This window comes from Pseudomonas sp. RIT778 (genome assembly GCF_019718735.1).
Classification (GTDB): domain Bacteria; phylum Pseudomonadota; class Gammaproteobacteria; order Pseudomonadales; family Pseudomonadaceae; genus Aquipseudomonas; species Aquipseudomonas aphyarum.
Genome location: NZ_JAIHBA010000026.1, coordinates 20,581 through 77,329 on the forward strand (window position 1 = coordinate 20,581; position 56,749 = coordinate 77,329).

The 56,749-nt window shown below is 60.4% G+C and carries 54 protein-coding genes (1 of these 54 cut by a window edge); 25 read left to right on the plus strand and 29 right to left on the minus strand.

Annotated elements, in window-relative coordinates:
* The 3 genes from cgtA to rplU all read right to left on the minus strand — a co-directional run.
* The coding region (cgtA, locus tag K5E37_RS18730) for an Obg family GTPase CgtA (RefSeq protein ID WP_221534803.1) at positions 1-895 on the minus strand (895 nt) is incomplete at its 3' end.
* Positions 896-1,088: 193 nt separating this feature from the next.
* Positions 1,089-1,346, minus strand: coding sequence for a 50S ribosomal protein L27 (gene rpmA / locus K5E37_RS18735; protein ID WP_007950960.1), 258 nt, complete (start codon positions 1,344-1,346; stop codon positions 1,089-1,091).
* Positions 1,347-1,380: 34 nt separating this feature from the next.
* Positions 1,381-1,695, minus strand: coding sequence for a 50S ribosomal protein L21 (rplU, locus tag K5E37_RS18740; RefSeq protein ID WP_007950961.1), 315 nt, complete (start codon positions 1,693-1,695; stop codon positions 1,381-1,383).
* A gap of 239 nt (positions 1,696-1,934) precedes the next feature.
* Between rplU and K5E37_RS18745 the strand changes: the two genes are divergently transcribed.
* From K5E37_RS18745 to K5E37_RS18755, 3 genes are all read left to right on the plus strand, one after another.
* Complete coding sequence (locus tag K5E37_RS18745; protein WP_007950962.1) at positions 1,935-2,903, plus strand: polyprenyl synthetase family protein; 969 nt, start codon at positions 1,935-1,937, stop codon at positions 2,901-2,903.
* A 124-nt stretch (positions 2,904-3,027) separates the two neighbouring features.
* Positions 3,028-3,369 carry a zinc ribbon domain-containing protein YjdM gene (locus K5E37_RS18750; RefSeq protein ID WP_007950963.1) on the plus strand — a complete coding sequence of 114 codons (342 nt, stop codon included), beginning with the start codon at positions 3,028-3,030 and terminating at the stop codon, positions 3,367-3,369.
* Between the two features lie 207 nt (positions 3,370-3,576).
* A complete protein-coding gene (locus K5E37_RS18755) occupies positions 3,577-3,834 on the plus strand; it encodes a hypothetical protein (protein ID WP_007950964.1) in 258 nt (85 codons plus the stop codon).
* 49 nt (positions 3,835-3,883) lie between these two features.
* Here the strand turns inward: K5E37_RS18755 and K5E37_RS18760 are convergent, their stop codons facing one another.
* From K5E37_RS18760 to K5E37_RS18770, 3 genes are all read right to left on the minus strand, one after another.
* Positions 3,884-4,501 carry an FKBP-type peptidyl-prolyl cis-trans isomerase gene (locus K5E37_RS18760; protein WP_007950965.1) on the minus strand — a complete coding sequence of 206 codons (618 nt, stop codon included), beginning with the start codon at positions 4,499-4,501 and terminating at the stop codon, positions 3,884-3,886.
* 126 nt (positions 4,502-4,627) lie between these two features.
* Positions 4,628-4,933 (minus strand): DUF6482 family protein, encoded by a 306-nt coding sequence (locus K5E37_RS18765; protein ID WP_085608703.1) that lies wholly within the window; start codon positions 4,931-4,933, stop codon positions 4,628-4,630.
* A 135-nt stretch (positions 4,934-5,068) separates the two neighbouring features.
* Entirely contained in the window at positions 5,069-5,557 is a 489-nt protein-coding gene (locus K5E37_RS18770; RefSeq protein WP_007950967.1) for a TIGR00645 family protein, read from the minus strand.
* Between the two features lie 162 nt (positions 5,558-5,719).
* Between K5E37_RS18770 and K5E37_RS18775 the strand changes: the two genes are divergently transcribed.
* Positions 5,720-7,549: a hypothetical protein gene (locus K5E37_RS18775; protein WP_221534804.1), complete on the plus strand. Its 1,830-nt coding sequence runs from the start codon at positions 5,720-5,722 to the stop codon at positions 7,547-7,549.
* 27 nt (positions 7,550-7,576) lie between these two features.
* Here the strand turns inward: K5E37_RS18775 and K5E37_RS18780 are convergent, their stop codons facing one another.
* Both K5E37_RS18780 and K5E37_RS18785 read right to left on the minus strand, forming a co-directional pair.
* Entirely contained in the window at positions 7,577-7,906 is a 330-nt protein-coding gene (locus K5E37_RS18780) for a hypothetical protein (RefSeq protein ID WP_007950969.1), read from the minus strand.
* Positions 7,907-8,219: 313 nt separating this feature from the next.
* The gene (locus tag K5E37_RS18785; RefSeq protein ID WP_085608705.1) at positions 8,220-10,658 is read right to left on the minus strand and encodes a Lon protease family protein; all 2,439 of its coding nucleotides are present in this window, start codon (positions 10,656-10,658) and stop codon (positions 8,220-8,222) included.
* A gap of 300 nt (positions 10,659-10,958) precedes the next feature.
* Between K5E37_RS18785 and K5E37_RS18790 the strand changes: the two genes are divergently transcribed.
* The 4 genes from K5E37_RS18790 to K5E37_RS18805 all read left to right on the plus strand — a co-directional run bounded on the left by K5E37_RS18790 (position 10,959) and on the right by K5E37_RS18805 (position 14,398).
* Entirely contained in the window at positions 10,959-11,447 is a 489-nt protein-coding gene (locus K5E37_RS18790) for a DUF3015 domain-containing protein (protein WP_007950971.1), read from the plus strand.
* A gap of 91 nt (positions 11,448-11,538) precedes the next feature.
* Positions 11,539-13,392 carry a DUF4105 domain-containing protein gene (locus K5E37_RS18795; RefSeq protein WP_221534805.1) on the plus strand — a complete coding sequence of 618 codons (1,854 nt, stop codon included), beginning with the start codon at positions 11,539-11,541 and terminating at the stop codon, positions 13,390-13,392.
* Positions 13,393-13,476: 84 nt separating this feature from the next.
* Positions 13,477-13,833 carry a hypothetical protein gene (locus tag K5E37_RS18800; RefSeq protein ID WP_007950973.1) on the plus strand — a complete coding sequence of 119 codons (357 nt, stop codon included), beginning with the start codon at positions 13,477-13,479 and terminating at the stop codon, positions 13,831-13,833.
* Positions 13,834-13,903: 70 nt separating this feature from the next.
* Positions 13,904-14,398 (plus strand): GreA/GreB family elongation factor, encoded by a 495-nt coding sequence (locus K5E37_RS18805; protein ID WP_007950974.1) that lies wholly within the window; start codon positions 13,904-13,906, stop codon positions 14,396-14,398.
* Here the strand turns inward: K5E37_RS18805 and gdhA are convergent.
* Both gdhA and ettA read right to left on the minus strand, forming a co-directional pair.
* Positions 14,395-15,732, minus strand: coding sequence for an NADP-specific glutamate dehydrogenase (gene gdhA / locus K5E37_RS18810; protein ID WP_221534806.1), 1,338 nt, complete (start codon positions 15,730-15,732; stop codon positions 14,395-14,397). The two genes, K5E37_RS18805 and gdhA, sit on opposite strands and share 4 nt — an antisense overlap.
* Before the next feature lie 193 nt (positions 15,733-15,925).
* On the minus strand, positions 15,926-17,590 hold the full coding sequence (gene ettA, locus K5E37_RS18815) for an energy-dependent translational throttle protein EttA (RefSeq protein WP_007950976.1): 1,665 nt from the start codon (positions 17,588-17,590) through the stop codon (positions 15,926-15,928).
* Between the two features lie 287 nt (positions 17,591-17,877).
* On the opposite strand from ettA, the gene morA reads away from it, so the two are divergent.
* From morA to K5E37_RS18840, 5 genes are all read left to right on the plus strand, one after another.
* The gene (morA, locus tag K5E37_RS18820) at positions 17,878-21,726 is read left to right on the plus strand and encodes a cyclic di-GMP receptor MorA (protein WP_221534807.1); all 3,849 of its coding nucleotides are present in this window, start codon (positions 17,878-17,880) and stop codon (positions 21,724-21,726) included.
* Positions 21,727-22,076: 350 nt separating this feature from the next.
* Complete coding sequence (gene glyA / locus K5E37_RS18825; RefSeq protein WP_007950978.1) at positions 22,077-23,330, plus strand: serine hydroxymethyltransferase; 1,254 nt, start codon at positions 22,077-22,079, stop codon at positions 23,328-23,330.
* A 277-nt stretch (positions 23,331-23,607) separates the two neighbouring features.
* Positions 23,608-24,921, plus strand: coding sequence for a C4-dicarboxylate transporter DctA (locus tag K5E37_RS18830; RefSeq protein WP_221534808.1), 1,314 nt, complete (start codon positions 23,608-23,610; stop codon positions 24,919-24,921).
* A 49-nt stretch (positions 24,922-24,970) separates the two neighbouring features.
* Positions 24,971-25,675, plus strand: coding sequence for a FadR/GntR family transcriptional regulator (locus K5E37_RS18835; protein WP_007950980.1), 705 nt, complete (start codon positions 24,971-24,973; stop codon positions 25,673-25,675).
* Between the two features lie 24 nt (positions 25,676-25,699).
* Positions 25,700-26,410 (plus strand): GntR family transcriptional regulator, encoded by a 711-nt coding sequence (locus K5E37_RS18840; protein WP_221534809.1) that lies wholly within the window; start codon positions 25,700-25,702, stop codon positions 26,408-26,410.
* A gap of 113 nt (positions 26,411-26,523) precedes the next feature.
* Here the strand turns inward: K5E37_RS18840 and yjiA are convergent, their stop codons facing one another.
* The 3 genes from yjiA to K5E37_RS18855 form a co-directional block, all read right to left on the minus strand.
* Positions 26,524-27,504 carry a GTPase gene (gene yjiA / locus K5E37_RS18845; RefSeq protein ID WP_221534810.1) on the minus strand — a complete coding sequence of 327 codons (981 nt, stop codon included), beginning with the start codon at positions 27,502-27,504 and terminating at the stop codon, positions 26,524-26,526.
* 159 nt (positions 27,505-27,663) lie between these two features.
* Positions 27,664-27,861 carry a YbdD/YjiX family protein gene (locus tag K5E37_RS18850; RefSeq protein WP_003228401.1) on the minus strand — a complete coding sequence of 66 codons (198 nt, stop codon included), beginning with the start codon at positions 27,859-27,861 and terminating at the stop codon, positions 27,664-27,666.
* Positions 27,862-27,876: 15 nt separating this feature from the next.
* A complete protein-coding gene (locus tag K5E37_RS18855) occupies positions 27,877-29,943 on the minus strand; it encodes a carbon starvation CstA family protein (RefSeq protein WP_007950983.1) in 2,067 nt (688 codons plus the stop codon).
* A gap of 159 nt (positions 29,944-30,102) precedes the next feature.
* Between K5E37_RS18855 and K5E37_RS18860 the strand changes: the two genes are divergently transcribed.
* Positions 30,103-30,471, plus strand: a complete 369-nt coding sequence (locus tag K5E37_RS18860) for a PilZ domain-containing protein (RefSeq protein ID WP_064599557.1) — start codon at positions 30,103-30,105, stop codon at positions 30,469-30,471.
* Here K5E37_RS18860 and radA read toward each other — a convergent pair whose 3' ends face one another.
* Positions 30,472-31,839, minus strand: a complete 1,368-nt coding sequence (radA, locus tag K5E37_RS18865) for a DNA repair protein RadA (protein ID WP_007950985.1) — start codon at positions 31,837-31,839, stop codon at positions 30,472-30,474.
* 143 nt (positions 31,840-31,982) lie between these two features.
* Positions 31,983-33,521 (minus strand): catalase KatB, encoded by a 1,539-nt coding sequence (gene katB, locus K5E37_RS18870; RefSeq protein WP_221534811.1) that lies wholly within the window; start codon positions 33,519-33,521, stop codon positions 31,983-31,985.
* A gap of 285 nt (positions 33,522-33,806) precedes the next feature.
* Between katB and mscL the strand changes: the two genes are divergently transcribed.
* Entirely contained in the window at positions 33,807-34,220 is a 414-nt protein-coding gene (gene mscL / locus K5E37_RS18875; protein ID WP_085608712.1) for a large-conductance mechanosensitive channel protein MscL, read from the plus strand.
* 32 nt (positions 34,221-34,252) lie between these two features.
* Here the strand turns inward: mscL and K5E37_RS18880 are convergent, their stop codons facing one another.
* Entirely contained in the window at positions 34,253-35,029 is a 777-nt protein-coding gene (locus tag K5E37_RS18880) for a ferredoxin--NADP reductase (RefSeq protein WP_221534812.1), read from the minus strand.
* A 365-nt stretch (positions 35,030-35,394) separates the two neighbouring features.
* On the opposite strand from K5E37_RS18880, the gene K5E37_RS29600 reads away from it, so the two are divergent.
* Both K5E37_RS29600 and K5E37_RS18890 read left to right on the plus strand, forming a co-directional pair.
* Positions 35,395-36,033: an autoinducer binding domain-containing protein gene (locus tag K5E37_RS29600; protein ID WP_409348068.1), complete on the plus strand. Its 639-nt coding sequence runs from the start codon at positions 35,395-35,397 to the stop codon at positions 36,031-36,033.
* Between the two features lie 175 nt (positions 36,034-36,208).
* Complete coding sequence (locus K5E37_RS18890) at positions 36,209-37,333, plus strand: class I SAM-dependent methyltransferase (RefSeq protein WP_085608715.1); 1,125 nt, start codon at positions 36,209-36,211, stop codon at positions 37,331-37,333.
* Between the two features lie 69 nt (positions 37,334-37,402).
* Here the strand turns inward: K5E37_RS18890 and K5E37_RS18895 are convergent, their stop codons facing one another.
* The 3 genes from K5E37_RS18895 to K5E37_RS18905 form a co-directional block, all read right to left on the minus strand.
* Positions 37,403-37,570, minus strand: coding sequence for a DUF2474 domain-containing protein (locus K5E37_RS18895; protein ID WP_007950992.1), 168 nt, complete (start codon positions 37,568-37,570; stop codon positions 37,403-37,405).
* Between the two features lie 77 nt (positions 37,571-37,647).
* The gene (gene cydB, locus K5E37_RS18900; protein ID WP_103303629.1) at positions 37,648-38,655 is read right to left on the minus strand and encodes a cytochrome d ubiquinol oxidase subunit II; all 1,008 of its coding nucleotides are present in this window, start codon (positions 38,653-38,655) and stop codon (positions 37,648-37,650) included.
* Positions 38,656-38,658: 3 nt separating this feature from the next.
* Positions 38,659-40,095 (minus strand): cytochrome ubiquinol oxidase subunit I, encoded by a 1,437-nt coding sequence (locus tag K5E37_RS18905; protein ID WP_007950994.1) that lies wholly within the window; start codon positions 40,093-40,095, stop codon positions 38,659-38,661.
* Between the two features lie 400 nt (positions 40,096-40,495).
* Here K5E37_RS18905 and K5E37_RS18910 point away from each other — a divergent pair, with 400 nt between their 5' ends.
* Together K5E37_RS18910 and K5E37_RS18915 are read left to right on the plus strand one after the other, a co-directional pair.
* The gene (locus K5E37_RS18910; protein WP_221534813.1) at positions 40,496-41,734 is read left to right on the plus strand and encodes an MFS transporter; all 1,239 of its coding nucleotides are present in this window, start codon (positions 40,496-40,498) and stop codon (positions 41,732-41,734) included.
* Between the two features lie 120 nt (positions 41,735-41,854).
* The gene (locus K5E37_RS18915; RefSeq protein WP_221534814.1) at positions 41,855-42,142 is read left to right on the plus strand and encodes a HigA family addiction module antitoxin; all 288 of its coding nucleotides are present in this window, start codon (positions 41,855-41,857) and stop codon (positions 42,140-42,142) included.
* Positions 42,143-42,147: 5 nt separating this feature from the next.
* Here K5E37_RS18915 and K5E37_RS18920 read toward each other — a convergent pair whose 3' ends face one another.
* Together K5E37_RS18920 and K5E37_RS18925 are read right to left on the minus strand one after the other, a co-directional pair.
* The gene (locus K5E37_RS18920) at positions 42,148-42,699 is read right to left on the minus strand and encodes a DJ-1 family glyoxalase III (protein WP_221534815.1); all 552 of its coding nucleotides are present in this window, start codon (positions 42,697-42,699) and stop codon (positions 42,148-42,150) included.
* Between the two features lie 67 nt (positions 42,700-42,766).
* A complete protein-coding gene (locus K5E37_RS18925) occupies positions 42,767-43,216 on the minus strand; it encodes a DUF4879 domain-containing protein (protein WP_221534816.1) in 450 nt (149 codons plus the stop codon).
* A 220-nt stretch (positions 43,217-43,436) separates the two neighbouring features.
* Here K5E37_RS18925 and K5E37_RS18930 point away from each other — a divergent pair, with 220 nt between their 5' ends.
* Positions 43,437-44,732, plus strand: coding sequence for an NCS2 family permease (locus K5E37_RS18930; protein ID WP_085608719.1), 1,296 nt, complete (start codon positions 43,437-43,439; stop codon positions 44,730-44,732).
* Positions 44,729-45,808, plus strand: a complete 1,080-nt coding sequence (gene trmA / locus K5E37_RS18935) for a tRNA (uridine(54)-C5)-methyltransferase TrmA (RefSeq protein WP_221534817.1) — start codon at positions 44,729-44,731, stop codon at positions 45,806-45,808. Before K5E37_RS18930 ends, trmA begins: the two co-directional genes overlap by 4 nt.
* Positions 45,809-45,863: 55 nt before the next feature.
* On the opposite strand, the gene K5E37_RS18940 is transcribed toward trmA, so the two are convergent.
* Together K5E37_RS18940 and K5E37_RS18945 are read right to left on the minus strand one after the other, a co-directional pair.
* A complete protein-coding gene (locus K5E37_RS18940; RefSeq protein WP_007951001.1) occupies positions 45,864-46,310 on the minus strand; it encodes a hypothetical protein in 447 nt (148 codons plus the stop codon).
* The gene (locus tag K5E37_RS18945; protein WP_085608721.1) at positions 46,307-46,735 is read right to left on the minus strand and encodes a DUF4160 domain-containing protein; all 429 of its coding nucleotides are present in this window, start codon (positions 46,733-46,735) and stop codon (positions 46,307-46,309) included. The genes K5E37_RS18940 and K5E37_RS18945 overlap by 4 nt, the downstream gene beginning before the upstream one ends.
* A gap of 203 nt (positions 46,736-46,938) precedes the next feature.
* Between K5E37_RS18945 and K5E37_RS18950 the strand changes: the two genes are divergently transcribed.
* The 3 genes from K5E37_RS18950 to K5E37_RS18960 all read left to right on the plus strand — a co-directional run bounded on the left by K5E37_RS18950 (position 46,939) and on the right by K5E37_RS18960 (position 49,292).
* The gene (locus K5E37_RS18950; protein WP_221534818.1) at positions 46,939-47,850 is read left to right on the plus strand and encodes a LysR family transcriptional regulator; all 912 of its coding nucleotides are present in this window, start codon (positions 46,939-46,941) and stop codon (positions 47,848-47,850) included.
* Positions 47,851-47,991: 141 nt separating this feature from the next.
* Complete coding sequence (gene aroQ / locus K5E37_RS18955) at positions 47,992-48,432, plus strand: type II 3-dehydroquinate dehydratase (RefSeq protein ID WP_011336043.1); 441 nt, start codon at positions 47,992-47,994, stop codon at positions 48,430-48,432.
* 5 nt (positions 48,433-48,437) lie between these two features.
* Positions 48,438-49,292, plus strand: coding sequence for a shikimate dehydrogenase (locus K5E37_RS18960; RefSeq protein WP_007958799.1), 855 nt, complete (start codon positions 48,438-48,440; stop codon positions 49,290-49,292).
* 33 nt (positions 49,293-49,325) lie between these two features.
* On the opposite strand, the gene K5E37_RS18965 is transcribed toward K5E37_RS18960, so the two are convergent.
* Positions 49,326-50,003: a TetR/AcrR family transcriptional regulator gene (locus K5E37_RS18965; RefSeq protein WP_085608724.1), complete on the minus strand. Its 678-nt coding sequence runs from the start codon at positions 50,001-50,003 to the stop codon at positions 49,326-49,328.
* 102 nt (positions 50,004-50,105) lie between these two features.
* Positions 50,106-52,007 (minus strand): 3-dehydroshikimate dehydratase QuiC, encoded by a 1,902-nt coding sequence (quiC, locus tag K5E37_RS18970; RefSeq protein ID WP_221534819.1) that lies wholly within the window; start codon positions 52,005-52,007, stop codon positions 50,106-50,108.
* A gap of 273 nt (positions 52,008-52,280) precedes the next feature.
* Between quiC and K5E37_RS18975 the strand changes: the two genes are divergently transcribed.
* Positions 52,281-53,618: an MFS transporter gene (locus K5E37_RS18975; protein ID WP_007958787.1), complete on the plus strand. Its 1,338-nt coding sequence runs from the start codon at positions 52,281-52,283 to the stop codon at positions 53,616-53,618.
* Between the two features lie 109 nt (positions 53,619-53,727).
* Here K5E37_RS18975 and K5E37_RS18980 read toward each other — a convergent pair whose 3' ends face one another.
* From K5E37_RS18980 to K5E37_RS18995, 4 genes are all read right to left on the minus strand, one after another.
* Positions 53,728-54,606, minus strand: a complete 879-nt coding sequence (locus K5E37_RS18980; protein WP_007958785.1) for a DMT family transporter — start codon at positions 54,604-54,606, stop codon at positions 53,728-53,730.
* Between the two features lie 66 nt (positions 54,607-54,672).
* Entirely contained in the window at positions 54,673-55,488 is an 816-nt protein-coding gene (locus K5E37_RS18985) for a sugar phosphate isomerase/epimerase (RefSeq protein ID WP_221534820.1), read from the minus strand.
* A 2-nt stretch (positions 55,489-55,490) separates the two neighbouring features.
* Positions 55,491-56,552 (minus strand): Gfo/Idh/MocA family protein, encoded by a 1,062-nt coding sequence (locus K5E37_RS18990; RefSeq protein ID WP_221534821.1) that lies wholly within the window; start codon positions 56,550-56,552, stop codon positions 55,491-55,493.
* Between the two features lie 116 nt (positions 56,553-56,668).
* Positions 56,669-56,749: the 3' end of an IclR family transcriptional regulator gene (locus tag K5E37_RS18995; RefSeq protein ID WP_221534822.1), read on the minus strand. 696 nt of this gene lie beyond the right edge of the window; only the last 81 of its 777 coding nucleotides appear in the window; its start codon lies off the right edge, out of view; the stop codon is at positions 56,669-56,671.

Here is a 56,749-nt window from a genome sequence, read left to right on the forward strand (position 1 = left end):
CCTTGACCCGCTCCTCGTGTTCTTCTTCGAGGATCTGGTCGCACTTGTTCAGTACCAGCCAGCGATCACGCTCGGCCAGCGACGGGCTGAACTTGATCAGCTCGTTGACGATTACCTCAGCGGCGTCCGGCGCACTGCTGTCGTCCAGCGGCGCCATATCCACGAGGTGCAGCAACAGACGAGTACGCGCCAGGTGCTTGAGGAAACGAATGCCCAGACCGGCACCGTCGGAAGCGCCTTCGATCAGCCCCGGAATGTCGGCGATGACGAAGCTCTTCCAGCGATCGACGCTGACAACACCCAGGTTCGGCACCAGAGTGGTGAACGGGTAATCGGCGACCTTCGGCTTGGCAGCCGATACCGAACGGATAAAGGTACTTTTACCGGCGTTCGGCAGACCCAGCAGGCCGACGTCAGCCAGAACCTTCATTTCCAGTTTCAGGTCGCGCTGCTCGCCCGGCTTGCCCGGGGTGGTCTGACGCGGCGCACGGTTGGTACTGGATTTGAAACGGGTGTTGCCCAGACCGTGCCAGCCGCCCTGAACCACCATCAGTTTCTGACCGGCCTTGGTCAGGTCACCGATGACTTCCTGGGTGGCGGAGTCGATCACGGTGGTGCCGACAGGCACGCGCAGGATCAGGTCTTCACCCTTCTTGCCGGTGCAGTCGGTACTGCCACCGTTGGAACCACGCTCGGCATCGAAGTGCCGGGTGTAACGGTAGTCCACCAGGGTGTTGAGGTTTTCGTCGGCCATCATGAAGATGGAACCGCCGTCACCGCCGTCACCACCGTTCGGACCGCCGTTTTCAATGAATTTTTCCCGACGGAAACTCATGCAGCCATTGCCGCCGTCACCAGCCTTTACGCGGATCGATACTTCATCAACAAACTTCATAACCAACGCCTCTCGCCGTACGGACGAGCCGAAAAACAATCAAGACATAAGACTCTTGCAAAAATGAGCGCAGCGACCCCAACTCACGACCTGCATCGCACGCCGACAGCCCATACAAACAGCTTTGCAAGAGACTCACCCCACAAACGAAAAAGCCCCGTCGCAAGACAGGGCTTCTCCAGCATACTCGCGATTAAGCCGCGACTACGCTCACGTAACGGCGGTTGAAAGCGCCCTTTACTTCGAACTTGATCACGCCTTCGATTTTCGCGAAGAGAGTGTGATCTTTACCCATGCCAACGCCGTAGCCAGCGTGGAATTGGGTGCCGCGCTGACGCACGATGATGTTGCCGGCCTTGATGACCTGGCCGCCATACATCTTCACGCCAAGGCGTTTGGCTTCTGAGTCGCGACCGTTACGGGTACTACCACCAGCTTTTTTGTGTGCCATGAGTCAATTCTCCTAGTGAGGAATTAGGCTGAAATTAAGCCTGAATACCGGTGATTTTGATCTCGGTGTACCACTGGCGGTGGCCCATACGCTTCATGTGGTGCTTACGACGACGGAACTTGATGATGCGGACTTTATCGTGACGACCTTGGGAGATCACTTCAGCCACAACGGTAGCGCCAGCAACAACTGGAGCGCCGATATTCACGTCGTCGCCATTGGCAACCAACAGAACGCGATCAAAAGTTACGGATTCGCCAGTAGCGACTTCCAGTTTTTCGATCTTCAGGTATTCACCTGGTGCAACTTTGTACTGCTTGCCACCAGTAACGATTACTGCATAAGACATGGTATTTCTCCGATAATCCTGCTCACCCAGCTCTTTATAAGAAGAGGTATTGGCTGGCATGGCTGCAATGGGCTGGAGGCCCGTTTGCAATTGCGTAAGGCAGGTGCTGCCCAGGAAGTTCAGGGTGCGCGATTGTACGCAAGCCTTCGAAGTCATGCAAGGGGCCGTCCATCGCGCCTTGACAGGCCCGGACGTGGGTCCTAGCATGCCGCGCAACCCTTCTGGAGCACCTGTCGCTGATGCAACCCCAAGCTTTCTACCGCGCGGTGGCGGACGATTTTAGCGCCGTCGACGGCATCATCAAGAAGCAGCTGACTTCCCGAGTGCCGCTGGTATCGAAAATCGGCGATTACATCACGTCGGCCGGCGGCAAACGCCTGCGCCCTTTATTGGTGCTGCTGTGTGGCAAGGCCCTGGGTCGCGAAGGCGACGACATGCGCCTGCTGGCCGCCACCATCGAATTCCTGCACACCGCGACCCTGCTGCATGACGACGTGGTCGACATGTCCGGCATGCGCCGTGGCCGTTCGACCGCCAACGCCATGTGGGGCAACGCCCCGAGCGTACTGGTCGGCGACTTTCTGTACTCGCGCTCGTTCGAGATGATGGTCGAACTGGGCTCGATGCCGGTAATGAAGATCCTGTCCCAGGCCACGCGCATCATCGCCGAAGGCGAAGTGCTGCAACTGTCCAAGGTTCGCGACGCCAGCACCACTGAAGAAACCTACATGGAAGTCATCCGCGGCAAGACCGCGATGCTCTTCGAGGCTTCGACCCACAGCGCCGCCGCGCTGGCCGGTGCCACCGCCGAGCAGAGCGAAGCGCTGCGTACCTTCGGTGACCACCTGGGCGTGGCATTCCAGCTGGTAGACGACCTGCTCGACTACAAGGGCGACGCCGAAACCCTGGGCAAGAACGTCGGTGACGATCTGGCCGAAGGCAAGCCGACCCTGCCGCTGATCTACACCATGCGCGAAGGCACGCCAGAGCAAGCTGCACTGGTACGCCAGGCGATTCAGAAAGGCGGGATCGAAGACCTGGAAAGCATCCGCATCGCCGTGGAAGCCTCCGGCTCCCTGGAATACACCGCGCAACTGGCCCGTGACTACGTGGCCCGCGCGATCAAGTGCCTCGACGCGCTGCCGGCCAGCGAATACCGCGATGCACTGGTTGAGCTGAGCGAGTTCGCGGTCGCCCGCACGCACTGATCAACGCCGCATCATAAAAAACCGCAGCCTCCGTCGGAGCCTGCGGTTTTTTGTTGCCTGCCATCAGCGGCTAAAACCCTATACAATGTGCGACTTTTAGCGATCCCCTCTCCAAGGAGCCTTAGTGAGCACGTTGCCACCCTGCCCGAAATGCAATTCCGAATACACCTACGAAGACGGCACCCAACTGGTGTGCCCGGAGTGCGCCCACGAGTGGTCTGCCGGCGGTGAAGCCGAAGTGGCATCCGACGATGCCGTGAAAAAGGATTCGGTCGGTAACGTCCTGCAGGACGGCGACACCATCACCGTGATCAAGGACCTGAAGGTCAAGGGCACCTCGCTGGTGGTCAAGGTCGGCACCAAGGTCAAGAACATCCGCCTGTGCGATGGCGATCACGACATCGACTGCAAGATCGACGGCATCGGCCCGATGAAACTCAAATCCGAGTTCGTCAGAAAAGTCTGATTCTGCTGTCTTCCATCCCGCGCCCGCCGTGGGATGGAGCTTCGCCCTCCCCCGCAATCCCCAGCAAATCCTCGCGATAGCCAAGCGCCAGCCGTTTTGACCTTACGCAATCTTTACCCGCAAAAAATCACAAACCGCCAATAGGCGCTTGCTATTTGACGAATAAGAATTATTCTCATTGAAACCCCTTCAATGGAGATGAGACCCATGACTTATTTGATCGACGCCTGGCTGGATCGCCCGCACCCGTACCTCAGGATCCTGCATCGGGAAACCGGTGAAGTCTGCGCGGTACTGGAAGAAGAAGCCCTGCACGAGTTGCAGGATCAAGGGGATCTGGACGTCAGCGGCCTGAGTTCCAGCGAGCCATTGGTGCTCAAGGAGCTGGTGCGCAATCTGTTCCTGTTCTGCTATGCCCGGGCCTTGCGCCCGACCAGTGAACTGCACAACAAGATCGAAGTATGAGAACGACGGAGAAACCCTGCACAAGCCACGCTTGTGCAGGGTAACGGGATTACAGAACGTCGAGCAGCTCGACGTCGAACACCAGAACGCTGTGCGGCGGGATGCTGCCAACGCCTTGAGCGCCGTAAGCCAGTTCGCTCGGCACGTACAGACGCCATTTGCTGCCGGCATTCATCAGTTGCAGGGCTTCGGTCCAGCCAGCGATAACGCCGCCAACCGGGAATTCAGCCGGCTGACCACGCTCGTAGGAGCTGTCGAACACAGTGCCGTCGATCAGCGTGCCGTGGTAGTGAGTACGCACGGTGTCTTCACGGGACGGCTTGGCGCCTTCACCTTGAGTCAGCACTTCGAACTGCAGGCCGGAAGCCAGGGTGGTGATGCCTTCTTTCTTGGCGTTTTCAGCCAGGAATGCCAGGCCTTCGCCAGCAGCGGCTTCAGCTTTGGCAGCGGCTTCGGCTTGCATGATCTCGCGGATCACCTTGAAGCTGGCGGACATGGCTTCCTGGCTTACACGGCTTTCCTTACCGGCGAATGCGTCGGTCAGACCAGCCAGGATGGCGTCCAGGCTGACACCCGGTGGCGGGTTGTCGCGCAGCTGGTCACCCAGCTGACGGCCGATGCCGTAGCTGACGCGGGTTTCGTCGGTGGACAGATTTACTTCGGACATGACACTGCTCCGCTGTGCGGACGGCCTCAGGACATGCCGTGCGTACACAGCGCGTCCCGGCGCGCCCGGAACCAAAAGGGCGAGCAGACTAGCACAGATGTTCCGGCATTGATCAGGCCCTCGGGCCTACAGCGCGGATCGCCAGGCCAGCGGCACCTTCAGGCTTTCTTCGCCACTGGCGCCAAGACCGCACATTTCATCGTGCACCGAGGTGTGCACCAGGTTGAACGGCAGCACCGGAAAGTTATGCAGCACATCCCGGGCATGCTCGACCGAACGCAGCATCAGCATTTTCCCCTGCGGGTCGCTCAGCGGATACGCCGCACCATGCATGCGGGCTTCAAGCAGGTAGATCCCGCCTTCCATGGAGATCAGGTTCAGTTCGTCGACCTTTCTGGCGACGGCAAACGCATTCAACTCTTGCAGGTTCATGAACGCACCTCACACGGTGGCGAGCCTTGAGACCTACAGGGATATGCCTCGGCCGATCAAAGTACAAGCCACAAACGACACCGCCCGTCTGTTTCGCAACAGACGGGCGGTTTTGTTACAGCAATCGTCAGCTCATCAGTGCTTGGTGAGCTTGTCCAGATAACCCATGGCGAACGCCGAGATCACGAAGGTCATGTGGATGATCACGTACCACATCAGGTGCTCGGGATCGACGTTCTTGGCGTCCATGAAGATCCGCAGCAGGTGGATCGAGGAGATCGCCACGATCGACGCCGCCACTTTCATCTTCAGCGACGAGGAGTCCATGGTGCCCAGCCAGCTGAGCTTCTCTTTGCCTTCATCGATGTTCAGCTCGGACACGAAGTTCTCGTAGCCGGAAATCATCACCATCACCAGCAAGCCGCCGACCAGCGCCATGTCGATCAGCGACAGCAGCACAAGAATCAGCTCGGACTCGGCCATGGAGAAGACGTTGGGAATGACATGAAACACTTCCTGGAAGAATTTCAATGCCAGCGCCAGCAGCCCGAGGGACAGCCCGATGTAGATCGGCGCCAGCAGCCAGCGCGTGGCGTACATTGCATTTTCGATAAAGCGTTCCATTGACTCTCACACAAGAAGGGTTGAAATCGGCGGCGAGTATACCAGCCGCCCATGACAGCCAGAAACCGCCCGGAAATCCGCCACCTGCGTGTGTGTGTCAAAGTTTTTCTGCTAGTGTCCAAACCATTGACAGCCCAGCGACAGTGGACAGGACGACTGGAAATGGATGTGCGATTGCCGATAACGACTGCCGGAATTTGCTTCGCCCTGATGCTGGGCGGGTGTTCGCCCGGCGATGAAAAACCCGCCGTCAGTCTCGAAGAAAAGACCGCGCAGTTCGAGCAATCGCTGGACGCCATCACCGACCCGAAACTCAAGGACGCCGTGACCGAACTCGGCGGCTCGCTGCTGTTGCTCGAACGCGCGCAACAGCGACTCGACAACAAACCGTCCCGGACCGAATACGGCGAAGACGCCCTCGGCGTACTCCGGCATTACCCGACACCCCAGGCGCTGGTGGACACCTTCATCAATGGCCTGTTTGTGCTGCACAAGGATTCCAGTTCCGATTACCTCACCGACCTGCAACCGGTGTTCCCTTTCGTGCTCAACATCCCCGGCGGCTTTCTGTTCCCCCATGGCGTGGAATGGCAATCGGTAACCCTGAGCAACAAACGGGTCATCGCCTATCAGCCGGAATGGTCGGAAACCGATCCGGGCATTCAGTTGAGTCCGTCCAGCTCCAACGTCACCAACCCCGATGACCTGACCGTCACCTACCCGTTCATCGAAGGGCTGAATGTCGACAAGAAGAACCTGCCGCGCCCGGTCAGCCTGCAAGGCCAGGTGGAAGTCATCGCCCCGAAACGCCTGCACAGTTTCAATCTGGATAAAAAGGACGTCGGCCAGACCCGCTCCGACGGCAACCTCAACGTAACCCTGCTGAAACTGGACACGCACTACGCCGAACTCGAGTTCAGCAACCAGTTGCCGCTCGCCCCGGAAGTCGCCAACACCCGGCTCAATCCGTTGATCGTTCAGGCCCGCGACTCGACGGGCCAGTATCTGGTGCGTGCCGGCGCCATCAACGAAAACCCCGAGCAGGTAGCGTTCTATCAAAAGCAGCTGGCGTACCTGCAACAGCAAAAAGCCTGGAGCGAGACGCTGGAAAAAAAGCTGGACGATGAACAACAGGCCTTCGAACAGCAGCACCCGCACCACTACAACAAGGTGTATTTCAACGGCCCGATCGACACCCTTGAAGTCAGCCTGCTGGATTTTTCCGAAGCGACCGTCACTCGCAAGGCCCTGGATCTGCCCGTACGCGAATTCGATCCGCACACCACGGAAAAAACCGTGCAGCCGCTCGACCTGCCGATCACTGTCTACGACGACCAGGCGCCCGACTGGCTCAAGGGCGCATCTCTGACTGAAGAACAGCTGAAAAGCGGCGTTCATATCCGCCAGTCGGTTGAAGAGCCGAGCGCCGCGCGCATCGAGTTCGACCACCGCAAAACTTTCAACGATGAAATGCTCGGCGACGACTTCAGCCCCGGCGAAAGCCCGGTGACGTTCTTCACTGAAAAGCACAACGGCAAACTCGACGAGCCAATCGAACTGCCGCCCGAGGCGTATCAGGTCGACCCGCTACAGGCGACCATCACCTACGACCTGAACCTGTTCCCGGAAACCCCGGCGATTGCCGTCGGCTCGATGCCGTTGTTCCTGGCCACGGTGGACAAACAGGCTTACGAAGCCAAGGCCCTGCCCAAAGGGCTCGAAATCAGAAACAACGCGCTGGTGGTGGATTTGAAGCGATACCCCGCCAACGAATGGCGATTCTTCGTCAAGGACGACAGCGGTCATTATCTGAAACAGATTCTGTCGGTCAGCCACGACGCAAGCGCTGAAGGACCAGCGTTATTCGGCGTGCATTATTTCTACGGCCGTCCGACGCGCGTGGAAACCTATCAGCGAACCGACCTCGCCACCGTGCAATACGGCTTTGAGGTCAAACTCGACAAGGCGCAGACCCAGGGCGCTGCGCCCTGATCGACGCTAATGGTCGGCGCTGATGATCTAGTGATCGAAAGTGCCGATGCTGCGTCCGCGCCCACCGTTGATCTGCCGCAACTGCGCCTGCAGATGCAACGACCAGATCTGTGGATCATTGGCCAGCTCATAGCCGTGCATCGTCAGGCTTTCAACGATGGTGTCGAGAATCGACTCGGCGGCGATCGGCCCGTGGAACGGGCCCTGGGCCTTGATGGCGGAAGGTTGTTCACCGGCCATGCCGGCGGCGAAGAGCAACGTCCACATGCCGTTATCGCCGGCCAACGGCTTGATGGCGCATTCGATACGGGTCACGAGACCCAGGCATTGACGGGTGAGGCAGAGGTTGCGCGACATGGCGGCGACCCTCGGTAAAGCCGGTGTTCAGCCCTTGCTGAAGAGCTGTTTCGATCCAGTGATACTGTCGATGTCCTTGAGCAGAGAATAGAAGAAAAGTCCGCCGCGCAAGCCGCACAGAACCAGAAGGCGCCGAATGGTCATTGTGTGAATATTGACGCCAGAGTGATGGCACTTTCGATGATTGCACCCGAAATAACTGTGGGAGCGAGCTTGCTCGCGAAAGCGGCGCATCAGGCAACATTTTCGTCGACTGACAGGACGCCTTCGCGAGCAAGCTCGCTCCCACAGGGGCATTACAAGGAGACTGATATCAGGCCGGTTTGGCCTCCGCCAGCGCCTCCTGCGCCAGTTCCTTCTCGGCCTCTTTCAGATCCTCTTCGCTGATCATCTCGGCAATCACTCGCAGGCGCTCCACTACCCGCGCGTTAACGCTGCCTTCCGGGAATTCGCCCTCTTCGTTCGGCTCACCGGCCGGCTCGCCCACCAGCAGGCTCAACGCTTCGTCGGCCTGACGCACCGCGTAAACGTGGAACTGCCCGGCACGCACCGCCGCCAGCACCTTCTCGTCGAGCATCAAGGTGGCGACGTTGGCCTGCGGAATGATCGCGCCCTGCTCGCCCGTCAGCCCGCGTGCTTCGCAGAGACGGAAGAAGCCTTCGATCTTCTCGTTGACCCCGCCCACCGCCTGCACTTCACCGAACTGGTTGATCGAGCCGGTGATCGCGAAGCACTGCTTGAGCGGGGTTTTCGACAACGCCGAAATCAGCGTGCACGCCTCACCCAGCGACGCGCTGTCGCCATCGACGTAGCCGTAGGATTGCTCCAGCGCGATGCTCGCGGAAATCGCCAGCGGGAATTCCTGTGCATAACGGCTGCCCAGATACCCGGTGAGAATCATCACGCCCTTGGAGTGGATCGGCTGGCCGAGGTTGACCTCGCGCTCGATGTCGACGATGCCGCTGCCGCCCGGGTACACCGTGGCGGAAATCCGCGCCGGCACACCGAACGCCGAGTCACCGACTTCGAGCACGGTCAGGCCGTTGCATTTGCCGACCGCCGCGCCGTCGGTGTCGATCAGAATGATCCCCGCCAGCATGTCGTCGAGAATCCGCGCCGACACCCGACCGGTGCGGGTGGCCTTGGCCTTGAGCGCACGCTCGATGTGGCCGGCGTCGGTCATTTCATCGTTGGCCAGATGCCGGATGAAATCCGCCTCGCTGACCAGCTGGAACAGATCGCCGATCCGCGCCGACAAACGCCCCTGGTGTTCAGCCAGACGCGCGCTGTAAGTCGCCAGACGCGCCACCGCGTCGGCGGTCAGCGGCGCCATGCCTTCTTCCGAAGTGCGGGTTTTCAGCAACTGGGCGAACTGCTCCAGGCTTTCGTCGACCATCGGGATGTCTTCGTCGAAGTCCACCAGAACGCGGAACATCTCCTGGAAGTCCGGATCGAGGTCCTGCAGCGTGTAATACAGCTGACGGGCGCCGATGATGATCACTTTGACCTGCAACGGAATGTGCTGCGGATTGAGCGTCACGGTGGCGAAACGGCCCATCTCGCCCAGCGGCGATTCCATCTTCAGCTTGCGCGATTGCAGGGCGCGCTTGAGCGCATCCCACACGAACGGCTCGCCGAGCATTTTTTCTGCTTCAAGGATCAGGAAACCGCCATTGGCGCGGTGCAGTGCACCCGGACGCAACTGGCGGTAGGTGGTGTAGAGCGCGCCCTGATCGGTGGTGTACTCGATACGGCCGAACAGGTTTTCGTAGGTCGGATGCGGCTCGAACACCACCGGTGCACCGCCGCTGGCCGGATGGCCGACCACCAGGCTCGGGGCGTATTGCTCTTCCAGCAGCTTGCGCGCGACAGCGTCGGTCTTGCTGTCATCGACCAGTTGCTCGACCACGGTTTTCAGCAGATAGACCTGCATCGCTTGCAGGTAACCGCAGACGGCGGCGTTTTCCGCGTACTTTTCCGACAGCGGTGCGAGCAAAGGCTGCAAGGCCAGGGTGATGGTTTCTTCGTTGAGCTGACGCAGCTGGTTGCTCGACTCGCGCTTCCATTGCGGCAGGCTGGCGAGTTCTTCGTTCAGGCGTTCTTCGAGGCCGGAAATGTCCTCGTGGAAGCGCTCGCGCTCGGTCTCCGGCAACTGGGCGAATTCGGCTTCGTCCAGCGCCTTGCCTTCGAGCATCGGGGTGAAGGCGATGTTGCTGCTGTCGCGGTACAGGGCGACGTCTTTTTCCAGGGCCAGACGTTCGATGACATCCAGCGCCTTGTCGTAGCGCTGGTTGAAGGCGCGGTCGATGGCGCTCTTCTTCTGCTGGTAGGACGGGTGCTCGAACACCGCTGGAAAGGTCGACAGCAGGTTGTCGATCAGGCCGTTGATGTCGCCGATGAAGGCGGCGGCGCTGCCCGATGGCAGTTCCAGGGCGCGGGGTTCGCGCGGCTCATCGAAATTGTTGACGTAAACCCAGTCCGCCGGGGTCTGCAGGCGTTTGCCTTCGGCCTTCAGGTAGCGTTTGACGAACGAGAAACGGCCGGTGCCGGGCTCGCCCATGACGAATACGTTGTAACCGGGGCGTGGCATGGCCACACCGAACTGCAAGGCTTCGACCGCACGTTCCTGGCCGAGCACACCGCGAAAGGGCTCCAGATCATTGGTGGTAGTGAAGCTGAACTGTTCAGCGGAAAACGGACGGGTCAGCGCTTCGGGCGCTAGACGCAAGCTGGCAGCAACAGGATCAGGCATCGGGCTTCCTTAACAATCAGGCGGGGCAGATAGCGGCATTCTGGCGCTGCCCGAGCCCCACTGGCAAGGCGCGCCATACGACAAAGCATAGACAACCGCCCAACCTTGACGCAGCCCCAGTGAAACCGGGGGTATCGCCAAATCTTTTGTAAAAAATCACGGAACCCCGGGAACGTGCCTAAACTCCAAACTGCGCGGCTGGAACTAATACCGGCCCACTGGCTTCGTTTGGATCTGTTTCTACAGAGCTTGGGGGGCCAGAACCCTGTCCATTGGTATGCACACAAAGAGAACAAAGCTATGAAACGGATTCTTCTCGGTACTCTCTTCACCGCTGTATCCATCAACGCAATGGCGCAAGCTCCAGGCGGCCCGGATTGCGGTTGGGGCAACATGCTGTTCGAAGGTCAGCGTGGCACCCCTGCTCACTTCCTGGCATCCACCACCAACGGCACCTCCGGCAATGCCACATTCGGCATGACGTCCGGCACCAACGGTTGCTCCACCAACGCATCGCTGACCTACGGCGGCAAATCCTGGTTTGCCATGAATGGCATGATGAACGAGCTGTCCGAAGACATGGCAAAGGGCAACGGCGAAGCGCTGACGACCTATGCCGTGGTACTGGGCGTGGCGCCGGAAGACCGTGCGCACTTCGCCGCCGTCACTCACGAGCACTTCCAGCAGATCTTCAGCAAGGCTGACGTGACCGCCGAAGACGTGCATACCAACACCCTGGCCGTCCTGAAGGCAGACCCACGTCTGGCCAAGTACGCGACTCAGGCTTAAGCTCGACCCACCCGCTTCTTTCGGGAAGCGGGTTTTATTTTTTCGACCCGCCCTTCCTGGGCTTTGTTTCTTTCGACTTAAGTTGCCATTTATGCTCAAACGCCTTGCCTGGCTGGCGCTGTGTGTCTGCGCCCCGCTGTCCGCCGCGCCTCACATTGACCCTCAACGTTTGCAGCAACTGGCCAACGACCGCTTCTGGATTTCCCTCGGTCATTACGAAACCGCCAAGCTCGGAGGCTGGCGCAGCTACGTCAGCGACAAAAAATTCTTTCTTGCCGCCAACGGCAACGAACACCCCGACCATGAACTGGCGGCCACCGTGCAAGCGCTGTACGCCCCCGCCAGTCTCGGTGAGCAACACGCCCAGTGCGTCTACCCGGCACGCACCCGCTGGTTGAAGGATCAACTCAACTTGACCGATCTGCCGACGCCGGACTGCGCCGAATTCAAGAAGTGGTTCAAGGACGTCTCGCCCCACAGCGCGGTGATGATTTTCCCGGCGGCCTACCTCAACAGCCCGTCGTCGATGTTCGGCCACACCCTGCTGCGCATCGACCAGGCTGACGTGCAGAGCGACAAGACTTCGCTGCTCAGTTACGCGATCAACTTTGGCGCCTACATCGAAGGTTCGGACAACAGCATTCTTTACGCCTGGAAAGGCCTGATGGGCGGCTATCCGGGGCTGTTCGCGCTGGTGCCCTATCAGGAAAAACTTTCGGAATACCGCAGTCTGGAAAACCGCGACCTGTGGGAGTACCGGCTCAATCTGACGCAAGCCGAAACCGCGCGGATGGTCGAGCATGTGTGGGAGTTGAAGCAGATCCAGTTCGACTACTTCTTCTTCGATGAAAACTGCTCCTATCGCCTGCTCGAACTGTTGCAGGTGGCGCGCCCGAGCCTGCGCCTGACCGAACAATTCCCGCTGACCGCGATCCCGACCGACACCGTCAAAGCGGTGAAAGAAGCCGGGCTGGTCGAACACATCGAATACCGCCCGTCCCGCGAGCGCGAACTGCTCAGCCGCGCCGAGCCCTTGAGCGGCGAAGAACAGGACTGGGTGCTGAAAGTCAGCGCCGATCAACAGCAATTGCAGGATCCGGTTTTCAAGGCCCTGCCCCGCGACCGGCAAGCGCTGATCATCGACGCCGCGTATCGGCTGGAGCGCTACCGCGCCAACGGCCAGGAACGTGATCCACAGCGAGCGCAGCGCAGTTTCGAACTGCTGCGGGCGATCAACAAGAACCCGGCGCCGGAGCTGCAAATTCCACAACCGGGCCTGCCGGAAGACGGCCACGAATCGCGCACCTGGCAAGCCGGTCTCGGCACGCGCGGTGACCGCGCATTCGGCGAGTACGGCTTGCGCATGGCCTATCACGACCTCAACGACAACGCCGAGAGTTTCCCCCTCGGCGCACAGATCGAAATCCTGCAGATGAAGCTGCGCCAGTTCGAAGGCAATCACTGGCAGTTCCAGCAGCTGGATCTGGCGACCATCCGTTCGCTGACGCCGCGCAATGCGCTGTTGCAGCCGCTGTCGTGGCAAGTCACCGGTGGTCTTGAACGCGTGCCGGGCAAGCATGACGACGAGACGCTGGTCAGCCACGTCAACGGTGGCGGTGGCGGCACCTGGGCGCTGGGTGACGATGTGCTGGGTTTTGCCCTCGGCACGGTGCGCGTTGAACACAACAATGATTTCGCCGAGTTCGTTTCCCCCGCAGGCGGTTTCAATACCGGCGTGTTGTGGAAAAACCCGCTGGGCAATCTCAGCCTGGAGGCCAAAGGTGATTACTTCTTCAATGGTGAAGTGCGCCGTAGCCTGAGTCTGAACCAGCAGTGGGAATTGTCGCGCAACCTCGGCCTGCGCCTGAGCGCCCAGCGCGAGTTCAGCCATCTGGCCACGCCGGAGACCGAGGTGATGCTGGAAGTGAAGTGGTATCACTACTGAGGTTTTGATCTTTCTTTCACGCCCCATCGACGAATCCGCTTCTAGACTTTCCCTATCAGCCGTTTAACGGCCCGGGAGAGTGTGATGTGGCGGTGTGCGGTTTTTGCGGGCGTGTTGCTGTTGCTGGGTGGCTGTCAGAGCACCCACGAAGATCTGATTGCCAAGGGTTATCCACCGGCGTTCGCCGACGGGTTCGATGACGGTTGCATCAGCGGTCGGCAGGCGGCCGGTTCGATCAGCGGCGAGTTTCGCAAGAACGTGCCGCGCTATCTCAAGGACAAGCAATACGCCGAAGGCTGGAGCGACGGCTTCCGCCAGTGTCAGGCGATGCTGGAAAACAAGGATCGCGAACAGTATCGCAACGAGCACTGGGACGAGCGCGAGCGCGCCTGGCAGCAGGAAAAGGATCAGGGCGCAGCGCGGGCTTATCGTTCGCAGTAGGTCGTTTCCAGACATCCAGCGAAACCTTTTGCCTGCGACCATGGCCCAACGGTTGTAACAGGAGCCCATCATGAGTCGCGCCTTCGTCAACGAAGACAACGCCGCTGCGCAAGCCGATCAGCCGGTCGAACGGCAGGTCAGCACACAGCCCAATTACGTCACGCCGCAAGGCCTTGCCCAGTTGCAGGCGAAAGTCGCCGAACTGCAAACCCTGCACGCCGAACAGTCCGCCAAGGGCGAACAGGCCGACAAGCAGCGGCTGGCCGATCTCGAACGGGATTTGCGTTATTTCAATCAACGGGTCGGCAGCGCTCAAGTAGCCCCGGCCCCGACGTCGAACGACAAGGTGCAGATCGGCAGTTGGGTGACCTACGCCGACGAACACGACACCGAGCGCCGGGTGCAACTGGTCGGCGAGGATCAGGCCGATGCGGCCAACGGTCTGATCAACTGGGCCTCACCGCTGGGCCGTGCGCTGCTTGGCGCGCGGCTCAACGATGAAGTGCTGTGGCAGCGTCCGGCCGGCGATCAACTGATCGAAGTGATCCGCATCGAGCGTTCTTAAACTACGCCTTGCGCCAGCATCGCGTCGGCGACTTTGACGAAGCCGGCGATGTTCGCGCCTTTGACGTAGTTGATCCGGCCGTTTTCCTCACCGTAATGCACGCAGGCGTGGTGAATCGACTGCATGATCCCGTGCAGCTTGCTGTCCACCTCGCCGCCCGTCCACAGCAGGCGCATGGCGTTCTGCGACATCTCCAGACCGCTGACCGCCACGCCGCCGGCATTCGAGGCCTTGCCCGGCGCGAACAGAATGCCGGCCTCGATAAAGATATCCACAGCATTGAGGGTGGTCGGCATGTTGGCGCCTTCTGCTACGCAGAAGCAGCCGTTGCGCAGCAAGGTGCGGGCGGATTCGGCGTCGAGTTCGTTCTGGGTGGCGCAAGGCAACGCGATATCGCACGGCAACGACCATGGCAGTTGACCGGCGCGGAACTCCAGGCCGAAGGCGGAAGCCAATTCGCTGATCCGTCCGCGCTTGACGTTCTTCAGTTCCAGCAGCGCCAGCCACTGTTCTTCGCTCAGGCCCGCCTCGCAATACAGCGTGCCTTCGGAGTCAGACAGGGAAATTACCTTGCCGCCCAGATCCATCACTTTGCGAGCCGCGTATTGCGCAACGTTGCCGGAACCGGAGATCGCCACGCGTTTGCCTTCGACGCTCTGCTCGCGGCGCTTGAGCATTTCCTCGGCGAAATACACACAACCGAAACCGGTGGCTTCCGGACGGATCAGGCTGCCGCCGTAGGTCATGCCCTTGCCGGTCAGCACGCTGGTGAACTGGTTGCTCAGGCGTTTGTATTGGCCGAACAGGAATCCGATCTCCCGTGCGCCGACACCGATATCCCCGGCCGGCACGTCCACGTCGGCACCGATGTGGCGGTACAGCTCGCTCATGAACGCCTGGCAGAAACGCATGACTTCGGCGTCGCTCTTGCCCTTCGGATCGAAGTCCGAACCGCCCTTGCCGCCGCCCATGGGCAACGAGGTCAGGGAGTTCTTGAAGGTCTGTTCGAAGGCGAGGAATTTCAGCACACCCATGTTCACCGAAGGGTGGAAGCGCAAGCCGCCCTTGTACGGGCCGATGGCGCTGTTCATCTGGATGCGGAAACCGCGATTGACCTGGACCTTGCCCTGATCGTCGACCCACGACACACGGAACACCACCGCCCGCTCCGGCTCGCAAATGCGCTCCAGAATCCCGGAGGTCAGATAGTGCGGATTGGCTTCGAGAAACGGCCACAGGCTGCGCAGGACTTCTTCGACGGCCTGGTGGAATTCGGGTTGATCCGGATCGCGCTTTTTCAGACGGGCGAGGAAGGATTCGACGGATTCGATCATGGGAAAAGTCTCGGCAAATTTGTTGTCGTTGGAGGAGATTGAGCCGGACTGTAACAAACGATATGTACACAGCAACAGACAAAAATGTCGCATTTATGAAAACAAATAGTACACACGCTATAAAACAGTCTGCATTGCAGGCAAAAAAAAGCGGAGCCCGAAGGCCCCGCTTTTTCATGCAACCAACCTGTTATCAGGCCAGTTTCTTGTGGCGTACCCGGTGTGGCTGGGCCGCTGCTTCGCCGAGGCGCTTTTTGCGATCGGCTTCGTACTCGGTGTAGTTGCCCTCGAAGAACACGGCTTGCGAGTCGTCTTCGTACGCCAGGATGTGAGTCGCGACGCGGTCAAGGAACCACCGATCGTGAGAGATCACAATGGCGGCGCCCGGGAAGTCCAGCAGGGCTTCTTCCAGGGAACGCAGGGTTTCAACGTCGAGGTCGTTGGACGGTTCGTCGAGCAGCAGGACGTTGCCGCCCTCCTTCAGGGTCAGCGCCAGGTGCAGACGACCGCGCTCACCACCGGACAGGTCCTTGACGAACTTCTGCTGATCGCCGCCCTTGAAGTTGAAGCGACCGACGTAGGTACGCGACGGGATCTCGTAGTTGCCGATACGGATCTGGTCGGAACCATCGGAGATCTGCTGGAACACGGTCTTGCTGCCGTCCAGGTCTTCGCGGCTCTGGTCAACGCAGGCCAGTTGCACGGTTTCGCCGATCTCGATGCTGCCGGAATCCGGGGTTTCCTTGCCCATCAGCATGCGGAACAGGGTCGACTTACCGGCACCGTTACCGCCGATCACGCCGACGATGGCGCCTTTGGGCATCGAGAAGGACAGGTTGTCGATCAGGACGCGATCGCCGTAGCCCTTGGTGACGTTCTTGAACTCGATGACCTTGTCACCCAGGCGCGGACCGGCCGGGATGTAGATCTCGTTGGTTTCCGAACGCTTCTGGAATTCCTGCGACTGCATTTCTTCGAAGCGTTGCAGACGAGCCTTGGATTTCGACTGGCGGGCCTTGGCGCCTTTGCGCACCCACTCAAGTTCTTCCTTCATGGCTTTTTCGTGAGCCGATTGCTGCTTGGATTCCTGGGCCAGACGATCGGACTTGGCTTCCAGCCAACCCGAGTAGTTGCCCTCGTAAGGAATGCCCGCGCCGCGGTCGAGTTCCAGAATCCAGCCAGCAACGTTGTCCAGGAAGTAACGGTCGTGCGTGATCGCTACCACAGTGCCCGGGAAGTCGTGCAGGAAGTGTTCGAGCCACGCAACGGAGTCGGCGTCCAGGTGGTTGGTCGGTTCGTCGAGCAGCAGCATGTCCGGGGCGGACAGCAGCAGACGGCACAGGGCCACACGACGCTTTTCACCACCGGACAGGTGCTCGACCTTGGCGTCCCAGGCCGGCAGACGCAGCGCATCGGCGGCGACTTCCAGCTGGCGTTCCAGGTTGTGACCGTCGCTGGCCTGCAGGATCGCTTCGAGCTTGGCCTGTTCAGCGGCCAGCTTGTCGAAGTCGGCGTCCGGGTCGGCGTAAGCGGCGTAGACCTCGTCCAGACGCGCTTGCGCATCCTTGATCACGCTGACCGCTTCCTCGACCACTTCACGCACGGTCTTGGTCGGATCCAGTTGCGGCTCTTGCGGCAGGTAACCGATGTTCAGTTCCGGCATCGGGCGCGCTTCGCCTTCGAACTCGGTGTCGACGCCGGCCATGATTTTCAGCAGCGTGGATTTACCCGAACCGTTGAGGCCGAGTACGCCGATCTTGGCGCCGGGGAAGAAAGACAGCGAAATGTTTTTCAGGATTTCCCGCTTCGGCGGAACAACTTTGCCCAGCCGATGCATGGTGAAGACGTATTGAGCCATGGAGAACCTTGGGTCAGTGACAGATGAATGATTGGAGCGCAGGCGATGCCCGGCCAGACCGATGCGCGTCGTTCACTTGATGGTCATCAATGCGTGCGCGCTGAAAAAAGTCTGATTCTAGGAGCTGGAACGCTCCCGCGTAACCGGCAAAGCTACCTTAATGATGAAAGGCAGTCCAGCCGAGTGGGGCTGGCACTTCGCCACAACTCAAGGCATGCTAGCCGCCCCTTGGGCGTCCGGCTTATAGTGCACGTCGCGCCAGTCCAGCCAGACCGCAGGATTACAGCTTGTCCAACGTCACTCCGCCAGCCTCTGTGAGCAGCACCCAACCGGCGCCCGGCTCGTCCCTGCGCGGAACATTGAAAGGCGCGCTGGCGACACTGGTGCTGTTGCTGCTCGCGCTGCTGTTCTGGCAGCTGCTCGATCAACTGCGCGAAACCCAGAAAAACCAGCGTCAGTACACCATCGACTACACCGCCGACCTCGCCGCTCAGGTCAGCCTGAACATGGCGCTGAACGCGCAGATTGCCCTCAACCTGCTACCGATCGTCGAACAACCGCAATCAGCCGACGAACAGCAGGCGCTGCTGCGCAAACTTCAGAAATCGCTGCCCGACCTGCGCAGCCTGGCCCTGCTCAGCCCCTCCGGAAAAATCCTCAGCGACAGCGCCACTGACAGCCACGACGCCGATTACCTCAGCGATCTGGTTCGCCGCAGTCGCGCTCAAGCCCATTACTTCAGTAACGCCGACGACGGTTCGGTGGTGCATCTGTTGCTGCATCAGGCCAGCGGCAGCACGCGCGGTTACTGGGCGCTGCGCCTGACACCGACCTTCTTCGACGCACTGACCAAACAGGGCGAAGCCGGTATCCGTCCGCTGTGGCTGGTGGAAAACCGCGTCAACCATCAGATCATCAGCCGCGACGAAGCCCTGCCTTCTTCCAAGACCAGTACCTTGACCCCGGACGATCTGGCCAACAGCGTGCTGACCGTGCCGCTGAGCAGCAGCGACTGGCAACTGCGTGGCCTGTTCGACCGTCAGCATGTGCTCGAACAACTGCTGCCGGCGTTCATCGGCAAATGCCTGCTGGGCCTGGCACTCTCGCTGCTGCCGTTTATCGCGCTGCTCAACATGCGCCGCCGTCAGCGTCAGGTGCATGAAGGGCGCCGCCGTTATCAGGATATTTTCGAAGGCACCGGCGTGGCGCTGTGCGTGCTGGATCTTTCGGGGCTCAAGCAGGTTTTTGAAAAGGCCCAGATCCAGACCAGCGACCAGCTAAAGGCCTGGCTCGACCAGCCGGCGCAGCGCCAGCAATTGCTCCACGAACTGCGGGTGACCGAGGTCAACCAGGTCGCCTTGCAACTGCTCAACGTCAATTCCTGCGACCACGCCTGGCAACTGTTGATCGACGGTCAGCCGCACAGTCAGTGCGCTATCGGCAATCAGGTACTCGACGCCGTGCTCCAGCAGCAAAAGCAGCTGGAACTGGAAATCAAGCTGCCGGACATCAATGGCCGCGACCAGCACCTGTGGCTGGTGCTGCGCCTGCCGCAGGAACAGCACGACTACAAAGCCGTAATCCTGAGCATCAACGACATCACCAGCCGCAAGCTGATCGAGCTGTCGCTGCTGGAGCGCGAAGGTTTCTGGTCGGACGTGGTGCGTACCGTGCCGGATCATCTGTACGTGCAGGACGTGATCAGCCAGCGGATGATCTTCAGCAACCACCACCTCGGCCAGACCCTCGGTTACAACCGCACCGAACTGCACCAGATGGGCGAGTACTTCTGGGAAATCCTCCTGCACCCGGAAGACGCCGACTATTACCACCGCTCGCGGCAGATGCAGCGTCACGCCGGTTACAGTCAGCTGCTGCAATGCCAGCTGCGCTTCCGCCATCGCGACGGCAAGTGGCGGCGCTTCGACATTCGCGAACAGGCGCTGGCCCGGGACAAGCACGATCAGGTCACGCGGATCATCGGCGTGGCCAAGGACATCACCGAGCAGATCGAAGCCAGCGAATCGTTGCGCGACAGCGAACAACGCTACCGGATGCTCGCCGAAAGCATCAGCGACGTGATTTTCTCCACCGACAGCCAGCTGTCGCTGAACTACGTCAGCCCGTCGGTGCAGGCGGTGCTGGGCTATGACGCCGAATGGATTTTCCAGAACGGCTGGCAGTCGACCATCGCCAACCCGCAGCAACTGAGCGGCATCTATCACCTGATGGATCGGGTCAGCAAAGCCTTGGGCAAACCCGAGCAACTGGTGATTTTGCGCAGCCAGGTGCAGACCCAGATGTTCCTGTTCGACTGCCTGCGCGCCGACGGTCGCAAGATCCCGATCGAACTGCGTCTGGTGCTGGTGTGGGACGAACACGGCGCCTTCGAAGGCGTGCTCGGGGTGGGTCGCGACATCAGCCAGCAACGCCGCGCCGAGAAAGACCTGCGCATGGCGGCCACGGTATTCGAGCACTCGACCTCGGCGATCCTGATCACCGACCCGGCCGGTTACATTGTCCAGGCCAACGAGGCGTTCAGCCGGGTCAGCGGTTACGCGGTGAGCGAAGTGCTCGACCAGTTGCCGAACATGCTGACCGTCGACGAACAGCAGGACGCGCACCTGCGCTACGTGCTCAAGCAGTTGCATCAGCACAGCACCTGGGAAGGCGAGGTCTGGCTCAAGCGCCGTAACGGCGAGCATTACCCTGCATGGGTCGGTATTACCGCCGTGCTCGACGACGAGGGCGACCTGGCCAGTTACGTGTGCTTCTTCAGCGATATCAGCGAGCGCAAGGCCAGCGAGCAGCGGATTCACCGCCTCGCCTACTACGACGCCCTGACCCATCTGCCGAACCGCACGCTGTTCCAGGATCGTCTGCACACCGCGCTGCAATCGGCCGAGCGGCAGAAGTCGTGGGTGGTGCTGATGTTCCTCGACCTCGACCGATTCAAACCGATCAACGACTCCCTCGGCCACGCCGCCGGCGACCGCATGCTCAAGGACATGGCCACGCGATTGCTGGCCTGCGTCGACGATGACGACACCGTGGCGCGGATGGGCGGCGACGAATTCACCCTGTTGCTGCAACACCGCTCCAGCCGCGAGATGGCGCTGAACCGTGCGATCCACGTGGCCGAACAAATCCTCGCCAGTCTGGTGCGACCGTTCGTGCTGGAGGGTCGCGAGTTCTTCGTCACCGCCAGTATCGGCATCGCCCTGAGCCCGCAGGACGGCAACGAACTCAGTCAGTTGATGAAGAACGCCGACACTGCGATGTACCACGCCAAGGAGCGCGGCAAGAACAACTTCCAGTTCTATCAGGCCGACATGAACGCCAGTGCGCTGGAGCGTCTGGAGCTGGAAAGCGATCTGCGCCACGCCCTCGAGCAGAACGAATTCGTGCTGTATTACCAGCCGCAGTTCAGCGGCGACGGCAAACGCCTGACCGGCGCCGAAGCCCTGCTGCGCTGGCGTCATCCGCGTCGCGGGCTGGTGCCGCCGGGAGATTTCATTCCGGTGCTCGAAGAGCTCGGGCTGGTGGTAGACGTCGGCGACTGGGTCATCAGCGAGGCCTGTCGCCAGCTCAAGACCTGGCACCAGAGCCGCGTGCGCGTGCCGAAGGTCTCGGTGAACATTTCCGCCCGGCAGTTCTCCGACGGCCAGCTCGGCACGCGGATCGCCACCATCCTCAAGGAAACCGGCCTGCCGCCGGCGTGCCTGGAGCTGGAACTGACCGAAAGTATCCTGATGCGCGAAGTCAGCGAAGCGATGCAGATCCTTGCCGGCCTGAAAAACCTCGGTTTAAGCATCGCGGTAGACGACTTCGGCACCGGTTACTCATCGCTGAACTACCTCAAGCAATTCCCGATCGACGTGCTGAAGATCGACCGCACCTTCGTCGACGGCCTGCCGTCCGGCGAGCAGGACGCGCAGATCGCCCGGGCGATCATCGCCATGGCCCACAGCCTGAATCTGGCGGTGATCGCCGAGGGCGTGGAAACCCATGAGCAACTGGACTTCCTGCGCGAGCATGGCTGCGACGAGGTTCAGGGTTATCTGTTCGGCCGGCCGATGCCGGCGGGACGGTTCGAGGCGCAGTTCAGCAATGATGCGCTGTTCATGTTCGACTGATTTTTTGCGGTGCTGCTCATGACGCCTTCGCGAGCAAGCCCGCTCCCACAGTGGACCGCATTTTTCCTGAAGAAACCGGGTTAAATGTGGGAGCGGGCTTGCTCGCGAAAGGGCCGGTACAGACGCTGGAAAAATCTGCGGTGCAGCCATCGCCAGCAGGCTTGCTCCCACAGGGCCTTGCTGTGGATCAGTATTCTCCGGTTGAAACGCGGCCATTGTGAGGCCTTCAAAAGCACCGCACATCTGTCATGAACGCCACTTGTCTGCGACATGATGTCGTTTCATATGCCATCCAAAACCCGATGGGTTAGAATGCCCCCCTTTTCTGCCCCCGATCCTTGAGGACCGCCATGTTCAGCCGTGATTTGACTATTGCCAAGTACGACGCCGATCTTTTTGCCGCCATGGAGCAAGAAGCCCAGCGCCAGGAAGAACACATCGAGCTGATCGCTTCGGAGAACTACACCAGCCCAGCGGTGATGGAAGCTCAAGGCTCGGTACTGACCAACAAGTACGCCGAAGGCTACCCGGGCAAGCGCTACTACGGTGGTTGCGAGTACGTCGACGTTGTCGAGCAACTGGCCATCGACCGCGCCAAGGAACTGTTCGGCGCCGACTACGCCAACGTTCAGCCGCACGCCGGTTCCCAAGCCAACGCCGCTGTTTACCTGGCCCTGCTGTCGGCCGGTGACACCATCCTGGGCATGAGCCTGGCTCACGGCGGTCACCTGACCCACGGCGCCAGCGTTTCCTCCTCCGGCAAGCTGTACAACGCCATCCAGTACGGCATCGACGCCAACGGCCTGATCGACTACGACGAAGTCGAGCGTCTGGCGGTTGAGCACAAGCCGAAAATGATCGTGGCCGGTTTCTCTGCCTACTCGCAGATCCTCGACTTCCCGCGCTTCCGCGCCATCGCCGACAAGGTTGGCGCCTACCTGTTCGTCGACATGGCTCACGTGGCCGGTCTGGTCGCCGCTGGCGTCTACCCGAACCCGGTTCCATTCGCTGACGTCGTGACCACCACCACCCACAAGACCCTGCGCGGTCCACGTGGTGGCCTGATCCTGGCCAAAGCCAACGCCGACATCGAGAAGAAGCTGAACTCCGCGGTATTCCCGGGCGCCCAGGGTGGCCCGCTGGAGCACGTGATCGCCGCCAAAGCGATCTGCTTCAAGGAAGCACTGCAGCCTGAGTTCAAGGCTTACCAGCAACAAGTGGTGAAAAACGCCCAGGCCATGGCCGGCGTGTTCATCGAGCGCGGTTTCGACGTGGTTTCCGGCGGTACTGAAAACCACCTGTTCCTGCTGTCGCTGATCAAGCAGGAAATCTCCGGTAAAGACGCCGACGCCGCTCTGGGCAAAGCGTTCATCACCGTGAACAAGAACTCCGTACCAAACGACCCACGCTCCCCGTTCGTCACCTCCGGCCTGCGCTTCGGTACTCCGGCTGTGACCACTCGCGGCTTCAAAGAGGCTGAGTGCAAAGAGCTGGCTGGCTGGATCTGCGACATCCTGGCTGACCTGAACAACGAAGCGGTGATCGACGCCGTTCGTGAGAAAGTCAAAGCCATCTGCAAGAAACTGCCGGTATACGGCGCTTAATTGCGACGTTAAAACCGCAGCATGAAAAACCGGCCAAGTGATGGCCGGTTTTTTTTCGGCCGCAAAAAAGTTTCGAACGCTAAATGGCTCAAGGTCGGGCTCTCGCGCCCAACTGGTCAGACCGGTCATGCCAATTCGTCATTTTTCACTTGCGATCAATAAAAAACAGCGCCTAGACTGCACCCGCACTGGACATACCGGTAAGACCACAATAATTAAGTCCTGAATCTGATGCGCCCCGCGCACGGCAGCCAGGACACCGACCAGGATTCCTCCCATGCTCAGATGGTGCTCGCGTTCAATCTTCCTCCAAGTGGTTCTCGGACTGGTGCTCGGCATCGTCTGCGGGCTGACCCTTCCTGAATACTCGGCCCAGCTCAAACCGCTCGGCGACGGTTTCATCAAACTGATCAAGATGCTCATCGGCCTGATCGTGTTCTGCGTGGTGGTCAGCGGCATCAGCGGCGCCGGCGACCTGAAGAAGGTCGGGCGCATCGGCCTCAAGTCGGTGATCTACTTCGAAGTGCTGACCACCATCACCCTGGTGATCGGTCTGGTGTTCGCGTTCAGCACCGGGATCGGCAGCGGCGCCAACATCCATCTGGAGCAGCTGTCCGCCGCCGACATGGGCGACATCGCCGAACGCGGCCAGCACATGCACACTACCACCCAGTTCCTGATGGACCTGATCCCGACCTCGGTACTCGGCGCCTTCGCCGATAACAATATCCTCCAGGTGCTGCTGTTCTCGGTGCTGTTCGGCAGCGCGTTGAATCTGGTGGGCGAAGCGGCTTCCGGGATCTCGCGGCTGATCAACGAGCTGAGCCATGTGATCTTCCGGATCATGGGCATGATCGTGCGTCTGGCGCCGATCGGTGTGTTCGGTGCCATCGCCTTCACCACCAGTAAATATGGCCTGGATTCGCTGCAACATCTGGGCAGTCTGGTCGGTTTGTTCTACCTGACCTGCATCGCCTTCGTCGCGCTGATTCTCGGTCTGGTGATGCGTCTTTCCGGTCTGCGCATGTGGCCGTTGCTCAAGTACCTGCGTGAAGAGCTGCTGATCGTCATGGGCACCGCCTCCTCCGATGCCGTGCTGCCGCAGATCATGCGCAAGCTTGAACATCTGGGCATCGGCAGCTCGACCGTCGGGCTGGTGATTCCGACCGGTTACTCGTTCAACCTCGACGGTTTTTCGATCTACCTGACCCTGGCCATCGTGTTCATCGCCAACGCCACCGGCACGCCGCTGGCCATGACCGATCTGCTGACGATTCTGTTGGTGTCGCTGATTACCTCCAAAGGCGCCCACGGCATTCCGGGGTCGGCGCTGGTGATTCTCGCGGCCACGCTGACGGCCATCCCGGCGATTCCGGTGGTCGGCCTAGTTTTGGTGCTGGCGGTGGACTGGTTCATGGGCATCGGCCGCGCGCTGACCAACCTGATCGGCAACTGCGTCGCCACCGTGGCCATCGCCCGCTGGGAAAAGGACATCGACGTGCAGCGGGCGAACAAGGTGCTCAACGGCGAGCAGGGCTATAACTTTCAGCCGAGAAAAACGGTCGCTCAAGCGGCGGCCAAAGAATTCTGAATGAGCGCCGTGCCTGCGCCAATGCAGGCACGGCTCATGGAGCGAACACGTGATTACTACATCAACCGTCGTCAACTCAGTGGTGGAAAAACTCCGGGCCGCGCTGGCCCGTGGTCAGTGGCGCTCCGGCGAGATGCTGCCGGGTCAGCGCGAGCTGGCCGAGCAACTGGGCATCAGCCGCCCGAGCCTGCGCGAAGCGGTGATCGTACTGGAAACCCTCGGTCTGGTGCGCTCGATGCCGGGCAAGGGCGTGGTGGTGCTCGACGCCCAGGCCAGTGACAGTCAAAGCCACGACAGCGCAGTGGCCGGCGCCAGCCTCGAAGACGTGCTGCAACTGCGCTACACCCTTGAACCGTTCATCGTCGGTCTGGTGGCGCAGTCGATCAGCAGCAAGGAAGTCGGGCAGTTGCGCCTGACCCTGATGGACATGCGCGAAGCCCTCGAAGCGGGCGACAGCGAGGCCGGGGTCAGCGCCTACATCGCGTTCCACGAAGAACTGTTCACCCTGACCTCGAACCCGATTTTCCAGAGCGTGGTGCAACAGACTAGCAATGCTCTCAAGCAAAGCGCCGAAGTCCTGCGCAATTCGCCGGAGCACCTGGCCGAACGCCTTGAGGAAAACGAAGCCGTGGTGCGCGCGATCCGCAGCAAGAACAGCGCTCAGGCCAGCGCCGAAATGCGCCGGCACATTTTGCGTGAGGGCCAGCGGATGGGCATCGAGCTGAATATTCCGGATGACAATCTGAGCCACTGAAACGCCTCACACTGGAGACCGGCCATGAACAGTCTTGCCACGCCGTCGCACCCTCGCCCGACCTCGGCGGCCCTGCCCTTCTCCCGCCTGCACGCGCCGGTGGACGATCTGTATCCGCGCCTGTTCGACGCAATCCTCGAGCAACGCATCGATGCCGCCAGCCGTTTCACCGAAGAAAGTCTCAAGCAGATGTTCGGCGTCAGCCGCGCTGATGTGCGTCGGGTGCTGACCCAGCTGTCCCACGAACAGATCATCGTGCTGCGGGCCAACCACCGACCGCGAGTGGCCGCGCCGGATGCCGAGCAGACACGTCAGGCCCTGCACGCCCGGCGCCTGGCCGAGAACACGCTGGTGCGATTGGCTTGTCAGCATGCGCAGGCTGAAGATTTGAAGCGCCTGCGAGCGTTGATCGAACGCGAGCGTCAGGCCGTGGATAAAGATCGGCGCGGGGCGGCGATTCGCCTGTCCGGGGAGTTTCATTTGCAGGTGGCGAAAATGGCGCGGAATGCACCGTTGGCGCATTTTCTCGGCACGCTGGTGCCTTTGACTTCACTGGCGATTGCGCGATGCACTGAAATCACGCACAGCTGTTGCGGCTGGCAGGATCACGCCCGGATCGTCGAGGCGATCGAGCGTGATGACGCTGCCGAGGCGGTGTCGCTGATGAACCGTCATCTGGATCACCTGGAGCAGGCACTGCTGGTTTCAGAGTCTGGATATTGTGTTGCTGGTTAGAACGCCTTCGCGAGCAAGCCCGCTCCCACAATGAACTGCATTCTTCCTGACAGAATGCGATCTATTGTGGGAGCGGGCTTGCTCGCGAAGAGGCCCTTCGAGCCTCCACAAACTCAGTTTTGCTGTGCAACCACCCGAGCAAACCCCGCCCGGATTTTCTCTTCCGGCAAATCGTCGGCGATAAACACGATCACGCTTTCCCGCGTCTCGCCCTCGGCCCACTCGGTGTCCCAGTCGAAGCCGTAGAGCTTCAGCACGCCCTGGAATACCAGCCGCCGATCTTCGCCCGCGATGTTCAACACGCCCTTGTAGCGCAGCAATTGCTTGCCGTGCTCTTCCAGCAGTTCATTCATGAATTCGCTGAGCTGATCGATATCCAGCGGCTGATCGGTACGCAGCACCAGACTGGAAATCCGGTCGATGGACGGCGCCTTGCTCACGGGCCGCAAGCTCACCCCGCCGCCGAGATCGGCATTCAGGTTGAAACCGCGCACATCGAGCAATTCAGCCAGATCGATGTTGCCGTGTTCGACCACGCGGATCGGTGCGCGGCGGTTGATGCGGGTCAGTCGTTCGCTGAGCGCCGTGAAGGCAGCCTCGTCCACCAGATCGGTCTTGCTCACCAGCAAGCGGTCGGCAAAACCGATCTGCGCCTGGGCGATGGTCTGGGTCAGGTGCAGCTCGGCGTGGGCCGCGTCGACGAGGGTGATGATGCCGTCGAGCAGGTAACGCTCGCGCAGTTCTTCGTCGATGAAAAAGGTCTGTGCCACCGGGGCCGGGTCGGCCAGGCCGGTGCATTCGATGACCAGCCGATCGAAGGCGATTTCTCCGCTGTCCAGCCGTTCGAGCAGCAGATACAGAGCCTTGGTCAAATCGGTGTGGATGGTGCAGCAGACGCAGCCGTTGGCCAGGGTCATGACTTGCACCGGCTCGTCGCCCAGCAGTTGGGTGTCGATGCCGGCGTCGCTGAATTCGTTTTCGATCACGGCGATTTTCAGGCCGTGCTCGGCTTTCAACAGATGGCGCAGCAAGGTGGTCTTGCCGGCGCCGAGGAAACCGCTGAGCACCGTTACAGGTATTGGAGAAGACAACATCGATCCCCTTCACAAAATTGATGAACAACACAAAACAAATGTGGGAGCGAGCTTGCTCGCGAATGCGGTGTGTCAGTCAACGCATTCGCCAACTGACACTACGCTATCGCGAGCAAGCTCGCTCCCACAGGGGGATTGCATCAACCTCGGGCTGTCAGATCAACAGCACTTCGGCCCACCCTTGCCACCGTAACGGGCTTCCTGACGTTCGCGAAAGAACATCTCGTAGCTCATCACCGGTTTGTCCGGGTGTTTGGTCTGCATATGCTCGACGTAGGTGTCGTAGTCGGGCATGCCGACCATCAGGCGCGCGGCCTGACCGAGGTATTTACCGAGGCGACTCAGGTCATTGAACATGCTGCAATCCTCTGGTTACGCGTCCGGCAGGGCCTGGAATGGCGATTCTTTATCCGTACGCTCTTTTTTGCCCCAGGCGGCGATGCCGACCTTGAGCGCATAGAACAGGATGCTGAATACCACGAACAGGAACAGCGCGGTCAATGTAGCGTTGGTGTAGGCGTTGAAGATCACGTGCTGCATCTGCTCGACGCTTTTCGCCGGCGCCAGCACCTGACCGTTGGCCAGTGCATCGCTGTACTTTTTGGCCAGCGACAGGAAGCCGATCGCCGGGTTGGCGTCGAACAGCTTGATGAAGCCAGCGGTCGTGGTGCAGATCAGCAGCCAGGTGGCCGGCAGCAGGGTGACCCAGATGTAGCGCTGGCGCTTCATCTTGATCAGGACCACGGTGCCGAGCATCAGCGCGATACCCGCCAGCATCTGGTTGGAGATGCCGAACAGCGGCCACAAGGTGTTGATACCGCCCAGTGGATCGACCACGCCCTGATACAGCAACCAGCCCCACATCGCCACACAACCGGCGGTGGCGATCAGGTTGGCGGACCAGGATTCGGTACGTTTCAGCGCCGGTACGAAGGAGCCGAGCAGGTCCTGCAGCATGAAGCGACCGGCACGGGTACCGGCATCGACTGCGGTCAGGATGAAAAGCGCTTCGAACAGGATCGCGAAGTGGTACCAGAACGCCATGGTGTTTTCACCCGGCAGCACACTGTGCAGGATCTGCGCGATACCGACCGCCAGGGTCGGCGCACCACCGGCACGGGCCAGGATGGTGGTTTCGCCGATGTCATGCGCCACGGCTTGCAGGGCTTCCGGGGTAATTGCAAAGCCCCAGTTGCTGACTGCGGTTGCCACAGACACCACGTCACCGCCGACCACGGCGGCCGGGCTGTTCATGGCGAAGTACACGCCAGGCTCGATCACCGAGGCAGCGACCATGGCCATGATGGCCACGAACGATTCCATCAGCATGCCGCCGTAACCGATGTAGCGGGCGTTGGTTTCGTTATCCAGCAGTTTCGGCGTGGTCCCGGAAGAGATCAGCGCGTGGAAACCGGAGACCGCACCGCAAGCGATGGTGATGAACAGGAACGGGAACAGACCGCCCTTCCACACCGGACCGGTGCCGTCGACGAACTGGGTCAGGGCCGGCATTTTCAGCTCGGGCATGGTCACCAGGATGCCGATCGCCAGAGCGACGATGGTACCGATCTTGAGGAAAGTGGAGAGGTAGTCACGCGGCGCCAGAATCAGCCACACCGGTAGCGAAGCGGCGACGAAACCGTAACCGACCAGCATCCAGGTAATCTGCACGCCAGTGAAGGTGAAGGCCTTGGCCCAGACCGGATCGGCGGCAATCTGCCCGCCCAGCCAGATCGAACCCAGCAGCAGCAACACGCCGACTACCGAGATCTCGCCGATGCGGCCCGGACGGATGTAGCGCATGTAGATGCCCATGAACATCGCGATCGGGATGGTCGCCATCACGGTGAAGATGCCCCACGGGCTTTCAGCCAGGGCTTTCACCACGATCAGCGCCAGCACCGCGAGGATGATGATCATGATCAGGAAGCAGCCGAACAGCGCGATGGTGCCGGGGATACGGCCCATTTCTTCTCGCACCATGTCGCCCAGGGAACGGCCGTTGCGACGGGTCGACATGAACAGGACCATGAAGTCCTGCACCGCGCCCGCCAGCACCACGCCGGCAATCAGCCACAGCGTGCCGGGCAGATAGCCCATCTGCGCCGCCAGTACCGGGCCGACCAGCGGCCCCGCGCCGGCGATGGCCGCGAAGTGGTGACCGAAGAGAATGTGTTTGTTGGTCGGAACGTAGTCCAGACCGTCGTTGTTGAGCACGGCGGGGGTGGCCCGACGCGGATCGAGTTGCATCACATTGTTAGCGATGAACAGACTGTAGTAACGGTACGCAACCAGATAGATGGCCACGGCGGCGACCACAATCCACAAGGCGTTGATCGCCTCGCCTCGGCGCAATGCCACTACGCCAAGGGCGCACGCTCCTACGATTGCCAGCAGCAGCCAGGGTAAGTGGCGTAGCAGGCTATTATTATTTTTCATTTTATTATTCCAGCCAGGGTGGACAAGAAAGACAGCCACCCCGAGTTTAGCGCTACTGGCGGCAAAGGCCATACCCCGACATTGGTCTAGACAGTCCATTCGTTGGCATCACCCCGCCGGTCGGGTCTATAGTCAGCTGACCTTCCTGAGGATTGCGCCATGAGCGAGCACCCGTCCGAGCGTCGCCGCTTCAAACGTATCGCGTTCGATGCCAGAACCGAATTGAGCCAGGGCGAATATATCTGGCCGGTGAAGCTGATCGACCTGTCGCTCAAGGGGCTGCTGATCGAGCGGCCCGAGCCCTGGCTGGGCAATCCCGAGCAGGATTTTTTCGTCGACATTCATCTGAGCGAGGACGTGCACATCGAGATGGATGTGCAACTGGCTCATGAAGATCACGGCCAGCTCGGTTTCGTGTGCCGGCATATCAGCCTGGAGTCGATTCAGCGCCTGCGTCGCTTGATCGAACTCAATCTGGCCGACGAAACCGAACTGGAACGCGAGCTTGGGGCGCTGATAGACGTCTGATCACTCGAACAACGAGTCCAGCGCCTGCTCCAGACGTGTCACCGCAATGATCTGCAAGCCTGGCGGTGCTTCCTTCGGCGCGTTGCCCTTGGGCACGATCGCACGCTTGAAGCCGTGCTTGGCGGCTTCCTTCAATCGCTCCTGACCGCTCGGTACCGGGCGCACTTCGCCGGACAGGCCGACTTCACCGAACACCAGCAAGTCATGGGGCAACGGCCGGTTGCGCAGGCTCGACATGACGGCGGCCATCAACGCCAGGTCAGACGCGGTTTCCAGTACTTTCACCCCGCCGACCACGTTGAGGAAAACGTCCTGATCGTGAGTCGGAATGCCGCCATGACGGTGCAGCACCGCCAACAGCATCGCCAGACGATTCTGATCCAGACCCAGCGTCACCCGGCGCGGATTGGCCAGATGGCTGTCATCCACCAGCGCCTGAACTTCCACCAGCATCGGCCGGGTGCCTTCCCACGTTGCCATCACCACACTGCCCGGGACTTCTTCCTGAGCGCGGGTGAGAAAAATCGCCGAAGGGTTGGAGACTTCCTTCAGGCCCTTGTCGGTCATGCCGAACACGCCCAGCTCGTTGACCGCGCCGAAACGGTTTTTCACCGCTCGCAGCAAACGCAACCGACCGTCGGACTCGCCTTCGAAATACAGCACGGTATCGACCATGTGCTCCAGAACCCGCGGCCCTGCGAGCGCGCCTTCCTTGGTCACGTGGCCGACCAGGAAAATCGCCGTGCCGCTTTGCTTGGCGTAACGCACCAGCAACGCCGCACTTTCGCGTACCTGGGACACGCCGCCCGGCGCCGATTGCAGTTGTTCGGTGAAGATCGTCTGGATCGAGTCGATCACCATCACCTTGGGTTTTTCCTGACGGGCGGTGGCGATGATGGTTTCGATACAGGTTTCGGTCATGACCCGCAGTTGATCCTGCGGCAGGCCCAGGCGGCGCGCGCGCATGGCGACCTGTTGCTGGGATTCCTCACCGGTGACGTACAGCGCCGGCATGCTCTTGGCGAGGTTGCACAGGGTCTGCAAAAGGATCGTTGATTTGCCGATGCCGGGATCGCCGCCGATCAGCACCACCGAACCGTCCACCAGACCACCGCCGAGCACTCGGTCCAGCTCGCCGGAGGCTGTGGAAAAACGCGGAATCTCTTCGATGCTGACTTCGGCCAGGGTCTTGATCTGGGCCTGCTGCCCGGCCCAGCCGGTACGCCCGCTCGGGGCGGCGGCACCGCCGCTCTCGACCATGGTTTCGGTCAGGGTGTTCCAGGCGCCGCATTCGCCGCACTGCCCGGCCCACTTGGGAAAGGTTGCGCCGCACTCGGTGCAGCCGTACATGCGCTTGGCCTTGGCCATCTGAACCCCCGACAAAAACCGCGATGATAACGCAGCCATCGTCGATCAGCGCGGCGCGCCGGGACGGATTTCTCCGCTGGCCAGACGCGCGGCGCTGCTGCCGGTCAGTCCCCGGCAATTGCCGGGGCTTGAAAGGGCCGCTGTCAGTCGACCAGTTTGGCCGCCAGGGCCTTGACCCGATCCAGATCACCCTTGGCCACTTTGGTCACACCGGCGCCGTATTCCGGATCCGCCTTATAGAGGAAGGACAGCATGATGTGCTTGCTCTCGTCATCGGCGCCCGCCAGCGAACCGCCGAAGCTCTCGATCAGATCCTGACGTTCCTTCTTGCTGAACGAGCGATACAGATCACCGGCCTGTTTGAAGTTCTGCTCACGCTGGATCTTCGCCTGTTGCGTGCTGCCCTGCAGCGCGGTCTGGCTGTATCGCGCACCTGGCGTCTCTTCACGAGGTTGCAGACGGCTTGGCTGATAGTTGACGCCCGAGCTGCTCGCACCAACATTCATCGCGCCATCCTGATTGCCATTGTTGACGGCGGTTTTGGCGGCATTGATCGGCAATTGCAGGGCGTTGGCGCCGAGGCGATACATTTGCGTATCGGCATAGGCAAATATCCGGCCTTGCAGCAGGCGGTCTTCCGAAGGCTCGATGCCCGGCACCACATTCGAGGGTGCCATGGCCACTTGTTCGGTTTCCTGGAATACATTCGCAGGATTGCGGTTCAAGACCATTTGTCCAACTTTTCGCTCAGGAATACCTGGCCAGATCTTGGTTGCATCAAGAGGATCGAAATCAAACTTGGACAAATCTTGCGGATTCAAGACTTGGACGTACAAGTCCCACTTGGGAAAATTACCTTTGTTAATATTTGTTACTAAGTCGTGAGTCATGTGACTGTAATCCCGGCCCTGAACTTGCACAACTTGTTGCGGATCGAGATTCTTGATGCCCTGCAAACTTTTCCAGTGAAACTTCACATAGTGCACATCGCCCTTGGCATTGACCAACTTGTAGGCGTGCACACTATTGCCATCCATCTCCCGATAACTGGCCGGGGTTCCCGAGTTGGAATACAGCTCGGTCAAAGTACGGGTGGCTTCCGGTACATGGGAGAAGAAGTCGAAGCGGCGCGAGTCATCGTCAAGGTTAGTACGCGGATCGGGCTTGAAGGCATGCACCATGTCCGGGAACTTGATCGCATCGCGGATGAAGAACGTCGGGAAATTGTTACCCACCAGATCCCAATTACCGTCGGCGGTGTAGAACTTGGTCGCGAAACCCCGAGGGTCACGCAGGGTTTCCGGAGAGTGATTGCCGTGAACCACCGCCGAGAAACGCACGAACACCGGCGTGACCTGGCCGGCAGTAAACACCTTGGCCTTGCTCAGATCGCTCAGATCGTTGGTCGCAGTGAACGTACCATGGGCACCAGTGCCTCGGGCATGCACAACGCGTTCGGGAATGCGCTCGCGGTCGAAGCGTTGCAGCTTCTGGATCAGTTGCACGTCCTGCAACAGTACCGGGCCGTTGGCGCCGGCGGTTTGCGAGTTCTGGTTGTCGCCGACCGCCGCACCGTTGTCACGGGTCAGCGGCGCGGCATTCACGGAAAGGGTCAACAGGCTGGCGGCCAATACACCAACGGTGCGACGGGGAATAACCCCTGAACCAAGCGTGGAATTCATTTCAGGTTCCTCTGTTTTTTTGAGGCGCATCCAGGTGCGCCAGACAGAGGCTAGAAGCTCGATTCGCCAAACCTAAATAGAAAGATCACAACGCCGTGATTGAATATTTTTTCTTCGGAATCAGCGGTTTGAGGCGTATTCCGCGCGCGATTAGTGGCACTTTGCAAACTAATTGCGAAATGGTGTGTCGATAAAAACAGGCTTTGTAAGAAGGTGTTACGCGCAGGACGCGTTATGCTGATTTACACTGCGTACACCAAACTCATCTGTAACAAGGAAATAACTATGGGCGTGCTCAGCGAGTTCAAGGCCTTCGCGGTCAAAGGCAATGTGGTCGACATGGCCGTCGGTATCATTATCGGTGCGGCCTTCGGCAAGATCGTTTCGTCGTTTGTCGGCGACGTGATCATGCCGCCCATCGGCCTGCTGATTGGCGGGGTGGATTTCAGTGACCTGGCCATTACGCTGAAAGCTGCCGAGGGCACTGCCCCTGCGGTGGTGCTGGCCTACGGCAAATTCATCCAGAGCGTTCTTGACTTCGTGATCGTAGCCTTCGCGATCTTCATGGGCGTCAAAGCCATCAACCGCCTGAAGCGCGAAGAAGCCGTGGCGCCTACCCTGCCGCCGGTACCGACCAAGGAAGAAGAACTGCTGGGCGAGATCCGCGATCTGCTCAAGGCTCAGAACAACCGGCCTTGAACACTTAAACGGCGCCTGAGGGCGCCGTTTTCTTACCAGTAGTTTTCCACCGCCACCTGTCCCGGTCGCCGCGTCAGACTCAAGGCCATGCCGCGTTGCTTGAGCAAGGCCCGGGTGTCATCGATCATCTGGGGATTACCGCAGAGCATGACCCGCGAATGCGCAGGGGTCAGCTCGACGCCTGCCACCCTCTCCAGCTCGCCATTTTCGATCAGCGTGGTGATGCGTCCGTTGAGGGCGCCCGCATACGGTTCACGGGTGACCACCGGAATGAACTGGAATTTGTGTGCATATTCGGTCAGGTAGTCACGCTGCGTCAGCTCGGCAATCAGTGTTTGATAAGCCAGCTCTCGAGCCTCTCGCACGCTGTAGACCAGAATGATTCGTTCAAACTTTTCCCAGACTTCGAAGTCCTGAAGGATCGACAGAAACGGTGCCACCCCCGTGCCTGTGGATAACAGCCAGAGATCCCGACCATCGACAAAACGATCCAGCGTCAGATAACCAAAGGCCTGACGCTCGATCAGCAAGGTATCCCCTGCTTTCAGCCGGCTCAGTTCGCTGGTGAACTCACCACCCGGCACCACGATGGAAAAGAATTCCAGAAACTCGTCGAACGGCGAAGACACCATCGAATAGGCGCGCCACACCGTACTGCCGTCCTCACGGGTCACGCCAATCCGGGCGAATTGCCCGGCGCGAAAGCGGAAACCGGTATCCCGCGTAGTACGCAGGGTGAACAGGTTCGGGGTCAGCGGTTGTACATCGAGCAATGTCTGGCGGCTGAATTTTTCGCTGCTGGCGGTCATCGATTCACTCCATCAACAATGAACCGATTGTTACTCATAATTACGCACTGGAACACCGACAGTTTGTAATGGCATCTCAAAGTGCCACCATTACAGGAAATCTACTAACTTGGAGGTCAAACATTTATATGAACAACCCCATATAAACGACTGGTGTAGATATTCCAAACAGATTCACTCTCCAAGAACAAAAAAATCCAAGCGACTCGTAAGAAGCGTCCTACACTCGTCTGCGTGTCCGTCCCTTTGGATCCAATAGACACTCCCGCGAACTGGTTTATGGAGAACATCCCAAAATGGAAAGGTGGAAGGAGTCCCAGATAGAATAGATTACTCGCGCGAAGGAAATCGATAACGCTTTCCCGATTTTAAGAAATTTTGCCAACAATATTGGATTCCAGTATTGCGGCATTAAAGTCTCGCGACCTGGCACTACGTCATTCAAACCCTTTTTTATCAACAACTTCACACCGGCTTGGAATGAGGAATATCAAAACAATTTCAGCGCAAATGACCCGATAACCGAATACTGCCACAAGTCCATGCTGCCATTTCTCTGGAGCAGGAAAGCCTTCTCGAAGACACCGCTCATGTGGAGTGCGCTTCAAAATCACAGGATGGAACACGGCTGGTCGCAGTCGTTTCACGACGAAAAAAATGACTTGTGCTGCACAATCAGCCTGGCGCGGCCCTATTGCGAAGTTTTCGCATTGGAACTGTACGATCAATACGGTGTGTTGCAATACGTCTTGCAACACTTGTGCGCGTTGTTCCTCATCGCGTTCCCGCCAATGCTGGCCAAACCACCGCCCGTACGATTGTCTATACGGGAACTCGAAATCGTGAAGCTGTGCGCCTTGGGCAAGACAGCCTGGGAAATCGGTCAGATCCTGAATGTCGCGGAACGGACCGTGAACTATCACATCAAAAATCTGATCACCAAATTCAACGCCTGCAACAAGATGTCAGCCGTCATCGCCGCCTCCAAGGCCGGATATCTCTAGGCCGCCCTCTTCCACTGCACTGAAATCAGACGAGTATTGCCAACAAAAAAAACGTACCATTTGCAGCCTTCCTGAGTGATGTCGTGACCGTTCACGCCGTTGTCCACTCGGTCGGTTCCGCCGCACGACACCCTGGGCTGCGGGACATCCGTCGATTACCCAGAGTCCCCGCCTCATGCCTTTGCTCGATACGCCCTTCGCCCAGCTCGATCTGATCCGCCAGCCCGAACAGCAGAACGAACCGCTGCAAGCCTTCGACGCAGCCGACGAGTACTTGCTCAATCATCTGGCCGAACAGAATCTGCCGGCGGATACCCGAGTATTGGTGCTCAACGACAGTTTCGGCGCACTGGCCATCAGCCTCTCGGGCAAGGTGCAGGTCAGCACCAGCGGTGATTCGTTCCTGGCGTTTCAGGGGCTGGAAAAGAACCTGCTGCGTAACGGTCAGGCATTCGATGCGCTGCGCGGTATTCCCGCCAGCGAGCCCTTGGTCGGGCCGTTCGACCGGGTGCTGATCCGCGTCCCGAAAACCCTGGCGCTGCTGGAAGAGCAACTGATTCGCTTGCAGGGTCAATTGGCACCCGGCGCTCAGGTGGTAGCAGCGGCGATGGTCAAGCATTTGCCTCGTGCCGCAGGTGACCTGCTGGAACGCTACATCGGCCCGGTTCAGGCTTCACTGGCGGTGAAAAAGGCACGTTTGCTGATCGCCACGCCCGAGGCCAAGGCACCCGCCGTCTCGCCCTACCCGACCCGTTATCGCCTCGACGAGCCGGCCATCGAACTGCTCAACCACGCCAACGTGTTCTGCCGTGAAGGCCTGGACATCGGCACCCGCGCCTTCCTTCCGCACCTGCCGAAAAACCTTGGCTCGGCACAAGTCGCAGACCTCGGCTGCGGCAACGGCGTACTGGCCATCGCCAGCGCCCTGCAAAACCCCGATGCGCATTACACGCTGGTGGATGAATCGTTCATGGCCGTGCAATCAGCAGCCGAAAACTGGCGCGCGGCGCTGGGTGAGCGTGAAGTGATCGTGCGCGCCGGCGACGGTCTGGCCGGCCAGGAGGCACAGTCGCTGGACGTGGTGCTGTGCAACCCGCCGTTCCACCAGCAACAGGTGGTCGGCGACTTCCTCGCCTGGCGCATGTTCCAGCAGGCCCGCGAAGCGCTGGTCGTCGGCGGTGCGCTGTACATCGTCGGCAACCGTCACCTGGGTTATCACAGCAAACTGGCGCGGCTGTTCCGGGGTGTCGAGCAAGTCGCGGCTACGCCGAAGTTCGTGATCCTCAAGGCGCGCAAATAATCCGGGCAAAAAAAACCCTCCGGTCGGAGGGTCAAAAATCCGTGCCTCAAGGCAGCGGGATGGGAAGTCTCAGTGCGTGGTCAGGCCTGCTGCATTCATGAACATGCGCATCAGGCTGGCGACGATGAACAGTGCACCGACGCTGCCGACCCAGATCATGGCCAACCAGCCGAGCCGCTGCCACAGCGGCTTTTTTTCGGCTTCTTCAATGTCGTGCAGGGAATGTTTGCCGGTCATTTTCTTTAAACCTCTTCAAGATGGATGGCGCCGCTACCGACGCCATCGCGAGCAAGCTCGCTCCCACAGGGTTTTGCTTAGTGATAACCGTCTTCGTGGGTGACCTTGCCGCGGAACACGTAGTAGCTCCAGAAGGTGTAACCCAGGATGAACGGGATGATGAACAGCGTGCCCACCAGCATGAAGCCCTGGCTTTGCGGCGGTGCAGCGGCGTCCCAGATCGAGATCGACGGCGGCACGATGTTCGGCCACAGGCTGATGCCCAGACCGCTGTAGCCGAGGAAGATCAGCACCAGGGTCAACAGGAACGGCATGTAGTTGGCATTGCGCGCCACCGCGCGGATCAGACCGTACATCGTCACCAGCACCAGAATCGGCACCGGCATGAACCAGAACAGATTCGGCATGCTGAACCAGCGCGTCGCAATTTCCGGATGGGCCAGCGGCGTCCAGAGGCTGACGACGCCAATCACCGCCAGCAGCACGAAGGCCAGAGGACGCGCCAGGTTATGCATCTGTTCCTGCAACTTGCCTTCGGTCTTCATGATCAGCCAAGTGCAGCCGAGCAAGGCATACGCCACCACCAGCGCGGCACCGCAGAACAGCGTGAACGGCGTCAGCCAGTCCAGTGAACCACCGGCGTATTGCCGGTTGACCACGGGCAAGCCGTCGATGAACGCGCCAAGCGCCACGCCCTGGAAGAACGTCGCCGCCACCGACCCACCGATGAACGCCTTGTCCCACAGGTGACGCTTGTCGTCCTTGGCCTTGAAGCGGAACTCGAACGCCACGCCGCGGAAAATCAGCCCGATCAGCATGAAGATCAGTGGCAGGTACAGCGCCGACAGCACCACCGAATAGGCCAGCGGGAACGCACCAAACAAAGCCGCGCCGCCCAGTACCAGCCAGGTTTCATTGCCGTCCCATACCGGGGCGACGGTGTTCATCATCACGTCACGGTCGACTTTGCCCGGGATGAACGGGAAGAGAATCCCGATCCCCAGGTCGAAACCGTCCATGACCACGTACATCATGATCCCGAAGATGATGATCACGGCCCAGATCAGCGGAAGATCAATACCCATGACTCAAATCTCCTTGGTCAGGCTGCGGTCGTGTTCGGCGCCATCGTCGTCGGCAGCGGACAACGGACGGGCCGGCGTGCGTTTCTGGCCAGGACCACCGTCGTTGGTTTCCTTGCCTTCGTCGGTCTTCGGCCCTTTGCGCACCAGGCGCATCATGTAGCCCAGACCCGCACCGAACAGCGCGAAGTACACCACCACGAACATGATCAGCGTGATGCTCATCTGCATGAAACTGTGGTTGGACGACGCATCCGCCGTGCGCATCAGCCCGTAGACCACCCACGGCTGACGACCGATTTCAGTGGTGAACCAGCCCGCCAGGATCGCGATCAGACCGGACGGCCCCATCCACAGCGCCAGGTACAGGAACGGCCGCGAGGTGTAGAGCGTGTCGCGCTTGCGCAGCCACAGGCTCCAGAGGCCGGTGAAGATCATCAGGAAGCCGAGGCCGACCATGATCCGGAACGACCAGAACACGATGGTCGAATTCGGCCGGTCTTCCGGCGGGAATTCCTTGAGCGCCGGGACTTGCTTGTCCAGCGAGTGCGTCAGGATCAGGCTGCCGAGGTACGGGATCTCGACCGCATATTTGGTTCTCTCTTCCTTCATGTCCGGCCAGCCGAACAGGATCAGCGGCGTCGCCTCATTGCCATGGTTTTCCCAGTGACCTTCGATCGCGGCGATTTTTGCCGGCTGATGCTTGAGGGTGTTGAGACCGTGGAAGTCACCGATGACCGCCTGGATCGGCGCAACGATCAGCGCCATCCACATCGCCATCGACAACATGGTGCGGATCGCCGGGTTGTCCTTGCCGCGCAGCAAGTGCCAGGCCGCCGACGAGCCGACGAAGAAGGCCGTCGCGACGAACGCCGCCGTCGCCATGTGCATCAGGCGATACGGGAACGACGGGTTGAAGATGATTGCCAGCCAGTCGGTCGGGATCACTTGGCCGTTGACGATCTCGAAGCCCTGTGGCGTCTGCATCCAGCTGTTGGAGGCGAGAATCCAGAACGTCGAAATCAACGTACCGATGGCCACCATGACCGTGGAGAAAAAGTGCAGCTTGCGTCCGACCTTGTTCCAGCCGAACAGCATGACGCCCAGGAAACCGGCTTCGAGGAAGAACGCCGTGAGTACTTCATACGTCAGCAACGGGCCGGTGACGGAACCGGCGAAGTCCGAGAAGCGACTCCAGTTGGTGCCGAACTGGTAGGCCATGACCAGTCCCGAGACCACGCCCATGCCGAAGTTGACGGCAAAGATCTTCGACCAGAAATGGTAGAGGTCACGGTAGGTGTCGTTGCCGGTTTTCAGCCACAGGCCTTCCAGCACCGCGAGATAGCTCGCAAGACCGATGGTGATCGCCGGGAACAGGATGTGGAACGAGATGGTGAACGCGAACTGAATTCGGGCGAGATCCAGGGCCTCTAAACCGAACATAAGCTTTCCTCTATCAGATAACGGTTCCAAGACTGGCGGCCTTGGACCACTGCCCCCACGGGTATGGAGTGCGGCGAACTCGGATTCGTTCTTCTTTTTACAGGCATCGCGACGCAGGGAGTCTGCCGACGGGTCCCGGATCAGTTCCGCGAAGGGTCTTGATCTGGATCAATCAACGTTGAAAGAGTAGTCCCATTTCCGACGGGGAACCGCGTGGTCTTTTGCCGCGTGACAAGTTGCCTCACAGTCCTGGCAACGCCCTGAAATACATCGGTGGCCGGGTTCGGTGTCCGGGCGCGGAAAAATCGATGTCTGGCTAACTAAATTTTTTGTCATAGCAACTTCCTGTTACAGACTGGTGATAATCTCGCGGTTCCCCTCGATCAAGACCGGCCCGCAAATGCCCAGCCAAGAGCCCTTGCTGTTACGTCACCACCGTGCCTTTCTTGCGTTCTGGTTTGCCCGGATCTTCACCGCCAGCGGTTTTCAGATGCTCACCGTGGCGATCGGCTGGAATCTCTATCAACTGACCGGCAACGTGCTCGACCTGGGTCTGGTCGGACTGGTGGAATTCGCGCCACGCGTATTGTTCATGCTGCACACCGGCCACGTTGCCGATCGCTACGACCGGCGCAAGGTCGCGGCGATCTGCCAGTCGTTGCAGGCACTGATTGCCCTGGCACTGGCCATCGGCAGCGCCACCGACCATGTCACCCGGGAAATGATCTTTATTCTGGCGTTCTTGCTGGGCGCCGCGCGCTCGTTCGAAATGCCGACCACTCAGGCGCTGCTGCCGAGCATCGTGCCCAGCGCATTGTTCCCACGGGCGGTCGCCGCCGCGCAATCTGCACAGCAATCGGCCACCATCGTCGCCCCGGCGCTCGGCGGTCTTCTTTATGCCTTCGGCAGCGTGTGGGTCTATGGCCCGACGGTCATTCTGTATGTCATCGCCTGCACCCTGATGCTCAACCTGCCTGCACGGCAAACTCCGCTGAACAAAGGCAAAGCGACGCTGGATTCGTTGCTGGCGGGGATTCGTTTCATTCGCAGCCGCCCGGACATTCTCGGGGCGATTTCGCTGGATCTGTTCGCCGTGCTGCTCGGCGGCGCTACGGCGCTGTTGCCGGTGTTCGCCAAGGACATTCTGCTGACAGGGCCGTGGGGGCTGGGGCTGTTGCGCTCGGCACCGGCGGTCGGGGCGTTGATGATGTCGTTGTTCCTGGCGCGGTTTGCCGTTGAGCGAAACGTCGGTCGGGTGATGTTCACTGCCGTCGGCGTGTTCGGTGTCGCCACCATCGCCTTCGGTCTCTCGACCTCGTTCTGGTTCTCGCTGGCGGTGCTGGTGGTGCTCGGCGCGGCGGACATGATCAGCATGGTGATCCGCGCCTCGTTCGTGCAACTGGAAACCCCGGACGAAATGCGCGGCCGGGTCAGCGCGGTGAACGGCCTGTTCATCGGTGCCTCGAACCAGTTGGGCGAATTCGAATCCGGCCTCACCGCGCACTGGTTCGGCACCGTGCCGGCAGTGGTGATGGGCGGCATCGGCACGCTGGTGGTGACCGGAACCTGGATCAAACTGTTCCCGACCCTGGCCAACCGCGACCGGATGCATGTGCCAGTGGAAGAGGTGAAGGCCTAGCTACACCGCTGCCACCTACGCAGCTAACCCGCCAAACACAATCAGCTCGAAAAGATGCGGTACATAGAAACCGCATTGAGTGTAATGTATCGCCTTACACTCGGCGCATGATCAAATCCTATGCCCATGCACAACCCGCCGCACCCCGGTGAAACACTGTTGATGGATGTATTGCCGGACCTTGGCATCAGCGTGACCGAATTGGCTCGGCATCTGGGATTCGCTCGTCCTCATCTATCTCGCGTCTTGCACGGACATGCGCCGATCAGCCCGGATCTGGCCGTACGACTGGAACGCGCGGGGATTGGCAAGGCTCGCATGTGGCTAGGCGTTCAAACCGATTACGACCTTTGGCAAGCCGAGCACCGTGAGCAGCCAGCCATTCAACCAATCGCTGCTCACGCCTGACCTTCTCAGGCCAGCAACTCCCCCGCCACTTTCGCTCTGACGGCCTTGCCCGCCAGTTGCTCGACCAGCGTCAGCGCAAACGCGAGCACGGCGCCGGAACCTTGGGCGGTGATGCAATTGCCGTCCACCACTACCGGTTGATCAACAAACGTGCAACCGGAGAGGTTATGGCTAGTGGCGGGCAGGCAGGTCATCCGGCGTTGACGTAATACACCGAAGCTTTGCAGGGCGACCGCCGGGGCTTCGGCGATGGCGGCGAAAAGTCGTCCGGCACTGGCCTGGTCCTTGAGCAGTTGTTGCAGAGGCTGGTGCGCGGCCAGGTGTTGTGCGCCGACCGCTCCGCCCGGCAGGACGATCAGGTCGAAGGTCTGCGCCAGCACATCAATGAGCATGCCGTCGGCGGTCAGTCGCGTGCCCCGGGCGCAGGTCAGCATGCGCCGGCCTTCGATGCTGGCCGCCACCACTTCGATGCCGGCGCGGCGCAGCACGTCGATCAGGGTCACGCATTGCAGATCATCGATGCCATCGGCGAGGGTAATCAGGGCTCTAAAGGTCATGGGCGCCATCCGCTGGGTGATCTTTAAAGCGTAGTCAGCTTTGCCCTGCCCTGTTCGGCGACAGCCGTTACTTGATGTAAAGCTGGGTCGACATCGTGTTGCGCGGGGCGTTGATCGAGGTGTTGCTGAAGGTAAAGGTGCCTTCCTGACGGGCCGCCAGATCGAAGGTGTACAGCGAACCGACGGTCTTCGCGCCTGGCGTGCATTCGGTCAGGTTGCCATTATCGAAGGCACAGACCGGACTCCGGGTGCCGTTCACTTCGAAACCGTCCAGCGCCGCCTGAGGCTGACTCTGGCCATAACCGATTTCCAGCACGTACACCTTGATGCCCGGCGCGCTGTGATCGCAACGGGTCTGCACCTGGCCATCGGTAATGTCTTCGAGCCCGCAGGACGACGACTGAACCTTGATGACTTTCACCTCGCTCAATGGCGGTGCCGACGCTGCGAGTGCCGCCGGTACACCGGCCAGCAGCAAGGCAATCAGTCCAGCGGTCTTCATCCAACCCTTGTTCATGCGATCCATCCCCGAAAAAACAGCGCGCAGTATGGCGTACTTGGCCGTGGTGCAAAACTTCGCCGACGATCGACACCAACATCCGCCATCTTCCTCACGCTGCTGGTATGATGCGCGGCTTTTTCCGGCCCACCACAATTTTCCAGGCGCTTGCGACGGTCTGTGCTTTGCTGTTGAGGTCGATACATTCACGGCGCCACGCGCGCCACGGGGAGCAGACATGCTGGAAAGGCTGTTTCAACTCAAGGCACACAACACCAACGTGCGAACCGAGATTCTCGCGGGCGTCACGACCTTCCTGGCCATGGCCTACATTCTGTTCGTCAACCCGAGCATCCTCGGCGAGACCGGCATGGACAAAGGCGCGGTGTTCGTCGCCACGTGCCTGGCAGCCGCCATCGGCTCCACGGTCATGGGCCTGATCGCCAACTACCCGATCGCCCTCGCACCGGGCATGGGTCTGAACGCCTTCTTTACCTACACCGTCGTGCTGCACATGGGCCACACCTGGCAGGTAGCGCTGGGCGCGGTGTTCATTTCGGCCGTGTGCTTCTTCCTGCTGTCGATCTTCCGCATCCGTGAGTGGATCATCAACAGCATCCCGCTGCCGCTGCGTTCGGCAATTGCTGCCGGTATCGGCCTGTTCCTGGCGCTGATCGCCCTGCACAACGCCGGTATCGTGGTCAGTAACCAGGCGACCATGGTTGGCCTCGGCGACCTGAAACAACCGGCCCCGATCCTCGCCACTCTCGGTTTCGCCCTGATCGTTGCCCTTGAAGCCCTGAAAGTGCGCGGCGCAGTGCTGATCGGCATTCTCGCGGTGACCATCGTTTCCATCGTGATGGGCTTCACCCCGTTCGGCGGCGTGACCTCGATGCCACCTTCGCTGGCCCCGACCTTCCTGCAACTGGACATCAAGGGCGCACTGGACATTGGTCTGGTCAGCGTGATTTTCGCCTTCCTGTTCGTTGACCTGTTCGACAACTCCGGCACCCTGATCGGCGTCGCCAAGCGCGCCGGCCTGATGGGCAAGGACGGCCACATGCCGAAAATGGGCCGTGCGCTGATCGCCGACAGTACCGCTGCAATGGCCGGTTCGCTGCTGGGTACCTCGACCACCACCAGCTACATCGAATCCGCTGCGGGCGTGAGCGCCGGGGGCCGCACCGGCCTGACCGCCATCGTCGTCGCGATCCTGTTCCTGCTGGCGTTGTTCTTCTCGCCGCTGGCCTCCAGCGTACCGGCGTTCGCCACCGCGCCGGCGCTGCTGTTCGTCGCCGTGCTGATGACTTCGGGCCTGGCGGAAATAGACTGGGAAGACATCACCGTCGCCGCGCCGGTTGTGGTCACCGCTCTGGCGATGCCTTTCACCTATTCCATCGCCAACGGCATCGCCTTCGGCTTCATCGCCTGGACTGCGATCAAACTGCTGTCCGGCCGCGCCCGTGAGCTGAACCCGGCGCTGGTGATCCTGTCGATTCTGTTCGTGATCAAGCTGGGTTGGTTCAACGCATGACTTTTGATTCCCAGGCCTACGCCGCACAACTCGAAGACAAGGTCACGCGCCTGCGTGACCTGCTGGCCCCGTTCGATGCACCGGAGCCGACAATTTTCGACTCGCCTTTGCAGAACTTCCGTCTGCGCGCCGAATTCCGCCTGTGGCGCGAGGGCGGTGAACGTCATTACGCGATGTTTTCCCAGGACGACAAACGCACGCCGATCCTGATCGAGGAATTCCCGATCGCCAGCCTGCGCATCAACCAGCTGATGCCGCAATTGAAGGCTGCCTGGCAGGCCAGCGCGGCGCTGAGCCACAAGTTGTTCCAGGTGGAGTTTCTGACCACCCTGGCCGGCGACGCGATGATCACCCTGTGCTATCACCGTCCGCTGGACGAGCACTGGCACGCGGCAGCCACCAAACTGGCGGCGGATCTGGGCGTCAGCATCATCGGTCGCTCCAAGGGCAAGCGCGAAGTGCTCGGCCTCGATTACGTGGTCGAGAAACTCGAAGTTGGCGGTCGCACATTCAGCTATCGCCAACCGGAAGGCGCGTTCACCCAACCCAACGGCACCGTGAACCAGAAGATGCTCAACTGGGCATACGAAGCACTGGGCGATCGCAGCGACGATCTGCTGGAGCTGTACTGCGGCAACGGCAACTTCACCCTGCCGCTGGCAACCCGCGTGCGCAAAGTGCTGGCCACCGAAATCAGCAAGACCTCGGTCAACGCCGCGTTGAGCAACCTCGCCGAAAACGCTGTGGATAACGTCACTCTGGTGCGCCTGTCCGCCGAAGAGCTGACCGAAGCCCTGAACGAAGTTCGCCCGTTCCGTCGCCTGCACGGCATCGACCTGAAAAGCTACGAGTTCGGCAGCGTGTTCGTCGACCCGCCACGGGCCGGCATGGACCCGGACACCTGCGAACTGACCCGGCGCTTCGACAACATCCTGTACATCTCCTGCAACCCGGACACGCTGGCAGCCAACATCGCCCAACTGCACGACACGCACCGCATCACCCGCTGCGCGCTGTTCGATCAGTTCCCGTGGACTCACCACATGGAATCCGGCGTGCTGTTGACCCGACGTTGATCGCAGGTGCCAGATACAAGAAAGCCGTCCTGACCGACGGCTTTTTTGTGCCTGTTCATAACACCGGATCAATCTTGCGCGGGCGCCCGCCCTTCCTGCCGTTGGCCCGCGCAGCTTCAGCTTTCGCGGTGCTGCTCTGGCGACCATTGCGCGAAGCGATCACCGAGGCGGCCATGGCCATCAATGGTTGACTGGCCGAGATCATGCCGGCGATGGAAACCTGCAGATCCTTGCCGTCGTGGCACAGCGCGGTGCCGGCAAAGCCGACGTGCAATCCGCTGAAGTCTTGCGGTTCGAAATCATCGAATTCCCGGTAGAGATTCACTGGCAGCAATACGCCGCTGTCGTCCTCGAAGTGAATCACCAGGCAGGGTTTCTGAAAGGCCACCGACACGGCTTGCAGGCTGCTGCGACGGCGCACGCCGCCACGGTCGACAGCTTCATCAAGACGCTTTTCCGTGACGGGCCGATCCGCGTGCAACGCGGCTTTGACTGTTTTCATAATTCTATTTCCACTCCTTCGTGAGCGCCGACCAGGGCCAACAGGGTTTTGTTGACCTCAGGCTCGTAATACGCCGATCCGATCCTGAAACTCGTGCTGGTAACCTCCCGCAGCACCGCCACCTGATTCGACTGCCCGTCCCACCACTGATTGTCGAGACAGGCGGTGCGCAATCGAGTCCACCAGATCCAGCGCGCCCGCCGCAGATGATCGGTTTCACGCAACGACTGGCGCAGTCCTTCAAGCAGGGCAACCGGCGGTCGATGCGACAACGGCACGACATCCCACAGTTCGACGCCGTTGTGCCAGAAACTGAATTTGAAGCGAGCGCTCCAGGCCCCTGCATCCACATGTGCGTGGGGCGGACAATGTTCGTCACGCAACATGATCACCACTGACAGTCCTTTGTAACTGCATACCTTCATGCTAACCCATCCGTTAGGTTTAAAAGTTTCAACACTTGCCATTCCCTGGCAAATCCGACCATCGGCGCCAACGCCTGCTGTGGCCGTTACCTTTCGAGCCTAGTGCGGGAGCCACAAAAGCCCCGCGCAAAATGGTAAGCAGTTCTTTCGCAGCGGCCGCGCATTTGCTACATACGAAGACTCATTCCCCGGTGTAATCAATCATGCAGCGACACTTCGACGATCTTCAGCTGGGCAGCATCGAGTTGTTTTGCCTGGCCGCCGAGTGCGGCAGTTTCACCGGCGCGGCGCAGGCGGCGTCGGTGACGCCGGCAGCAGTGAGCCGCTCGGTATCACGCATGGAGGAACGCCTGGGCGTGCGGCTGTTTGCACGCACCACCCGCAGCGTGAAGCTGACCGACAGCGGCCGGCGCTACTACGAAGAGTGCCGCCAGGCGCTGGCGCAACTGGTCGAGGCGCAACGGGAAGTCATGGGCCAGCAGCAGGAACCGTCCGGCACCCTGCGTATCAGTATTCCTACGACTTACGCCCATCATCGGATCCTGCCGCTGCTGCCGGCCTTTCGTGCGCGCTTCCCGCAGGTGAAGGTCGACATGCACATCAGCAACCGCAACATCGATTTCGTCGGCGAGGGTTACGACATGGCGATCCGCGTGCGGGCGATTCCCGATTCCGGCCTGATCGCCCGGCATCTGGAAGATGCGGCGCTGGTGATGGTTGCCAGCCCCGACTACCTGAAACGCGCGGGCACGCCGCAGTCCCTGGAAGATCTCGAACAACACGAATGCATTCAGTACGAACTGCCCAGCAGTGGGCGGCGGATCACCTGGCTGTTTTACGACGAAGACGCGCCACGGGAAATCCTCGCCGAGGGCAATTTTTGCTGTTCCGACGATGTGCTCGGTGGCGTGACCCTGGCCAGGCACGGTGCCGGGTTGTTCCAGACCTATCGCTTCATTGTGGAAAAGGAACTGGCCGACGGCTCGCTGATAGAAGTGCTCAAACCCTACAGTGGACGCTCGCGGCCATTCACGTTGCTGTACCCGCAGAATCGCCACATGCCGCTGCGCGTCAGGGCTTTCATCGATTTTCTGGTGGAGCAATTGCCGCACTGATTCTCACCTGTGTGCGATCACCGCACACAAAACCAAGCTGTCGATGCAGAGCAATTGATTAAAGTAACCATCTAGTACAATTTAACTCCACAGGTCGAAACCCTCGGCCCAAGCCAAAAACAATAAGTGGAGTTTGCCCCCATGCCCCCTATCGTTCTGGTGCTCAACGGCCCGAACCTGAACCTGCTCGGCACCCGTGAACCGGCGACCTATGGTCACGAAACTCTGGCCGACATCTCTGCCCTGTGCGGGCGCGCCGCCGAAGAGTTCGGCCTGGCCGTGGAGTTTCGCCAGACCAACCACGAAGGCGAATTGCTCGACTGGATTCACGGCGCCCGCCAGCGTTGCGCCGGCATCGTGATCAACCCGGCCGCCTGGACTCACACCTCGGTAGCGATTCGCGATGCCCTGGTCGCCAGCGAATTGCCGGTGATCGAAGTGCACCTGTCCAACGTCCACGCCCGTGAGCCGTTCCGTCACCACTCGTTCGTCTCGGCCATCGCCACGGCGGTGATGTGCGGCTTCGGCAGCCACGGCTATCGCCTGGCCCTGGAACATTTCAGCCAGCGGCTGAAGGGGTGATCCGTATGAACCGCAACAACGTGATACTCGCCGGGCTGATCGGCGCCGGCATCCAGGCCTCCCGCACCCCGGCGCTGCATGAACACGAAGGTGACGAACAGGGCCTGCGTTACCTGTACCGCTTGATCGATCTCGATCAACTGCAACTGGACAGCAACGCCCTGCCCGACCTGCTGCTGGCCGCCGAACGCATGAATTACACCGGGCTGAACATCACCTTCCCGTGCAAGCAGGCGATCATCCCGCTGCTCGATGAATTGTCTCCGGAAGCCCGAGGCATCGGCGCCGTGAACACGGTGGTGCTGAAGGACGGCAAACGCATCGGACACAACACCGATTGCCTGGGTTTCGCAGAGGGTTTTCGTCGCGGCCTGCCAGACGTCGCACGCGAACGTGTAGTCCAGATGGGCGCCGGTGGCGCAGGCGCGGCAGTGGCCCACGCCTTGTTGAGCGAAGGCGTACAGCAACTGAGCATTTTTGATGTGGACGTGGAGCGCGCCGAAAGCCTGGCCAACAATCTCAACCAGCATTTCGGCGCTGGCCGGGCGATTGCCGGGCATGATCTGGCGAGCACACTAAGTCAGGCGAATGGTCTGGTAAACACCACGCCGATGGGCATGGCCAAATTGCCAGGCATGCCCGTGCCGACGGAATTGCTGCGGCCTGAGTTGTGGGTAGCGGAGATCGTGTATTTCCCGCTGGAAACCGAACTGCTGCGCAACGCCCGCGCCCTGGGTTGCCGAACCCTGGATGGCGGCAATATGGCGGTGTTTCAGGCGGTGAAGGCGTTTGAGCTGTTCAGTGGCAGAGTGCCGGATGCGCAGCGAATGCTCGCGCATTTTCAAAGCATGAATGGATAAAACCGTGAGGGGGCGACGCCCCCTCGACTTCGGTCACGCCTGCAGGTAACGCAGCACCGACTCGCAAATCATCTCGCGATGACGCTGCTTGATGCTTTCGTCCGGCAGGTCGATCTGAAAGATCTCACCGAACGTGTGGCGGTTCGACACGCGATAGAAGCAGAACGAACTGATCAGCAGATGCACGTCCAGCGCGTCGAGCCCGGCGCGGAAAACCCCTTCATCGGCACCACGACGCAGAATCTCGCCCAAGGAATCGAGGATGGTGTTGTTCATCGCCTTGATCGCGTCGGAACGCTTCACGTACTCGGCGTTGTGGATGTTTTCGATGCTGACGATCCGCACGAAATCGACGTTGCGATCGTGGTGATCGAAGGTGAACTCCACCAGACGCCGGATCGCTTCCACCGGCGGCAATTCGGCCAGGTGCAAGCGGTTTTCGGTGCTGCGGATATCGCCGTAGAGCTTCTCCAGCACCTCGACGTACAACTGCTCCTTGCTGCCGAAGTAGTAATAGATCATGCGCTTGGAGGTGTGGATGCGCTCGGCGATCGCGTCCACGCGAGCACCGGACAGACCCTGCTGGACGAACTCGACGATCGCCTCCTGCAGGATATTCTCGCGGGTCTTTTCCGGGTTGTTCTTGCGACTTTTGCGCGGCTCTACCGCTGGTAGATCGGGGGCTGCGGAAAGTTCTGAAGTCATCGTCATTGCGGGCTCACGGCCATCACTGCACAGGCTGGCGATTATGGGCCGCGCGCCCCAGTGAAGGAAGCCGCGCGACCCGTGTTTAATCCCGCGTTTACGAATTTCCTACAACTTGGCCTGGCGAACCGCGCCACTGCGTGATTTGGCCATCGCCGCCAGCCGCACCGCGACGTTAGCCGCGCCATAACCCGCGTAACCGTTCTTGCGCTGGATGATCTCGAAGAAGAAACGCCCTTCGAACGGCTCGGTGTAGACGTGGAACAACTCGCCGCCCTGTGCATCGCGGTCGTACAGCACGTTGTAGTACGCCAGCTCGCTGAGGAACTCGTCATCGAAATCGAAGCGCGCCGCCAGGTCGTCGTAATAGTTCAGCGGGATATCCAGCAACGGCACGCCCGCCTCTTTAGCCCGGCTGACTTCGGCGAAGATATCGTCGCAATCGAAGGCGATGTGATGCACCCCGGAGCCGCGATAACTCGACAGCGCGTGTGAGATCGCGGTGTTGCGGTTCTCGGAAATGTTCAGCGGCAGACGGATCGAACTGTCGCGGCTACGCAACGCGCGGCTCTTCACCAGACCGTACGGATCCGGCAGCACCACTTCGTCATCGGCCTCGAAATCCAGCAGGCTCTTGTAGAACAGCACCCAGCTGTCGAGGCTGTCCGCCGGCAGCGCCATGGCCATGTGATCGATGCGCTTGAGGCCGCCACGCGCTACCGCATCCGGCAGCAGATTGAAATCGGTGCCGTAGACATCTGCCTCCTGATCCACCAGATAAATCAGGCTGCCGTCCGGCGCCCGCACCGCTGCCAGTTCCAGCTCGTTGGGGCCGACCAGTCCGCGATACGGCTGACCTTTATAAGCGACGGCCCGGGCCAGCGCGCTGGCGCTGTCCTTGACCCGCACGGCAGTAGCGCACAGTGACGGGCCGTGGGCCTCGAAAAAGCTGTGGCCGAACGAATAGGGTTCGGAGTTGAGGATCAGGTTGATATCGCCCTGCCGCAACAGGCTGACGCTCTTGGAACGATGCTGCCCAGCCTTGACGAACCCCAGCCGCTCCAGCCAGTTCGACAACTTGGCGCCGAGGCTTTCATCCACGGCGAACTCAAGAAACTCGATGCCGTTGTATTCGCTGGCCTTCGGCGTTTCGAAGAGGATGTCGCGGTTATCCACAGGGCGGATTTCCTGCTCCAGACGCTGGCGGGTTTTCTCCTCCAGGTACAGCAGCGAACGCAGACCGTCGGCCGCATTGGCCCGAGGCGGTGCGGCGCGGAAGCCGTCGTTGAAGATTTCCAGCGACAGTGGCCCGGTGTAGCCACTCTGGATGATTGGCGCGAGGAAACCCGGCAGATCGAATTCGCCCTGCCCCGGGAAGCAGCGGAAATGCCGGCTCCACTCCAGCACGTCCATCGCCAGGATCGGCGCGTCGGCCATCTGCACGAAGAAAATCTTGTCGCCGGGAATCTCGGCAATCGCCCGTGGATCGCCCTTTAGCGACAAGGTATGGAAGCTGTCGAGCAACACGCCGAGGGCCGGGTGATCGGCCTGACGCACGATGTCCCAGACCTGTTGATAAGTATTGACGTGACGGCCCCAGGCCAGCGCTTCATAACCGATGCGCAAGCCACGGGCGCCAGCGTGTTCGGCCAGCAGGCGCAGGTCGTCGATGAGAATCTGTTGATCGCCAATACTGTCGGGGGAGGCGTTGCTGCAGACCAGCACCAGGTCGGTGCCCAGTTCCTGCATCAGGTCGAATTTGCGCTCGGCTCGCTCCAGGTTGCGGTCCAGACGATCACGGCGGCAGCCTTCGAAATCGCGGAACGGCTGAAACAGCGTGATGGCGATTCCGAGGTCGGCGCACATCTGCCGGATTTCCCGGGGGCTGCCGTCGTAATACAGAAGATCGTTCTCGAAAATCTCCACCCCGTCGAACCCGGCGGCGGCAATGGCTTCGAGTTTTTCCGGCAGGGTTCCGCTCAAGGAGACGGTGGCAATGGATCGCTGCATGTTTCAACTCCCGGTGGAGACGTCGGCTACGAAAATTGCGCCGCTTTTATAGGGTGAGCGAATTATTGGTCCCGGTTTATCATTGAGCAATTTAAAGTGTACTACCCGGTTAGTTTTGCGTGCGATTATCGAACACAATGCCGGTTTGGCGAATTGACGATTTTTCGTCCACTGCCCAACATCCATCTCACCTTGAGTCCGGAACTGAACCACCGGTCGCAGCGTGCACAAAAAAAGCACACCAAATAACAAATCCAAAAACGGGTGGAACACATGATTCCTTCACAGACTTCCCGCATGGCTCCGGCCATGAGCACTGCCACGGGTGGCATCGGCGACAAGATCCGCGGCGCCATGGCCGTCGGCAAGACCCGTTGGGGCATGCTGGCGCTGGTGTTTTTCGCCACCACCCTGAACTACATCGACCGCGCCGCCCTCGGCGTCATGCAGCCGATCCTCGCCAAGGAAATGAGCTGGACGGCGATGGACTACGCCAACATCAACTTCTGGTTTCAGGTCGGCTACGCGATCGGCTTCGTACTGCAAGGACGGCTGATCGACCGGGTCGGCGTCAAGCGCGTGTTCTTCTGCGCGGTGCTGCTCTGGAGCCTGGCCACCGGCGCCCACGGCCTGGCGACCTCGGCAGTAGGCTTCATGGTCTGCCGGTTCATCCTCGGCCTGACCGAAGCGGCCAATTACCCGGCCTGCGTGAAGACCACGCGGCTGTGGTTCCCGGCCGGCGAGCGCGCCGTGGCCACCGGCATCTTCAACGCCGGCACCAACGTCGGCGCGATGTTCACCCCGATGCTGCTGCCGCTGATCCTTCACGTGTGGGGCTGGCAGGCTGCGTTCCTGTGCATGTCGGCACTGGGCGGGATCTGGCTGCTGTTTTGGGGCCTGAAGTATTTCAACCCGGAAGATCACCCGAGCGTTAAACAGTCGGAGCTGGAATACATCCAGAAAGAAGTCGAACCGGAACAGGCCCGCGTGCCGTTCTCGAAAATCCTGCGGATGCGCGGCACCTGGGCCTTCGCCCTCGCCTACTCGCTGACCGCGCCGGTGTTCTGGTTCTACCTGTACTGGCTGCCGCCGTTTCTCAATCAGCAATACAACCTGGGCATCAACGTCACCCAGATGGGCATTCCGCTGATCATCATCTACGTCACCGCCGACTTCGGCAGCGTGGGCGGCGGGATTCTGTCTTCGTTCCTGATCGGTCGCGGTATGAACTCGATCAAGGCGCGCCTGCTGTCGATGTTCCTGTTCGCCTGCTGCATCATCGGTGTGGTCATGGCCGCCGGCTCCGCCAACCTGTGGATCGCAGTCGCCGCCATTTCCCTGGCCATCGGCGCGCATCAGGCCTGGACCGCCAACATCTGGAGCCTGGTGATGGACTACACGCCCAAGCACATGATGAGTACGGTGTTCGGTTTCGGCGGCATGTGCGCCGCGATCGGCGGGATGTTCATGACCCAGATCGTCGGCCATATCCTGACCGTCACCAACAACAACTACACCGTGCTGTTCACCCTGATCCCGGCGATGTACTTCATCGCGCTGACCTGGATGTACTTCATGGCACCGCGCAAGATTCCTACCGTCACTGAGTAACCTGCCCCTCCTTGTGGGAGCGAGCTTGCTCGCGAATGCGGACTGACATTCAGCACTGACGTTGAATGACACACCGCCTTCGTGAGCAAGCTCACTCCCACAGTGGTTTTCAGCGCCGGCTCTGCTGCCACGCTGCCGCCAGCCCGCTGCAACAGATCACCGCGATCCCGATCACGGTCATCAGGGTCGGCGTGTGAGCAAACAGTAACCAGCCCAACAGCCCCGCAAACACGATCTGGCAATAACCGAACGGCGCCAGCAACGCCGGCGCAGCATGGCGGAACGCCTGGGTCAGAAACAGGTGCGCGGTCATTCCGCAACTGCCCAGCGCCAGCATCAACAGCGCATGCCCCAGGCTCGGCACCTGCCAGAAGAACGGCACCAGCGCACTCATCACCAGCGTGTTGCACAACCCGGCGAAAAAGTTGCTGGTGGTCGGGCTGTCGATTTCCGCGAGCTTGCGGGTGAGCAACTGATAGAAGCAGAAAAACAGCGCCGAGCAGAACGGCAACAGAATCGCTGGGGTGAACAAGTCACCGCCCGGATGGACGATGATCAGCACACCGATAAACCCGCACACCACCGCGATCCACTGACCGCGCGTCACCCGTTCCTTGAGCAACGGCACCGACAGCGCCGTCACCAGCACCGGCGCAAGAAAGTTGACCGCCGTGGCCTCGGCCAGCGGGATGTACAGCAACGCTGTGGTGAAAAACAGGCTGGTGCCCAGCAGACAAAGCGCCCGCGCCAACTGCCACAACGGGCGCTTGGTGCGCAGCACGCGCAGCCCGGACTGCGGCAGGAAAATCCCCGCCATCAGCAGCGTGTGCACCAGATACCGCGCCCACACCACCATGACGATCGGATAAAAACCCGAAAGGTATTTCGACAGCGCGTCGTGGCTGGAGAACAGGAAGGTTGCCACGACAATCAGCAAGATCCCCTTGAAGGGTTGGTTGACGCCGGAAAGCGGAGTGCTGACGGTCATTGGCTCTCTCTGAATGAAAAATAAACGGTGACAAGGACGCAGGCGCCCTCGCCCCTTGAAGCAGACTTAAAGCCGGGCCAACAATTCCCGCGTCCGGTCGATTGCCATTTGCGCCCGCTGCAAACCACTCACGCCCTGCTCCAGCAATTTGACCGTGGGAATTTCCAGACTCAGGGGAAGGTTAGCCGGAAGACTGCGCAACAAGCCGATCAAGTCACAATCGCCCTCGCCGGGAAACCGTCGTTCATTGCGGGCCTGACGCAAGATCTCGGCCATGTCCGTCGGCCTCGGCCCGGCAACATCGCACAACTGTGCATAGCGCAGCCGCGAGGCTGGCACACCGACCAGATCTTCCAGCCGCGATCCGGAACGGTCGAAGTGAAACGCATCGACCAACACCGCCCCGTTTTCGCGCCCGGCGTTGTCGACGATGCGCAACGCTTGCTCGAGATTGCGCGCATCGGTCCACGGCATGAACTCCAGATGCGGGTGCAAACCGTAGGGCGCCGCCAGATCGCACAGTGCCGCGAAATTATCGGTGAGTCGCTGTTCGTCGGGATCGTTACCGGCGACCAGCAATTCACTGGCGCCGAACTCCGCGCCGACGCTGAGCAGTGGCTCGAAATCCGCGAACACTGTCTGCGGCTTCAATCGAAGGATTTCCACGTCGAGCACGCCGATTCCGGTGTCACGCATACGCGCCAGTGTCTGACGCCGCAAATCGCCATCGGCTACCAGCGGAAAGTGATATTCCTCGGGCGTCGCCGGCTCCAGACGCAGGCCGACATGGCTGTAACCGGCACGGGCGGCGACCTCGACCATCTCGGGTGGCGACAACTCCAGCACGGTCAGGCTGGCCAGGGACAGAATTCGTTCGCTCATGTTCAGGCCTCGATCTGCGCAGGTTCAGTGGCGCGACCGCTGGCCGCTGCTTCACGGATGGCCTCGACCAGCGCCAGGGTGCGGGCGGCATCGGCGGCACTCACCAGCGGTTCAACCTCCCGTCGCGCCACGCGGACGAAATGCTGCAACTGCAATCGCAGGGCTTCGTCAGGCGTGAACGGTTCGTCGACCGAGAGCAACGGCTCATGCCAACCGGCGTCCACCTGCTCGGCGCTGTAATGCCAGCGCTTGAGTTGCGGAATACTCAAAGCCCCGCCCGTTCCCGTCAGCAAATAGCACGGCTGATCGGCCTGACGCGGATAGACCGGGTTCTCCCCGGAGTTCAACTCCCAGCTCCATGGAGCCGCCACCGCATCGGAACCGGTCAGGCTGCCCAGTGCTCCGCCATCGAATTGCAGCAGGATCGCCGCGCTGTCTTCATTGGCAAAACCGCGCACCGAACGGTCGGTGATTGCCTGCACCGAACGCACTTCACCGCACAGATGACGCAGTAGATCGAGGTCGTGGATCAGATTGGTCAACAGCATGCCCGCGCCCTCTTCGCGCCGCCACGCGGTTTCGAAATACTGGTCAGGCTTGCGCAGCTGGAACAACGCAGTCACCAGAGTCAGCCGTCCCAGCGCTCCCTCCTTGACCAGTTCATGGGCCCGCACGATCAACGGATTGTGCCGCCGATGATGACCGACCAACACCGGCACGCCGCTGCGCTTCACCGCTGCCACCAGTTCCCGCGCTTCATCCAGGTTTACGCCCACCGGTTTTTCCAGCAACACCGGAACACCAGCGGCCAGGCAATCCAGCGCGGTGCTGACGTGCTGATTATTCGGATTGGCGACGATGACTGCGTCTGGCCGGTTCTGCTCCAGCATCTGACGGTGATCGACGAAATACGCCACACCCCACTCCGCCGCCAGGGCCGGTGCCTGAGGGCCGGGATCGGCCACGGCGCATAACGTGGCCTCAGTGAGATTTTTCAGGTGCCGGTAATGTTGCTGGCCCATGTTACCGGCGCCGATCAGGGCGATTCGAAGGGGCGGGTTCAAGGTGTGATCCTCTTGTGATTGTTGTGGGAAAACTCACTCCACCAACAATTTAGAACCCGGTTCCAGATTCTCACACCCGCCCGACTGAAAAGTGGGCGAACAGCGCACAGCTTTGCTTAAACGAACAACTCCGAGGCCGGGCTGGCCGCCGACAATTCCTCGGTAAACGTCAGCAACAGTGGCGCCAGTTCATGCAA

Bases quoted from the DNA above. Each gene is read 5' to 3' on its own strand.
- rpmA (WP_007950960.1), bottom strand. From the start codon at position 1,346: ATGGCACACAAAAAAGCTGGTGGTAGTACCCGTAACGGTCGCGACTCA.
- rplU (WP_007950961.1), bottom strand. From the start codon at position 1,695: ATGTCTTATGCAGTAATCGTTACTGGTGGCAAGCAGTACAAAGTTGCA.
- K5E37_RS18745 (WP_007950962.1), top strand. From the start codon at position 1,935: ATGCAACCCCAAGCTTTCTACCGCGCGGTGGCGGACGATTTTAGCGCC.
- K5E37_RS18755 (WP_007950964.1), top strand. From the start codon at position 3,577: ATGACTTATTTGATCGACGCCTGGCTGGATCGCCCGCACCCGTACCTC.
- K5E37_RS18760 (WP_007950965.1), bottom strand. From the start codon at position 4,501: ATGTCCGAAGTAAATCTGTCCACCGACGAAACCCGCGTCAGCTACGGC.
- K5E37_RS18765 (WP_085608703.1), bottom strand. From the start codon at position 4,933: ATGAACCTGCAAGAGTTGAATGCGTTTGCCGTCGCCAGAAAGGTCGAC.
- K5E37_RS18770 (WP_007950967.1), bottom strand. From the start codon at position 5,557: ATGGAACGCTTTATCGAAAATGCAATGTACGCCACGCGCTGGCTGCTG.
- K5E37_RS18775 (WP_221534804.1), top strand. From the start codon at position 5,720: ATGGATGTGCGATTGCCGATAACGACTGCCGGAATTTGCTTCGCCCTG.
- K5E37_RS18780 (WP_007950969.1), bottom strand. From the start codon at position 7,906: ATGTCGCGCAACCTCTGCCTCACCCGTCAATGCCTGGGTCTCGTGACC.
- K5E37_RS18785 (WP_085608705.1), bottom strand. From the start codon at position 10,658: ATGCCTGATCCTGTTGCTGCCAGCTTGCGTCTAGCGCCCGAAGCGCTG.
- K5E37_RS18790 (WP_007950971.1), top strand. From the start codon at position 10,959: ATGAAACGGATTCTTCTCGGTACTCTCTTCACCGCTGTATCCATCAAC.
- K5E37_RS18795 (WP_221534805.1), top strand. From the start codon at position 11,539: ATGCTCAAACGCCTTGCCTGGCTGGCGCTGTGTGTCTGCGCCCCGCTG.
- K5E37_RS18800 (WP_007950973.1), top strand. From the start codon at position 13,477: ATGTGGCGGTGTGCGGTTTTTGCGGGCGTGTTGCTGTTGCTGGGTGGC.
- K5E37_RS18805 (WP_007950974.1), top strand. From the start codon at position 13,904: ATGAGTCGCGCCTTCGTCAACGAAGACAACGCCGCTGCGCAAGCCGAT.
- gdhA (WP_221534806.1), bottom strand. From the start codon at position 15,732: ATGATCGAATCCGTCGAATCCTTCCTCGCCCGTCTGAAAAAGCGCGAT.
- ettA (WP_007950976.1), bottom strand. From the start codon at position 17,590: ATGGCTCAATACGTCTTCACCATGCATCGGCTGGGCAAAGTTGTTCCG.
- glyA (WP_007950978.1), top strand. From the start codon at position 22,077: ATGTTCAGCCGTGATTTGACTATTGCCAAGTACGACGCCGATCTTTTT.
- K5E37_RS18830 (WP_221534808.1), top strand. From the start codon at position 23,608: ATGCTCAGATGGTGCTCGCGTTCAATCTTCCTCCAAGTGGTTCTCGGA.
- K5E37_RS18840 (WP_221534809.1), top strand. From the start codon at position 25,700: ATGAACAGTCTTGCCACGCCGTCGCACCCTCGCCCGACCTCGGCGGCC.
- yjiA (WP_221534810.1), bottom strand. From the start codon at position 27,504: ATGTTGTCTTCTCCAATACCTGTAACGGTGCTCAGCGGTTTCCTCGGC.
- K5E37_RS18850 (WP_003228401.1), bottom strand. From the start codon at position 27,861: ATGTTCAATGACCTGAGTCGCCTCGGTAAATACCTCGGTCAGGCCGCG.
- K5E37_RS18855 (WP_007950983.1), bottom strand. From the start codon at position 29,943: ATGAAAAATAATAATAGCCTGCTACGCCACTTACCCTGGCTGCTGCTG.
- K5E37_RS18860 (WP_064599557.1), top strand. From the start codon at position 30,103: ATGAGCGAGCACCCGTCCGAGCGTCGCCGCTTCAAACGTATCGCGTTC.
- radA (WP_007950985.1), bottom strand. From the start codon at position 31,839: ATGGCCAAGGCCAAGCGCATGTACGGCTGCACCGAGTGCGGCGCAACC.
- katB (WP_221534811.1), bottom strand. From the start codon at position 33,521: ATGAATTCCACGCTTGGTTCAGGGGTTATTCCCCGTCGCACCGTTGGT.
- mscL (WP_085608712.1), top strand. From the start codon at position 33,807: ATGGGCGTGCTCAGCGAGTTCAAGGCCTTCGCGGTCAAAGGCAATGTG.
- K5E37_RS18880 (WP_221534812.1), bottom strand. From the start codon at position 35,029: ATGACCGCCAGCAGCGAAAAATTCAGCCGCCAGACATTGCTCGATGTA.
- K5E37_RS18890 (WP_085608715.1), top strand. From the start codon at position 36,209: ATGCCTTTGCTCGATACGCCCTTCGCCCAGCTCGATCTGATCCGCCAG.
- K5E37_RS18895 (WP_007950992.1), bottom strand. From the start codon at position 37,570: ATGACCGGCAAACATTCCCTGCACGACATTGAAGAAGCCGAAAAAAAG.
- cydB (WP_103303629.1), bottom strand. From the start codon at position 38,655: ATGGGTATTGATCTTCCGCTGATCTGGGCCGTGATCATCATCTTCGGG.
- K5E37_RS18905 (WP_007950994.1), bottom strand. From the start codon at position 40,095: ATGTTCGGTTTAGAGGCCCTGGATCTCGCCCGAATTCAGTTCGCGTTC.
- K5E37_RS18910 (WP_221534813.1), top strand. From the start codon at position 40,496: ATGCCCAGCCAAGAGCCCTTGCTGTTACGTCACCACCGTGCCTTTCTT.
- K5E37_RS18915 (WP_221534814.1), top strand. From the start codon at position 41,855: ATGCCCATGCACAACCCGCCGCACCCCGGTGAAACACTGTTGATGGAT.
- K5E37_RS18920 (WP_221534815.1), bottom strand. From the start codon at position 42,699: ATGACCTTTAGAGCCCTGATTACCCTCGCCGATGGCATCGATGATCTG.
- K5E37_RS18925 (WP_221534816.1), bottom strand. From the start codon at position 43,216: ATGAACAAGGGTTGGATGAAGACCGCTGGACTGATTGCCTTGCTGCTG.
- K5E37_RS18930 (WP_085608719.1), top strand. From the start codon at position 43,437: ATGCTGGAAAGGCTGTTTCAACTCAAGGCACACAACACCAACGTGCGA.
- trmA (WP_221534817.1), top strand. From the start codon at position 44,729: ATGACTTTTGATTCCCAGGCCTACGCCGCACAACTCGAAGACAAGGTC.
- K5E37_RS18940 (WP_007951001.1), bottom strand. From the start codon at position 46,310: ATGAAAACAGTCAAAGCCGCGTTGCACGCGGATCGGCCCGTCACGGAA.
- K5E37_RS18945 (WP_085608721.1), bottom strand. From the start codon at position 46,735: ATGAAGGTATGCAGTTACAAAGGACTGTCAGTGGTGATCATGTTGCGT.
- K5E37_RS18950 (WP_221534818.1), top strand. From the start codon at position 46,939: ATGCAGCGACACTTCGACGATCTTCAGCTGGGCAGCATCGAGTTGTTT.
- aroQ (WP_011336043.1), top strand. From the start codon at position 47,992: ATGCCCCCTATCGTTCTGGTGCTCAACGGCCCGAACCTGAACCTGCTC.
- K5E37_RS18960 (WP_007958799.1), top strand. From the start codon at position 48,438: ATGAACCGCAACAACGTGATACTCGCCGGGCTGATCGGCGCCGGCATC.
- K5E37_RS18965 (WP_085608724.1), bottom strand. From the start codon at position 50,003: ATGACGATGACTTCAGAACTTTCCGCAGCCCCCGATCTACCAGCGGTA.
- quiC (WP_221534819.1), bottom strand. From the start codon at position 52,007: ATGCAGCGATCCATTGCCACCGTCTCCTTGAGCGGAACCCTGCCGGAA.
- K5E37_RS18975 (WP_007958787.1), top strand. From the start codon at position 52,281: ATGATTCCTTCACAGACTTCCCGCATGGCTCCGGCCATGAGCACTGCC.
- K5E37_RS18980 (WP_007958785.1), bottom strand. From the start codon at position 54,606: ATGACCGTCAGCACTCCGCTTTCCGGCGTCAACCAACCCTTCAAGGGG.
- K5E37_RS18985 (WP_221534820.1), bottom strand. From the start codon at position 55,488: ATGAGCGAACGAATTCTGTCCCTGGCCAGCCTGACCGTGCTGGAGTTG.